Genomic DNA, 55,090 nt, shown 5'->3' on the forward strand with positions numbered 1-55,090 from the left:
TGGTTCGCCTTCGCAGTCTCCATCGGAGAAGCCGTCTGAGACGCCGTCGAAGTCGCCGAAGCCTAGCCAGACTCAGAAGCCGACCAGCCCGAACCCCGATGAGAGCAAGGACAGCTCCCAGCCGCCGAGCTCATCATCAACGGATCAGGAGAGCGAAAAGAGCAGCAGCGAATCTCCTTCGGGAACTTCGTCGTCTAGCTCCAGCCAGTCGTCCAGTGCAAAGAGCTCCAGCTCGTCATCTGGCAGCGCCAGCGCGACATCCACAAACTAGCAGCTGCTTTCGACCCCGGTCGGTTGTCCTCATTGAAGAGGACAACCTGCCGGGGTTTCGCAGTTTCAAACGCGGATTTTGACGTGTCACTTAGTGAGATTTAGGTCTCCGGACCCTATTGAGCCGATAGGATAGAGGTGAATTGCCGTCGAAGGCGACGCATGAACCCCCGCTAGTCACCACAGGAGTGAAAGCATGCCTATCGCAACCCCCGATAAGTACAATGCAATGATCGATGCAGCTAAGGCCGGAGGTTACGCCTTCCCAGCTGTGAACGTCACCAGCTCGCAGACCCTGAACGCCGCTATCCGTGGCTTTGCAGAGGCTGAGTCCGATGGCATCATCCAGGTTTCGACCGGTGGCGCAGCCTACTGGTCCGGTGCTTCGGTCAAGGACATGGTTGCTGGTTCGCTTGGCTTCGCCGCCTTTGCCCGCCAGGTTGCCAAGAACTACGGCGTGAACATTGCGCTGCACACCGACCACTGCCCGGCTGACAAGCTCGATGGCTTCGTGCTGCCGCTGCTGGCAGCCTCCGAAGCCGAGGTTGCAGCCGGCCGCGACCCATTCTTCAACTCCCACATGTGGGATGGTTCTGCCGAAACCTTGGAAGAGAACCTGCGCATCGCAGCCGAACTGCTGCCACGCGCCGCAGCTGCCAAGCAGATCCTTGAAGTTGAAATCGGTGCCGTGGGCGGCGAAGAAGACGGCGTAGAGAACGCCATCAACGACAAGCTGTACTCCACCGTCGAGGATGCACTGGCAACCATCGACGCGCTGGGTGCGGGTGAAAAGGGCCGCTACATCACCGCGCTGACCTTCGGCAATGTGCACGGCGTCTACAAGCCGGGCAACGTCAAGCTGCGCCCGGAGATCCTGAAGGACATCCAGGCCCAGGTCGGCGCAAAGATCGGCAAGGCCAACCCATTCGACCTTGTGTTCCACGGCGGTTCAGGCTCCACTGAGCAGGAAATCGCCGATGCTGTGTCCTACGGCGTGATCAAGATGAACATCGACACCGACACCCAGTACGCTTTCACCCGCCCGGTGGCAGGCCACATGTTCTCCAACTACGACGGCGTTCTGAAGGTTGACGGCGAGGTCGGCAACAAGAAGACCTACGATCCACGCGTGTGGGGCGCCAAGGCCGAAGAGTCCATGGCGGCCCGCATCGTCGAAGCCGCCCGCCAGCTGGGCTCCGCTGGAAAGTCGATCAAGTAGGCATGGTCGGCGAGAACCTTTTAGGCATTCCGGAAACCCTCCTGCCGGAGGAAACCGACGTCCTCACCCGCTATGAAGCCGGCGACGAGCCGGTGGACTTGGCCGCGCAGTTCCCTGCATCATCACTGGTGTGGGCATTGCTTGCCAACGAAGCCCACAGTGAAGGCCGCACCGTGGAATCCTACGCGTTCGCCCGCGTTGGATACCACCGCGGTTTGGACGCGCTGCGCAAGGCTGGCTGGCGCGGGCAGGGCCCGGTGCCTTGGCGCCACGAGCCCAACCGAGGATTCCTGCGTTCGCTGTATGCTCTGGGACGCGCCGCCGCCGCTATCGGTGAAGTTGACGAGGTCGAGCGCATCGGCAAGTTCCTCAATGACTCGGATCCGAGTGCCCGCGAAGCTATCGAGGCTGGCAACTAGCAGTAGCCTTGCCTTTGCACCGAAGCCCGGCCCGCCATTTGGCGGGCCGGGCTTCGGCGATTAACGGTTGGCTGATGTGGAGAAGCGGTCCCGGATCGGACATCTATCCTTTGATGAGAAGGCACTCAGAAACTTCAGCCCATTCGTTTCGAGCAGGCTCATGACCCAGAACTTTCTGCATATCGTTTAGTACGAGCAACATGGCTTCAGGCACGTTCGCTGTGGCTTTCGCGCTTAGGCTTTCAAAGCCTTCGATAGGTGTGCAGCTTAAGCACATTTTGCGAGTGTATAGCTAGCTGATATATTTATTCCTGTTGTCAAAGTACGAGTCTGGCAGTCAGTTTTTAATCAACCAGAGGTGCAATGGGGCAGGATGGTGAAAGTTATCCGCTCGTCAAAGGCCAATTTCCTTCAGGAGCGAGAAGTGAGAGAACAACTGACGGTGAACGCAACAACGAAGCGAAATCGGCGATTTGCTCGCGGCGCCACCGTCAACTCACAGGCCATAGCCTTCTCCGCCGCGGGTGTTGCGTTTCTAGCCATGTCCAGACAAATCGGCATGTCGAAGATGTTCTCAGGGGACTTTCCACCCGCTCTGGGCTACCTTGCCGGACTTGCGGTATCAATAGTATTTGCCGCCGCGCTATTCGCATATCTTCCGCAGATTGTTGCATTCTTGCTTGATGCTGCGCTGATGATCGGTGCGATCGTCTGGTTTACCTCGGACGAATCGTTACCTGCCATGGGCGTCTTTTTTGGCGTGATTGTCGGCGCAACAAGCGGAATCTTCGTTGGCATGCTGCACGGAATGAAATTGGAAGAACGCGAGATCAATCAACGTCGCCGGGAGCTTGCTGAGAAGAGCCGGTTGAATCAATCACTGGGCATCTGGTGGCGTGACGGCCACGGCGAATTTGAAGATGAAACGGCATCTGTGCTTGATGCTGAGCAATTGGTCAAGGAAATGAATGGGCGGAGAAAGGTCCGTTTGAGTTTGTTTCGTTCCGGGGCTCAGTTGGATCTATTGGGAGGTGCCAAGCAAGGCTACGTTGCCTTCTACTCGCCGCCGATCACTGCCGGTTTGAGTTCTAGACAGTGGAAACAGTTGAAGGTCAGCTCCCGTCAAGAAGAATATGAGATTCTCGTGGCAGGCCAGTCGGCCAAGAAACGAGCAAAATACAAGACGCCGTCGATGGCATTCCCCGGTTTCCGCCCGGGCCTGTTCACTGGCGACATGCTCAACGGGCAGGCCGCCACATTAGAAGCAGTAAGGCGGTTTTGCGCAACTGCAGATGTTGATCCATTTTGGAACTGGGTTGACGAGGAGCCAGCGTATTCTGCGCAACCGCTGGCTGCCGGAAGGCAACAGTTCTAAAAGCCAAAAAGTTTGAAAGTCCCGGAGATTACGCACTATCTCACCACACCTAATGAGAGGCACCTTGTGAAAACCATGAAGAATAGCCCGAAAAAATCAATCGCATCCTTTGGCGTTGTTGCACTTGCGGCCGCTCTGTCTTTGACTGCCTGCAGTTCCGCCGAGCCGAGCACTACCGTGCTGAAGATGGAGCAGCCAGGCGTAGAGTCCACCTTGACCTACTACGCTGAGGGCGACAAAGTTACCCGACAGACGACAACCAATGTTGTGAACTATGCGGAAGCTGGCATTCCTGACAAGGAAACCGCAAAGAAAATGCTGGATCAAGGACTTGAAAAGTTCCAGGGGCACGAAGGCTTGACTGACACCGTCGAGTACAAAGATACCGAGGCAATCGAAACCGTAGAAGTCGATTATTCGAAGGCTGACTACGCAGAGCTGGCCAAGGCTGGAATTGTCATGGGCGACGAAACCGGCGGCGAGGTGAAGGTTGACGTGGTCAGCCTCGAGAAGAGCCTGGAGTCGATGAAGAAGCTGGGTTATGTCCAGCAGAGCGAAGAAGGCAAGTAGCCTTTCATTCTTATTTTCCACCGGCGGGTCCGTGCTCAATGCGCGGGGCCGCTTGGCATATTAAGCGGAAGGCGGGCTATTGCCGGCGGCATGGTCAATCCTGCCAATGACGAAACAACAGAACTCGGAATTCAGCGTCTCTTCACACATGCAGAACGGCCCTTTGAAAGGCTGATTAACCTGTGATGACTTAATTATCCAAGAGCAAATATTAGAAGTCTCTCATCATTTTCTCTCAGTAGATTCATCAAGGCTCATTAGCGTTGGAAAGGTCATAAACACCTCCCACCCCCAGGAGCACATCATGGTTTCGTTCTATTCAGCGTTGGCTGCCAACTGCATTGGGCTAGCTGTACTCGTCTACGGAGTGTACTTCCGCCGCCACCACCGTCGAGATTTGGTGCTGGCCTATATGGCCTTGGGCTCGGGAATCTTCGCTGTGACAATGCTGCTGTCCAGCAGTGCGGCAGGAATGGGCCTCGGGCTGGGACTCTTCGGCATCCTGTCGATCATCCGTCTGCGTTCGGATACCTTGACCCAGGAAGAAGTTGCGTACTACTTCGTTTCCCTGGCCATCGGTCTGGTCAACGGCCTGCACCCAGATCCAGCATGGCTTGCTCCGGCGGTGACGGCAGCGCTGGTTGTCGTGATGTTTGTTGTTGACCATCCTGGATTTGCCCGCAGGACGGAACGCCAGACCATCACCATGGAACGGGCCTACCCGAAGCAGGAAGACCTGCACGCAGCACTTGATGAGCTTTTGGGCGCTCAGATCTTGAGGACTGTCGTGCTGGAGCTGGACATGGTGCGTGACCTGACGATCGTCGACGTCCGCTTCAGGGTGCGCGCCGGCAAGCCAAGTGCTGCAGCCGTCAAAGCGCAGATTGTAGAGCTGGCAGATGAGCCGCGCGCCACCGCTGGGACGTGGTCCCGATGAGTCCCGCCGATACGTCTGTCGAGGAACTCATTCGGGCCGCAGATCGCCGCGATGCCATCGGCCTCGATGAAGTGATGTCCGAGGCTGCGCTGCAGTCCCGGATCGATAGGAAATACCTGCTGACAGCACAAGAGCTGCGCGAGTTCGTCTTGCTGATGGACTGCGAATACCGGATCCTGCAGATTGGGCAGCGGCGGCTGTTCGGCTATGAATCGGTCTACTTTGATACGGCAGATTACATGGGGTATCGCGACCACCGGCAGGGGCGCCGCCGCCGCTACAAAGTCCGGTCGCGGACCTATACGGATACCGGCCTGTCGATGTTCGAAATCAAGACCAAGGGCCTGCGCAATATGACCGTCAAGCACCGCATGGAGCAGGAGCATTCGCTTGCCGACCGCATCAGCAGCGATGCCAAGGTATTCCTTGACTCCGTCATCGCCGAGGAATACGGCGAGGCGGTTCCCGAACTTCTGCCGGTCATGCGCAACAGCTATCGCCGGGCGACCTTCGTCGCCCCCGCCTACTCAGAGCGCGTAACCTGCGATGTCCAGCTGAACTTCAGCAATAGCTCCGCCTCGGTGGCCGGCCCCGACGCGGTGGTCGTCGAGACGAAGAGCCTGAACGGGCGCGGAGTGGCTGACCTTGCCCTGAGGCATTTGGGGATCCGCGACGTGTCAATGAGCAAGTACTGCGTTGGCATGGCGCTGCTGCATCCCGAGCTGCCAGCCAACAAGTGGGACCGGCTGCTGCGCCGCCGCTTCGGCTCGGAGCGCGTGCGCGACTAGCGGCGGCAGACGAGCCGGTAGCCGACGCCTCGCACGGTTTCCAGCCGCGCCGCGCCGAGCTTCGAGCGCAGGTACCTGACGTAGACGTCGACGACGTTGGAACCAGGATCGAAGTCGTAGCCCCATACCCGGGACAGGATCTGCTCGCGGCTGAGCACCTGTTCCGGGTTTCTCATGAACGTTTCGGCCAAGGCGAATTCCCGGGAGGACAATTCGATTTCCCGGCCGTCAGAGAACACCGTATGGCGCAGCAGGTCCATGGACAGCCCGTCGTATTCGAGCACCGAGCTGGCTGGATTCGCGTCGGCGGGACGCAGCCGCAGGCGCACCCGCGCCAGCAGCTCGTCGAAGTGGAAGGGCTTGGTCATGTAGTCGTCGGCCCCGTTCTGCAGCCCCATCACCGTATCGTCAATTCCGTCGCGCGCGGTGAGGATGATCACCGGCGTCGTCATCCCGGCGGAGCGCAGCCGTGCCAGCAGGGAGAAGCCGTCCTCATCGGGCAGCCCCAGGTCGAGGATGACCAGGTCGAAGGCATTGGATGCGGCAAGTTCATACCCCGTTGCCGCATTCTGCGCAGTGGAGGTGGTCAGTCCCGCCGCCTTCATGCCCTTGGCGATGAAGGCGCTGATGCGCTGCTCGTCTTCAATGATTAGCACGGTGCTCACGCGGCTGCTCCTGGCTGTCGGACTGGGATTTCAAGAAAAACTGTGCACCCGGCCCCCGGCCGGGACAGCACGTGCAGCTCTCCGCCGTGGGCTTCGGCGATGGCCTGGACGATGTTCAGCCCCAGCCCCGACCCGTCGGTGCGCACTGCGTTGCTTCCCCGCCCGAAGCGTTCGAAAATCCGCGGCAGGTCTTCTGCGGGGATGCCGCACCCTTCATCGGCGACGCTCCACCGCAGCATCTGGACGCCATGCTTTTCAACGAACCTGGTGTCCAGCGTGATCTTGGTGCCAGGCTGCGAGAATTTCACCGAGTTGGCGCAAAGCTGCAGCATCGCCTGGGTGATCCGCCGCGGGTCCAGATCGGCATCGGCTTCCGCCCTGCCGTTGATTCTGAATTGCCGGTCACCCAAGGCGCGGGCCTTGTCGTGGATCTCGTCGAGCAGAATGCCGACCGGCGTGCGCTTGGGCACGGCGAAGTCCGGGCGGTTGGACTTCGCGAGCGTTACCAGGTCTTCGATCAACAGTGACATGCGATTCAGCTCGTCGAGGGCAATTTCCAGCGAGGCCTTGACGTCTTGCGGGTCGTCAGGGTCGATGAGCTGCAGATGCCCGCTGATGATCGTCGTCGGTGTTCTCAGTTCGTGCCCGACGTCGTCGAGCAGCTGGCGTTGGGTGTTCAGCGCGGTTTCCAGCCGGTCGAGCATCTCATTGATGGTCCCTGCCAGATGGGCGAACTCGTCATGCCCCACGACGTCTACGCGCCGTGCGAGGTCCGTGTCGCTGATCAGCTTTGCGGTGTGCTGCAGCTGGCGGATCGGCCGGAGCATGCGGCTGACGAAGAACCATGACGCTCCGGCGGCAATTGCCATGGCGATGGCGCCGGCTGCGCCGAAGCTCAGCATATTGCGGTTGATTTCAGCAATTTCGGCGGAGTAGTCGAAGGCAACGACAAAGCTGCTGTATTCGGTGTCTGCGGGGAGCTTGACCGGGACGATGATGGCGCGATAGGTCGTCATCTCGGTGGTGATCGTGCGCAGCGCGATCTTTTCTTCAGGGGCGACGCTGTTCACGGCACTCATCAGCTGCTGGTCGCCCTCCAGCCGGAGCGCCACGACATCGGGCGCAGTCCACGTGACTGTCTGGCCGTGCAGCCCGACCATTCCCTGGTGCACTGCCGGCATGGTGCGCTGCATTGCCCGGTAGATCAGGTCCTGGGCCTTGTCATAGGGGCCCAAGGTGCTTGGCGCGATGCCGGTGTCGGAGAGCACCTGCAGCTCCTGGGCCGAGCGAATCAGCTCGTCGTCCAAGCGCTCGTTCAGTGCATGGCGCTGAACTACATATCCTGTGGCTCCTGCGATCAGCAAGGTCAAGCTGACCAGCAGCAGCATCCCCGAAATAAGACGAGCCCTGATGGAGTACGGCCTAGTCCTCGTCTTCGTCATCGTCTTCTAGATCATCGCTGTCGTAGTCGTCATCAAAATCGTCATCGTCATCAAGATCGTCATGTCCCGCTGGCGGCAGGGGAGTTACCGCGCGACGTGTCGGCGCCGGCGGCTTGGCAGGCGCCGGGGTCGTGGACTTTGCTTCGCCTCGGGTTTTTTCTGGAGCCTGTGCAGACGAGCTGGCAGGGGATTGCGTTGCCTTGGCGACAGACGGCGACGTCGACGGAGCCGTTGTCGGTTTGCCGGTGGGCGTTGGCCGTGAATCCTGCTCGACAATGACTCCTGCGCCGAGATCTCTATCGGGCGGCGCAGCGAGGGTGGCGTTTAACCCCCACGCGCCAAGGCTGGCCAGCAGCACCAGCGCCAGCACGGCGATGGTTTGCTTCAGTGCGCGAGTGGTCATCTACCCATTGTGCATAGGGTGGATTAAATTCAGATGAGAATTACACGTTATTGCGTCGCAAATGCTCAAAGATGATGCTGGTTTGGGTCGATGAGAAGACCCTGTTGGCTCCCAGGTGCGCGGCGACGAAGCCGCGCAGGTCATCGATGCTTCGGGTGGCTACCCTGACCAGCAGGTCGGGCGAACCGCCAAGGACGAAGACATCCTTCACCTCCGGCAGCGCCTGCAGCGTTCTGGCAGATGACAGCAGCCTGTCGCGGGCATTGGCCGCCACCACGACGGAGATCATCGCATTCACGTCCACGCCCAGCAACGCCTCATTGATCTGGGCGTGGTAGCCGGTGATGATCCCTGCTTTGGCCAGGGCCTTGACCCGCCCGAGGCAGGTGGAAGGAGCAAGCCCTACCTGCGCCGCCAAGATGTTGTTGGCGATGCGGGCGTCCGCCTGCAGCGCGCTGAGGATTGCCAGGTCGGTTGAATCAACGCGAACCGGGTTCGGCAAAGACTCGCCCTGAACCGCCCATAATGAATCTGACACGAAAAATCTCCATAATTCTTATGAATAGTTCGGAATCACTCGTAGTTTTGTGCTCTGAATTCTACTCTTGATGATGCAAGGCGGCCGTTGCCGCCGCGGCTTCGGTTGGCAAGGAGAGCGGAGAAAAAGATGTCCAAGGAAATAACGCGCGAAGAGCTGGCGCAGCTGGATGCCAGCGACCCGCTGACAGGCTTTGCCGAGCGCTTCGAACTCCCCGAGGGCGTCATCTACCTCGACGGCAATTCCCTGGGTGCATTGCCCAAGGGTGCCGCGGCCCGCGCCGCGCAGGTGGTCAATGAGGAGTGGGGCAAGGGCCTGATCCGTTCCTGGAATTCCGCCGGCTGGTTCGAGATGCCGCTGAAGCTGGGCGACAAGCTCGGAAAGTTGCTGGGCGCGAACCCCAATGAAACCGCCATCACCGACACTACGAGCCTGAACCTGTTCAAGACGCTGGCCTCTGCGCTGCGCACCCAGAAGGCGGATGCCCCGCAGCGCCGGGTGATCATCACCGAACGGGACAACTTCCCCACCGACATCTACATCGCCGAGGGCCTGGCAGACCTGGTCAACTCCCTGTCCCAGGAATCCGGCATCCCCTACGAGGTGCGGCTGATCGACGACGAGGCATCGCTGCGCGATGCACTGGGAGAGGACACCGCGGTGCTGGCCCTGTCCCACGTCAACTACCGCACTGGCGCCATGTGGGACATGGTGGGAATTACCGCCGAAGCCCACCGTGCAGGAGCCCTGGTGGTATGGGACCTGGCCCACGCGGCCGGAGCGGTGCCGGTGGACCTGAACGGAGCTGACGCCGACTACGCGGTGGGCTGCACCTACAAATACCTCAACGGCGGCCCGGGTTCGCCAGCCTTCATCTGGGTCAACCAGCGCCACCACGACCGGTTCTGGCAGCCACTGTCCGGCTGGTGGTCGCACAATGCGCCTTTCGCCATGGCCGACCACTACACCCCCGCCAACGATGTGCGCCGCTTCATGTGCGGCACCCAGCCGGTGACCTCACTGGCCATGATCGAGGTGGGCCTGGACATCGCGCTGGAAGCGGACATGTCAGCGGTGCGCGCCAAGTCCCTGGAGCTGACCGACCTGTTCATCGAGCTGGTGGAGACCCGCTGCGCCGAGTACGGGCTAGAACTTGTCACCCCGCGCGAACACGAGCGCCGCGGCAGCCACGCAAGCTTCCGCCACGAGCACGGCTATGAAATCATGGCGGCGCTGATCGAACGGGGCGTGATCGGCGACTACCGCGAGCCCGAGGTATTGCGCTTTGGCATTACCCCGCTGTACCTCTCGCGTTCCGACATTTGGGATGCCGTGGAAATCCTGCGTGAGATTCTGCACACCGGCTCCTGGCAGCGCGAAGAATACGCAGTGCGAAACGCCGTGACCTAGCACCTGGCTCGAAACCCCGGATATCTGCTGAAATATCCGGGGTTTTGCTCTGCGAGTACGCTTATACGCAGCGCAGGTCGGCAGCCCTGCGTGCAGTACACGCAGACAGAGGGAGCATCGTTGGCACAGAAGCCCGGACACACCACGGGAGCGCAAACCGGCCTGAAGAAGGCGCTGACGCCTGCGCAGATGGCAATGATTGCGCTGGGCAGCGCGATCGGCACCGGGCTGTTTGCCGGCAGCAAGCTGGCGATCATGCTCGCCGGCCCCTCGGTCATCCTCAGCTACGTCGTCGGTGGCATCATTGCGCTGCTGGTCATGGGCGCGCTGGCGGAAATGACGGTTCGCCTCCCCGTCGCCGGATCTTTCGGCGTCTATGCAGAACGTTACCTGGGGCGCTTCGCCGGCTACCTGACCAAGTACATGTACTGGTCCGCGCTGATCTTCGCGGTGGGCACCGAGGTCAGCGCCATCGGCGAGTACATGCAGTTCTGGTTCAGCGATATCCCCGGGCTTCTCTGGGTGCTGCTCTTCTCCGCCGTGCTGCTGGCGGTGAACTTCTCCAGCGTCAAGGTCTTCGGCACCACCGAGTACTGGTTCTCGGCGATCAAGGTCTTCGCGGTGGTCGCATTCATCATCATCGCCGCGTGGCTGGTCTTCCACGACCCTGCCGACCAGTTCAGCTTCGCCAACTACACTGCCGAATCCGGCTTCTTCTCCAATGGGCTGTCCGGCACCTGGAGCGCCGTGATCGTGGCGATCTTCTCCTATATGGGCATCGAGGCGATTTCCATCGCCGCCGCCGAAGCGCACAACCCGCAGCAGGCGGTGCGCAAGGCCTTCCGGGTGTCCTTCCTGCGTCTGCTGCTGTTCTACGTGCTGACCATGGCGCTGATCCTGGCCATCGCACCGGATTCCGAGCTGGTCTCCGGCGCTTCGCCATTCGTCACCGTCATGTCCCAGGTAGGCATCCCCTTCGCCGACTCGGTGCTGAACTTCGTGCTGATCATCGCCGCCCTGTCCGCCATGAACGCACAGCTCTACGCGGCAACCCGCATGCTGCATTCGCTGGCCGATGCAGGGCACGCCCCGCGGCTGGCCCACCGGACCAACAGCAAGGGCGCGCCGCTGCATGCGGTGTGGATGTCGGCAGGCGGCATCGCCGTGGCGGCGATCGTCTCCGCGCTGGCCCCCGAGGGCGGTTTTGGGCTGATGCTGTCCCTGGCCACCTTCGGTGCGCTGGCCACCTGGTTCATGATCCTGGTGACCCACGTCAGCTTCCGCCGCAAGGTGCGGCGCGAGGATGCGCCGCTGGAATTCAAGCTGCCAGGCTACCCTGCGGCCTCGCTGCTGGGGGCCGTACTGCTCGGCGCCCTGCTGGTCACGACCTACTTCGTCCCGCAGTTCAAGTACACGCTGGTCTTCGGCATTCCCTTCGTAGCTGTCATGTCCCTGCTCTACGCGCTGGTGTTTGCCCGCAGGAAGCAGGCGGCAGGCAGCTAGGGGCGCAGCCTGAAGAAGGAGGTGCCCGCCACCTGGTGGGCACCGGGAACCAGTGCGATCTTCAGTCCGGGGTTGAATTCGCCCAGCAGCTGCTCGCCGCTGCCCAGCAGCTGCTCGCCGCTGCCCAGCAGCTGCTCGCCGCTGCCCAGCAGCTGCTCGCCGCTGCCCAGCACCGAGGCGATCTTGGCTGGCTCCACCGGTTCGAGCAGCCATTCGCGCGGGCCCGCCCCGATATGCAGCAGGTTGCTGCTCTGGTCGAACTGCAGCCAGGCGCTGATCCAGTCGTTGGCGAAGCGCGGCAGCGGGTTGGCGGCGGCCAGAAGCGGAGAGGTGGAAAGTGTTGCATTGTGCATGAGTACACGCCCCTTTGGGTCGTTGTCCTTGCCCGCCGCACGGCTGCGCGGCTGGCCGCTTCGTCACCCGAACCACCCGCCGTACAACTGTGTGGGGTTGGTGCCTGGCTAGTCGGGGCTTGCCGCCAGATCTCGTGAAGCTGATTCAATGCTAGGCAGGGCATCCCACAAGATGGAAGAACCGCCAGCCAATTGCCACTGCGCTGGTCATGGTTCGTCGTGATGCGCAACGCAGCGTCATTTTGAGCCAGCTGCAGGCGGCTAAGATCGAAGGTGGCCTGCGGTCGGCAGGAGCGAAAACATCGAAGGGGCGAAAGTGGCCAAACTGTATTTCCGCTACGGGGCAATGAACTCGGGGAAGTCCACGAGCCTCTTGCAGGCCGCCTTCAACTATGAAGAGCGCGGCCAGCGGATCCTACTGGCCAAACCTGGGGTGGACACCAAGGGGGAAAGCTCCATCGTTTCGCGTCTGGGGCTGAGCCGGGAAGTCGACTTCACCGTCGCCCCGGAGGAGAATCTGCGCGAGAAATTCCAAGAGGCGGCGGCGGGCGACGACCCCAACGCGCTGGTCACCCACGTGGATGCGCCGCCGGTAGCCTGCCTGCTGGTGGACGAGGCGCAGTTCTTCACCCGCGAGCAGGTCAACGACCTGCTGCGCATCGCGGTGCTCGACGACGTCCCGGTGCTCGCCTACGGCATCCGCACCGATTTCAGGACCCAGGCCTTCCCCGGTTCAGCCCGCCTGATGGAGCTTGCCCATTCGCTGGAAGAGCTGAAGACCATCTGCCGCTGCGGGCGCAAGGCGATGTTCAATACCCGGCGCGTCGGAGACGCTGTCGTGTTCGACGGGGACCAGGTGGCGATCGACGGCGAAGACGTCTGGTACGAGTCCCTGTGCGCCGCCTGCTATCTGGAACTCTCGGGAGGCAAGCTGGACTAGCCGGCCAGTCCTGCTACCGCGCGCTGCAGGCCCCAGTCGAAGCCGTCGCTTTCGCTGGAATCAACGTCAAGCTGGACGAGGTTCTGCCGGTAGGCCACGGAGCCGAGCACGTGGTTGAGCAGCAGCTGCTGCCCAAAGCGAGACTGCTCTTCTGACAGCCCTGCATCCTGCAGCAGGGAGCGCAGCTGCAGGACCGGCTGCAGCTGTCCTGCCTGCATGGCACTGGCGACCTCGATGACTTCTGGGCTGTCCTGGATGGGCAGCAGTGCCAAATACAGCTTTCTTGCCAGCTGTAGGACGGCATCTGCAGGCGTGGCGAAGTCCTCGGCCCGCACCGCAAGCTCCGGGGTGTTCAGCAGCTTCGCCGCCACTGCCGCCAGCAGCTCCTGCTTGTTCTTGACGTGCCAGTACAGGGCGCCGACTTGAACATCCAGCTCCTTGGCCAGGCGCCGCATCGACAAGTCAGCAAGCCCAAACTGTTGCAGGATTTCGACCGCGGTATCCACGACGGTCAGCTGAGTCAATGCCATGCCCCCAGTCTAGACGGTGGGCCTGAGACAACAGTGCCGGGAAAACTGGCAGGCTTATAGACGAAGTCCATGGGAAGGAGGCAGGATGAGGCACCTGCTGGAGGTTTCGCTGTTTGCTGTTTCGGGGCTGGCCGCCGTTTTTATCCGCAGCTTTGTCTTCGACTACGAATTGCTGGCGTTCCAGCTCGTGATTGCGGTGCTGTATTTCTTCACCGTCCGCAAGTGGATCAAGGGACTGCCGCGCACTGTTGCGAGCGTTTTCCGCAGGAATACATGGATCCTTGTGCTCGCGGCCGGGCTGTGCATCTTTGATGCTTTCGCCCCCGCCGTTGGCTGGCTGCTGCTGATGTTTGCCGTAGTGATCGCGGTGCGAGCTTGGCGCTATGGGGTGCCGGACGTGGACCGCAGGGATGTTCCCGCGGTGCTGCAGAAGATCTAGCGCCTAGACTGTTCTGTCTAAGTAGACTAATCTGTCTAGATATACAGACTTGTCTACTTGGAGGCCGTCATGCCCGAGCGAATCAGCGCCCGCACCAAACTGCTGGATGCAGCCTCCCGGCTGTTCTATGCCAACGGCATTTCCGCCACCGGGATCGACGCGGTGATCGCTGAAGCCGGAGTGGCGAAAATGAGCCTGTACAACAACTTCGCTTCGAAAACTGGCCTGGTTTCCGCTTATCTGGAAGCGCGGCATGAAGAATGGCTGGGCCTATACCGGGCGCACCTGGCCCATGCCGACGGCTCCGCTGGCGGCGTGCTGGCGGTGGTCGAGGCCTACATCGACCATGCGGAAGCCGGGTACGAGCATGGATTCCGCGGATGCGGCCTGCTCAACGCGGCGGCCGAACTGCCGGCGGGCGATCCGGGGCGGCAGGTGGTCGCCGGCCACAAGGCCCAGGTGGAAGGCATCATCCGCTCGCACCTCGAAGAGCTGGCGGCGCCAGATGAGGCGGCCGCGCTCGCCGAACAGATTTCCTTCCTGCTGGAGGGAGCTATTAGCCGGGCCGGGCTGGAGGGCGGCAGCGAGCTGCTGTACCGCGCGAAGAGCCTGATCGACGCCATGGTGCGTGCGCTGTGAGCAGCCGGTGCGGACAGGGGGTGACGGGTGCGATTCTAATGCTGCTGGTGGCGTCGGTGCTGTGGGGGACCACGGGCACTGCCGCCGCCCAAGCAAGCAATGTGTCGCCTCTGGCCATGGGCGCTGCATCCCTCGGACTTGGCGGTCTGCTGCAGGCGCTGACCGCCGTCAAGCCGCTGGCCGCGGCGCGGGAATCGCTGCGGCTGAACCGGCGGACGGTTTTGATCGGAGCCCTGGGGATCGTGGTCTATCCGCTGGCCTTCTACAGCTCCATGCGCCTTGGCGGGGTAGCTTTGGGAACCGTCATTTCTCTGGGGACTGCTCCGCTGTTTTCTGGACTGCTTGAGCGCATTGTGGATGGAGCACGGCTGGGCAGGCGCTGGTATTCCGCGGCGTTCCTGGGCATCTGCGGAAGCAGCCTGCTGGGTTTCGCTCGGGCCAGCGGTGAGCAGTCCGACGCGGCGGCAGTGCTTGCCAGCTGCCTGCTGGGCCTGGCTGCAGGTGCAAGCTATGCGGTGTACTCGTGGGCAACAAGCCGGTTGATGTCTGCGGGAATTGAGCGTAGGGCGTCCGTCGGATCGGTCTTCGGGCTGGGCGGGCTGCTGCTCATGCCGGTGCTGCTGGCTGCCGGCGCGCCGCTGCTGGACAGCTGGCAGAATCTTGCGGTCGCAGCATACCTGGCCCTCGTGCCGATGTTCCTCGGATATGTTCTCTTCGGCATGGCGCTGAGCAAGGTCAGCGCCAGCACCGCCACCACTGTGACGCTCAGCGAGCCTGCGGTGGCGGCGGTGCTTGCAATGGGTCTGCTCGGCGAAAGGCTTGGACTCTCCGGGTGGCTGGGCATGGTCCTGATCGCCGCGGCGTTGATTGCCCTGCTGCTCAGGTCCAAGAGCGCCCAGCCTGCCGATCGGGAACTAGCCCAAGCCCTGTCCGGCTAGCGCGCGGAGGCCGGGCGAACCGGCTGCTGCAGCTCGGTGACCCAATCCTGCTGATCCTCTGATTCGCTGCGCACGTAGAGCTCTCGGCACGGTCCATCAGGAACATAGCCGCGGGCCAACAGCTGGTCGTGGACTTCCTGCCAGCTTGCGCCGATCTGGTCCATAGGGCCCAGATGGATCCCGCAGATCGACAAGGGAGCCTCAGGAACTTCCAAAATGTCGAATCCAGGCTCTGCCGGCTTGTCGAACTCATAGCCAGCGACAATGCGCAGCCCTTCTTCGACGGCCAGATACTGGGCAATGGGCATGCCCAGTTCGTGGCCTTCCAGGGCTTCTTCAATCTTTCCGAACAGCGGGCCAACGGCCGGTCCTACCAGCGCTTGTTCGGCAACGGTCTGGGTGCATACCGCCAGCCGCAGGGCCGGCAGGGGCTTCTCGATGATTTCAATCGTGGACATTGACTGCTCCCTTTCAATGAGCTGGAGTCTTAGCTCGACGTCGACAAGCCGCGCGGCGGCAAGCTGGTGCTCAGCTTCGACTTCCTCGCGCCGTACGCGCAGCAGCTGTTCTATGCGTTGGGCGTCAATGCCCTGCTGCATGAACAGGAGGATGTCGTCGAGCCCAAAGCCCAATTGGCGCAGCGCAACAATGCGATGCAGCTGTGCCAGCTGGGACGGGTCGTAGGAGCGGTAGCCGCTGAACTTGTCGACGTGCGCCGGCACAAGGATGCCTGCCGAGTCCCAGTGCCGCAGCATGCGGTGGGTGACTTGGCCAAGCTGTGCGAAGGCTCCGATGGTTAACATGTATCTGTTTTCCACTCTTCCACTGTGTCAGTGTCAACTTTTCTCATCAAAAGCATTGCCTAGGCTGGTTGAACGAGTCCCTAGGATCCATTTTTCCCCTTGGACCAGTGGGCCATCAGCAGGGCTTGCGCCTGCTCCTCCGTGACGGAAGAAATCTCGGAGTCTGGAAGATCAAGCTGGTCCCGCAGCGCCGTGATCATCCAGAGCGGCAGCGAGGATTCTCGGACAGGCTCAGTATTGGCCTCGACGGTCTCGTAAAGTCTGCCCATTTCGTGCAGCACCTCAGCCAGAGGGCGGAGCTTTGGATCGTTGCCGATGCGTTCGACTCTGGAGACAAGCTCCTCGTAGACTTCACTATCGGCTCTTGCACCTACTGCCCACACTTCGGAGATGTCCAGGATTGGAATTCCCGATGGGTCCTCGGAAACACGCCAGACTATTCTCCAACTCCTGTCGCCCACGACGATTTTTCGGAATCCAACCAGGGCTCCTAGAAGAGGCTCTCCGGCTTCTGGCGACCTTTCCAGGATGAGCATCTTTTTGAAGACCGCTCGCACGATACTCGGGTCTTTCTTATGCAACCGGTGTATATCGGAGACCGCGTCCTCGGTGAGGCGAACGACGCACAAACGCGGTGGCTGCCGGCTCACGAGTTTTCGGCTGCGGAGTCTTCTTCAATTTCAGCTTCAAGCTCCGCGCGGCTGAAACCGAAGTGTTCCATCGCCTTGTCTAGCGTGGTGCGGACCCCGCTGTCAGTGGCAAAGCGGGCCATAACCAACGCGGCATCTCGTAAAGTCTCCCGATCTTGCCTGAGCGAGGACAGCTCCTTGGTGGAAATGACCTCGGCAACGACTTTCCCATGGCGGGAAAGTGTAACTTCCTGCCCGTTTTCCGCCGTGGCAACGAGAGCGGAAATGCCCTTTTTGGACGCTTCGGTGATGCTTAAACTGGCCATGAATAAACTATATAGATTTCTATATAGAACTTCAATGGACCGAGCAATGTCTTCGGCTCGCGGGTTGTCATTCTCGCCGATGACCGTGAGCTCTCATCTGCTTGAGAGCAGAGGCGCTGGTCGTCAGCTGATACTGTGGCTGCGCGGAGGACTGGTTCTGGCGAATTGGTGCAACTTGTGTTGCCGGTTATCTGCGCCGGTGCGCCCCATCTCCAACTATTCAGTGAATGGCGACTGGGCCTGACCCCGGTGTGGATGGACCAGGCTGCAGGTTGCAGGCCGTTGAGGTCATGGCCAATGATCCACACCAGCCCTTTTCCCTTGATTCTGTCGTTCAGCACAACAGCGATGGAATAGTCCCGTTCACCCGAATTCTCCTCGGCCCACTGCCGGACCGAATCAAAGGAGGCGCGATGGATGTCGTAGGTTTCCACTGCGCGATCTGGCCGCGTGAAGAAGTAGACCCGATAGGTGGGCCAGTCGATTTCCCAATGGGAGTCGCGCTCGTCGACTTCGGTGACCTGCATATTTCCTCCCTCGCAGTGTAGAAGTCCCAGTATGTCAGCCCCGGGAATCCACATGACGTGACGCTCTCATATCGTGAACTTTATCTTTCACTATTTGAAACTTTCTGCTTTCGTAGAAGGTGCTAAGAAACTTTCACATGCCACCGGGGCCCGCACATTTGCGCGGCGCCGACTCGACAGAATGAGGTTGACCATGAAGATTGGCGTTGTAGGCGCAGGCGGAGTCGGCGCATATTTTGCGGCTGTTTTGGCGCGAGCAGGCAACGAAGTGCACATCCTTTCTACCCCGCGGCATGTTGAACCAATCCGCACCAAGGGCCTGCAGGTCACCACCGCCGACGGCATCTCCGGCTTCACCATCCATCCCGCAGGCATCACCGCCGACGCCGCGGAAATCGGCCAGTGCGAAGCGGTCATTGTCGCTAGCAAGGCGGGCCAGGTGCGCCACGTCATGGAATCAGCCGCAGCCCTGATTGGGCCGCAGACTGCGGTGCTTCCGCTGCAAAATGGAGTTACCGCAGTTCAGCAGATCGCCGATGCCGTCGGCCCCGGCCATGCCCTGGGCGGAGTCTGCATGATCATCTCCTACCTGGTGGAACCGGGAGTGGTGCATCATGTGGGCGGGCAGCCGGCGATCACCCTGGGAGAGCTGGACGGCACCGCAACCAAGCGCGTTCTGGATTTGCAGGTGGCCCTGGAGGAAGCACGGGTCAAGACGATCCTGTCGCCGCATATCCAGACCGATATCTGGCGAAAGTTCATGCTAATCACCTCCTATGGCGGCGTCGGCGCACTGTCGGGGGAGCCTGTCGGACGCACCCGAAGCAACGAGCTCAGCCGTTCGCTCGTGCGCGACGCCATGGCTGAGGTGGCGGCGCTTGCCACCGCCGCCGGCGCGCCGTTGGGCGAAGCAGACATCGACTCCATGATGGGGCAGTTCGACGCATTTGAACCTGCCAGCACCGCCTCGATGCAGCGGGATCTGGCCGCCGGCCGGCTCTCTGAAATTGAGGAGCAGAGCGGCGCAGTAGTGCGCATCGCAGCCGAATACGGTGTTCAGGTGCCGATCCACGACACCATATACCGTGCGCTGAAGCTGCGCGACGGCGCGGCGCTGGTGCAGGCCAGCTAGGCTCGAAGCAGCCGATTATTTCGGACAGGAATTATCGGGCGGCCAATGGCTTGAGCGAAGCAGACTAGTAGGTGAAGGGAGCAGACATGATTGCAGAACTGAACCGGGTGCTGGAAGCGGTAGAAGCCGGGCTGCGCGGTGAGCTGGATGTTGCACGGCTGGCAGCGGCGCAGGGAACCACCGAGTACCACTTGCGCCGGATGTTCTCCTCGCTGACCGGGATGCCGCTTTCCGAGTACATCCGCCGCCGGCGGATGAGCGCCGCGGCGTCCGATGTCATCGGGGCAGAATCGCTGCTAGATATTGCTGTCCGCTATGGCTACGGGTCCACCGAAGCGTTCGGCCGGGCTTTCCGCTCGGTGCACGGAGCCACCCTGGCCCAGGTGCGCAGCCATGGAGGCCCCCTTCGAATGCAGGCAAAACTCAGGCTCAGCCTGAAAGTCGAAGGAGATGTCGTTATGGACGCACGCATTGTTGACAAGGAAGATTTCAAGCTCATCGGTCATGCGGCCCGGGTGCCGCTGATCCACTACGGGGTCAACCCGCACATTCAGGCGCATATTGCCTCGCTGCCGATCAGCGAGCACCTTCGCCTCAAGGAACTCTCGCAGACCACTCCGCCGGGGCTGCTGCAGGTCAGCGCGGATGTAGATCCCGACTATGCCGAAGGCAGCGAGTTGACCTACCTGCACGGCGTGGCGGTGGAGCCCTCCAGCGAGGTTCCGCAAGACCTGGACGTCATCGAAGTCCAGGCGGGAAGCTGGGTGGTCTTCAGCGTTTCCGGCCCCTATCCTGCTGCGCTGCAGGAAGCCTATGCCCAGTCTGCGAGCCAGTGGTTCCCCTCGAACCCCTGGCTGCTGCGCCAAGGCCCCTCCATCGTTGCAGTACTGGAGCGCGCCGAAGATTTCAGCACCGCAAGCATTGAACTGTGGCTGCCGGTGGAGCGGGCCTGAACAGCGAGCAGACGAGCCGGAGAGCCTGGCAGTTTTGCTCTCCGGCAGCCGCCGTCCGTGCCCGGCGCACCGTCATGAGCTCGAGATTCGCCAACCATTTCGGTAAACTTTGGTCGTAAGAGCCCCTAACTCTTGCGCTGCGCAGGATTGGGGCATATTTTTTGCCCGGTACCGTGCCGGGCCGGCGCGAAGCACGCCGCAACCGCTGCTTTTTATGCAAGGGGGAGGATCCCATGCCAGCAATCGTGATCGTCGGAGCCCAGTGGGGCGATGAAGGTAAGGGAAAGGCCACCGACCTGCTCGGTGGCAAGGTCGACTACGTAGTCAAGCCAAACGGCGGCAACAACGCCGGGCATACAGTGGTCGTCAACGGCGAAAAGTACGAGCTCAAGCTCCTGCCTGCCGGCATTCTTTCCCCGAACGCAACCCCGATTATCGGCAATGGCTGCGTGGTGAACCTTGAAGCCCTCTTCGATGAGATCGACGGCCTGGAATCCCGCGGCGCGGACACCTCGCGCCTGCGCGTCTCCGCCAACGCCCACCTGGTGGCCCCGTACCACCAGACCATGGACAAGGTCACCGAACGCTTCCTGGGCAAGCGCGCCATCGGCACCACCGGCCGCGGCATCGGTCCGGCCTACATGGACAAGATCGGCCGCCTGGGCATCCGCGTGCAGGACGTCTTCGACGAATCCATCCTGCGCCAGAAGGTCGAAGGCGCGCTGCGCCAGAAGAACGAACTGCTGGTCAAGGTCTACAACCGCCGCAGCGTCATCGTCGAGGACATCGTGCAGTACTTCCTGTCCTACGCCGAGCGCTTGCGCCCGCTGGTCATCGACTCCACCTATGAACTGAACAAGGCACTGGACGAGGACAAGGTGGTGCTCATGGAGGGCGGCCAGGCCACCTTCCTGGACGTGGACCACGGCACCTACCCGTTCGTGACCTCCTCGAACCCCACTGCCGGCGGCGCCAGCGTGGGCTCGGGCATCGGCCCGACCCGCATCACCCGCTCCATTGGCATCATCAAGGCCTACACCACCCGCGTGGGCGCCGGCCCATTTCCGACCGAGCTCTTCGATGAGATGGGCGAATACCTGCAGAAGACCGGCGGCGAATTCGGCGTGAACACCGGCCGTCCGCGCCGCTGCGGCTGGTACGACGCGGTGCTGGCGCGCCACGCCTCGCGCGTGAACGGCTTCACCGACTACTTCGTCACCAAGCTGGACGTGCTGACCAACATCGAGAAGATCCCGGTCTGCGTGGCCTACGACGTGGACGGGGTACGCCACGACGAAATGCCGATGACCCAGACCGACTTCCACCACGCGAAGCCGATCTTCGAGTACTTCGATGGCTGGACCGAGGACATCTCCGGCGCCAAGACCCTTGAGGATCTGCCGGAGAACGCCCGCAACTACATCCTGGCCCTGGAGAAGATCAGCGGCACCCGCATCTCCGCCATCGGCGTGGGTCCGGACCGCGACCAGACCATCGTGCGCTACGACCTGATCAACGACTAGGTCTCCTGACAGCAGTAAGCCGACGGCTGCCGAACCTGAATTGGTTCGGCGGCCGTCGGTTTTGTCGTTATTGGACAATCTTGGGACTCAACGCAAACAGCGCTCCGGTAGCATTTCTGCCATGGCCAAACGCAAAACCCTGCCCAAGAACTTTGAAGAAATGCTCACTTCCTCTTCATTGGAAGAGCTCAAGGCAGTCTTCGACAAGTGCCAGCTTGATGCCTACGGCGTATACAGCAAATGCACCGCTTTGGGATTTCTGGACTGCCCGGATGAGCTGATCAGCTGGCTGGTGGAGCAGGGGTTGGACGTTGATGCTGCGGATAACTACGGCGGCACAGCGCTGTGGGAGCGGGCCAGCATGGGCCGCACGCAGCAGCTGCCGCTGCTCATTTCTCTGGGCGCAGATGTCAATGCCCGCAGAGCAGGAGGCGTCACGCCGCTGCACGCGGCGGCCGAAGGAGGCCATGTTGACGCCGCGCAGATTCTGATCGATGCAGGTGCTGACAGGCTTGCGCTGACTTCAAGCTTTGGCCAGACGCCGCTGCTTTTTGCGCTGGGCCGGACCCGCAACGCGCAGATTCCCGCCGCTGCGCGGATCGCGGAGCTGCTGCTGGAACTTGGCGAACCTGTCACCGCCCAGCTGCAGGGCGAGGTGGAGCGGATCGGCAAGGAGTTTGAGCGGCACCGGGAGAACTTCAACCCTGACTTTGTGGCTGACGTTGATGCGGGACTGCGCCGCCTCTACGAGCTGTTTGACGTGGCACCGGCTGCGCCGCGCATCGCCTACGACGGGCGCTCGCCGATTGTGGTTGACGGGGCAACCTGGCAGAAGCGCCACGAGCAGCTCTGGGAGCTGTTGGTTCCAGCTTCAGGATCCGGGAGCACCACGCAGGGAGAAGCCATCCGCATTTCCGGACGCATCGCCGACGAGATTCTGGGCAACGGCGGGATCAACTGGGACAAGGACTTCAAGGCCATGCTCGCCTCGCTGCCTGGCCTGCTGTCCCGTGGCCAAGCCCTGCCAGAGCCTGATCTTGCAGCGGTGCAGGAGCTGGCCAAGTCCCTGCGCTCGGGCACTGCAGACAGCGGGCAGATCTACCAGCTCAGCGAGCTGGTGGTGGCATGGGTGGGCTTGAACCCCGAGCCTCTTGAACTGGGCCCGGTGTCCTACCGCAGGTAGATGCCGCAGCGGCCGGTGCAGCTGATTTCTTGAATCAGCGGCACCGGCCGCAATGGTGATCTGGGCCCTGAAGCGCGCGGGTGGGAAAGGGTGCGAACCCAGGGAAGCCCAGAAATCTTTCGAGCATCAGTTCTCGATGCTCACGCCTTCTTCCTGCGACTTGCCCGAGACGCGCAGGTTCCAGTGCTGGAGCACTGCTGAATCGGTGGCCTTGGAGAAGACGGAGACCAGGATGAAGGTCACCGCGGAGGCGATCAGGCCGAAGTAGATCGGCTCGTTGGCGTAGACGCCGTCGAACTTGTTCTCCGCCTGGATCTCCAAAACGATCATGGTGCCCAGGGTGACGATGGTGCCCACCGCCATGGAGGCAGTCGCGCCGTGCCCATTGCCGCGCTTCCACAAAAGGCCGCCGATGATCGCCACCAGCAGGCCGCCGACCAGGATGTCATAGGCGATGGTCAGCGCCGCGACCACGTCGTCCACCAGGATCGCAAGGGTCACGGTGACCAGCCCCAGGACCAGCACCCAGATGCGGTTCGCCCGCACGTCGTGCTCGGGATTCTCGTTGGAGTTCACGACGATGTTCTTGCCGAACCAGCTGGCGACGAACGGGGTGACGTCGGTGCGCGCCACGGTGGCCGCCGCGATCAGCGCGCCGGATGCGGTGGACATCATCGCCGCCACGGCGGCGGCCATCACCAGGCCGCCCACGGCCACTGGCAGCAGCTGGGTGGCGACCTCCGCGTAGACCACGTCCTTGTTCGCTTCGGCACCGGCGATGTTCGGCAGCGCCACGCGGGCGGCCATGCCGATGATTGCGCCGGCGGCGCCGTAGAGCACGCAGTAAATGCCTGCGGTGGTGCCGCCCCAGCGGGCCACCTTGGGGGTCTTAGCGGTGAACACGCGCTGCCAGATGTCCTGGCCGATCAGCAGGCCCAGGGTGTAGACCACGAAATAGGTGATGATCGACTGCACGCCGATCCCGGTGATGTCGAAGAACTCGTCGCCGATGCGCTGGCGGATGCCGTCCATGCCGCCGGCCGCGTTCAGCGAGAACGGCAGCATCAGCGCGAAGATGCCGATGGTCTTGATGACGAACTGCACCTGGTCCGCCAGGGTAATCGACCACATGCCGCCGATGGTGGAGTAGATGATCACGATCGCGCCGCCCACGGCGATGGCTACCCACTTCTCCCAGCCGAAGAGCACCACGAAGATCGTGGCGTAGGCGCTGGTGGAGGTGGCGCAGAGCATCAAGGTGTAGGCGAGCATGACGATGCCGGAGGTATTGGTTGCCGCCTGGCTGCCGTAGCGCAGGGACAGCATCTGGGAGACGGTGAAGACCTTGAGCTTCTGCAGGGTCGGGGCGAAGGCCAACGACAGCAGAATGACGCCGGCGCCGATGGCCACCACGAGCCACATGCCGGAGATGCCCCATTTGTAGCCAAGTCCCACGCCGCCCACCGTGGAGGCGCCGCCCAGAACGACGGCGGCCATAGTGCCGGTGTAGAGGAAGGGGCCGAGGCGGCGGCCTGCGACCAGGTAGTCGCTGCTGTTTTTGGTGCGGGATTTGCCCCACCAGCCAAAGGCCAGCATGGCCGCGAGATAGAGCGCGACGATGAGCCCATTGATGTAATCCATGCGGATGCCTAACTAAGCGAATGATGCCTAATGGTAAACATTAGTTTTCTCACAGAATATTGGGTGGCAGTGATCTGGTCAACATCTTTTAATTCAATGTCCGCATAGTGTCTACCGGGACATCTAAACTTTCATCGGGTGCTAAAAATATAGCCCTGTGGGGACGAAAAAGGTTGTGGAAATGAATGACGTGCTGATCGAAAGCCTGATCCGGGCTGTGCAGGCCGCTCCCGAGGACGCGGCGCTGCGACTGCATCTTGCCCAGCTGCTGGCCGGAGCCCAACGCCATCCAGAAGCGTTAGCCCACATCAACACGGTCATCCAGCAGGATCCCGGCAATGCCGCAGCCCTGGGCTTGCTCGCCGAAGTGACCTCGGCGCTGATCGGCGGGCCGGTACAGGTTCCTGCCCAGGCGCCAGTTCAGGCCCCGCAGGAACAGCAGCAGGAGCCTGCCAAGGAAGACTACGACTGGCAGGCGGGAGACGCGCAGTTCTCCGACCCGATCCCTGCTCCCTTCGTCGAGCAGCGCATAGAAATGGGCGAGGAGAGCGCGGCCATCGAGCCGCCGGTTGAACCTGCCGGCGAGCCGATCACCCTGGCGGATGTCGGCGGCCTGCAGAACGTCAAGGACCGGCTGACCGAATCCTTCCTGGCGCCCATGCGCAATGCCGCCATTGCCAAGGCCTTCGGCAAGTCGCTGCGCGGCGGGCTGCTGCTCTACGGTCCTCCCGGATGCGGCAAGACCTTCGTCGCCCGCGCGGTAGCAGGCGAGCTGCAGGCGAACTTCATGGCGGTGACCATGACCGACATCCTCGACTCATATATCGGCAACACTGAAAAGAATCTCAAGGCAGTCTTCGACAAGGCCCGCGAGAACGCGCCGACCGTGCTGTTCTTCGACGAGGTTGACGCGGTGGGCCTGCGCCGCGGCTCGCTGAGCGGATCCGCCTCCTGGCTGCGCCAGATGGTCAACCAGCTGCTAATGGAAATGGACTCGCTGACCTCCAACAACGACGGCCTGTACATCCTGGCCGCCACCAACCACCCGTGGGATCTGGACGAAGCGTTACTGCGCCCGGGCCGCCTTGACCGCTCGGTGCTGGTCACCCCGCCGGATGCTGAGGCCCGCGAGTCGATCCTGCGCCACCATCTTGAGCGCCGGCCCATCGCAGGGATCGACCTAGGCTGGATCATCGAACGCACCGAGGGCTTCTCTGGAGCGGATCTAGAGCATTTGAGCACCACCGCCGCGGAAAAGGCGATGATGCAGTCCATCGCTGCCAACGAGGTGATTCCGGTAGGCATGGAACACGTCCAACAGGCGTTGAAGGACGTGAAGCCGTCCACCCTGCCGTGGCTTGAATCGGCGCGCAACGTCGTGCGCTTCAGCAATGAGAACGGACGCTATGACGATCTAGCCCAGTACCTCAGCTCGCGGAAGATGCTCTAGGCAACAAGACATGCAGATGGAACTCGACGACCTCCGTTCCCGGGTGGAATACCTGCTGGCCGCCAACAGGGAATCCCAGGCGCTGGAATTGCTCAGGGACAACCTGTCCGAGCACCAGGGCAGCCCCGACTACTGGGCCCTGTACAGCGCCTGCCAGCTGAACACCCAGGACTACGCCGGTGCGATGTCCACCGCGCAGGCGGCCCTTGCCCTGGAACCCGAGCACCCTTCGGGGCTTGAGTTCCTTGCCATCTCGCTGAACTCCCTGAAGCGCCGCGCCGAGGCGCTGGATGCGATCATCAGGCTGGTCAACCTGCTGCCTGAGTATGCCCGCGGGCACTACTGGTATGCGATGATCCTGGTCGGCTCCATCCAGAGCAAGGACGAGCGGGTGCTTGCCCGGCAGGCCGCCGAACATGCGCTGAAGCTGGAACCCGAGAATCCGCTGTTCTTCCAGGGCGCCGCCATCGCCGCCGAAATTGCCGGGGACAACAGGGCGGCGCTGAACTACCTGCATGAGGGCCTGAAAATTGCCCCGCATGACGAGGGCCTGCTGCGGGCCGCCGGATCCATCGACAACGCAGAACGGATCACCGGGGAAAAATCTAAAGTACTGCGCGGCCTGCTCTCCAGCAACCCGATGAACGAGTCCCTGCATGAGGACTTTGCTGAAGCTTTCGTAGAGAAACAGGGGATCTACGCCCAACGGTTCTGGCTCTTTCTTCCCGCCCTGGCGATAGTCCCGAGCCTTGCCGGCGCAAGGGGAATCTCGCAGTCGCTTATGGGGCTGGCAGTGGTTCTCCTGAGCACCGGGCTGTTTGCCCTGTGGAATGTGCGCTCCTTCAAGCGCGCGGCGCACTCACTGCCTGCCGGCTATCTCAAGGACATCGGCGGCAGGCACCGCCTGCTGCGTCCGGCCTGGTACCTCTACGGCGCGAGCCTGGTCCTGGGAATCCTCGGTGCCGGGCTTGGATGCTTCGGCATCGCTGACGTGCTGGGAGCCGTGCTGCTGCTGTGCGCTGTGGCGGCCGCCCAGGCCGCGGCGGTGTTGGTGTATCGGGAAAAGGCGGGAGTTCCGCACGGCCAGAGGGATCCTGAGGCGGTGCGACGGCTTTGGCTGAAGCTCAGCGGAAGCTTTGCCGAAGGCTTCTGGAAGCGGCTGCTGTCCATGGTGGTGCTGCTGGTGTATTTTGCGCTGTGCGTTCCTGGGCAGAACAGGTTTGCCGCGGTGCCGCTGGGCGCTATCGCCATGGGAATGTTTGTCGTTGTCGGCGGATTGACCTGGGCGCTGTTCAAGCTGGGGCTGAGCAATAATGCCTTCGCCTACGGAATGGCCATCAGCACGTCGGCAAGGCGCCGCGGGTCGGCCCTGCTGCGTGGAAATATCTCGGGGCTCTACTACATCGGCATCCACCTGCTGCTGGGCACCATAGCGGCCGGGCTGTCACTGAGCGTGATGATCGGGGGAGCATCCCTTTTTGAGAGTTCGAAGCCTGCCGAGCCTGCCGACCAGCTCAATGAGAAAGAGCTGAATGACCTGCGCAACAACCTGCGCACCCATACTCCGGTGGCGCCGAGCTTCGAAGTGCCGGACTTCCCGACAATCCAGCCCGTGCCGCTGGACCAATAGGACGCGACGCCTCGATCGTATCGAGGCGCCGCGTCTTGGCTTCTAGCGGTTCAGCAGTTCTTCGACCCGGGCCATTGCGGCGGGGATCGGTTCAACGATCACGGCAGACGTGGTTTGCCTCAACCGCCGGGCGGTTTCGCTTAATGGCCCGCCAGCGATGATCACCGCCTGCGCGCCGGCCGCGACAGCAGCTTCCACGGCTTCACGCAGCTCGATTTCCTGGGCATCGGGATTCGATGCAAGCTCCAGCGGAGCACTGCGGGTCAGGAAAACTCCGGTGAAATTTTCCCCGCAGCCATAGTGGTGCACCAGGCCGCGCAGTGAATCCGCCAGCTCGTGGGTGGTGGTGGCCATGGCGAAGGGCCTGCCCCCGGCGCTTGCCTCAAGGATCGCCGCCTGCCCGATGCCCACCACGGGGATATCCAAGCTCGCTTCCAGCTCGTCGCGTCCGGGATCCCCGATGGCGGAGACGATGACCGCGTCCAGCGGACCTGCATCGACTCGTTGGGCTATGCACTGGATTACCGCATCCGCCGATTGCGCCAATGCGTCCGGCTCGATGATCATGCTCGGTCCGTAGTCCACGGTGGCCGCTTCGACGGTGATGCCCGATCTGCCGGCGCTGTGCTGCGCCAGTTGCGTCATCATTTCGGTCGTAGCGCTATTCGTGTTGGGATTGACCAGCACCACGGTCAGCGTACGGGAGTCAGTGTCCATAGATTGCATTGTCATCTTCCTGCAGTGGTTTTCCAAAAGTTTCAGGGACAAAACGGATGCTGATCGCAAGGACCACGAATAGTCCTGCCATGACGGAGAACATCGCCGCGATGCCTCCGGCATCGAAAACAGCACCTGCAATGAGCGGGAACAGCCCGCCGGACAGGGAACCGGCGGCAAGGATAATCGACGTGCCGAAGCCGCGCACGCGCGTTGGATACTGCTCCGGGGCGAACAGCCAGATGGTGGTATTCAGCACGATGATCGAGTAGTTGAAGACCACTCCGAAAATCAGCACGAAGATGATGTTGCTGCCCATGAAGGCGATGGCAAGGCCTGAACCGCAGCCCAAGACCGAAGCAAGAGTCAGCACGAGCTTGCGCGGGAAGCGGTTGGCCACGACCGAAGCGGTCAATGCGCCAAGCAGTGAGCCGGTCTGCATCAGCAGCGTGAACCACAGCGAGGTATTCACTGCGTAGCCAAGGGATACCAGAATCATCGGCATCAGGGTCAGCATTGAGATCTGGGCTGCATAGGACATGCCCACGGCGATAACCAGCATGATTGTGCGCGGCAGCAGCTTCTTGGTGAAGATCTGCTTCCAGGTTCCGCCGGCAGAACCTGTAGCAGCCTGGGTCTGTTCTGCACCGATAATGTACTGCTCATTGGCTGGGACCGCGCCTGCAAGCTTGCCGGTTGCCAGTCGATTGAGCACTTCATTGCACTTGTCGATTTGTCCGGTGGCGGCCAGATAGCGTGGAGTTTCTGGGACGTAGCGGCGGAACCACATGACCAGCAGGGCTGGCAGGAACAGCAGGCCAAAGAGCCAGCGCCACTTGTCCGGGCCGTCGAAAAGGGTGAAGACGAGGATGCCGAACGCAGGTGCGAGCATATTGCCCAGCCCAGCGGCGGTGACGTTGATCAGCCCTACTGCCGTGCCTCGGTGCTTAGCCGAGAAGAACTCGGCCATCATAATTACTGCCACTGCGATTTCGCCGCCCAGCCCGAAGCCGACGATGAAGCGGCCCGCGGCCAGCACCGCGTAAGACGGAGCAAAGGCGCAGATCAGCGAGCCGACAGCGAAGATGATCAAATTGACGGTGAGCATATTGCGCCGGCCGAATCGGTCGACGATCAAGCCCGTGGCGATGCGGCCTAACGCCGTCGCAGTAAAGGTCATGGTGTTCAGGAAGCCGATGCCCGAGGCGTCCAGGCCCCATGACTCGCGCAGGACCGGGCCGGTGATGCCCACCGCGTTTTGCTCCAGGGCATCGAAGAAGACGCCGAGCAGGATCATGAAGACTACCTGCTTGTGTGCACCCGTAACGCCAATGCGCTCATAGGTGGATTCGATCTGTTCGGCCAGCGGACGCAGTCCGGTCTGTTTGGCCGCCGTCTCCGGGGATGGGGATGACATGAGGGTGCTTCCTTCTCGAAGATGCGAGTAACCAATGGAGGAAAATTTCGTATCCCGGAAATAAACCTCCAAGATAATGTGAAATAGGCTACAAATCCCCTCTAGGGTTGTCAACGGGATCCCAAAGTGGCGAATTTTTGTAAAAGCGCAGGTCAAAGACTAGATATGTGTTGCTGAGACGCGATCTGGGCTTGGGCTTATATTGCATACCAAGCTTTGCTTGACTGGTGGCTGGTGATCTGAAATGCGCGATGGCCACCTGAAATGCCGTGCGCTCCAGGTGGCCATCGAGTATTGATTCGGTTGATTACGCGAGATCGTTGCGCACTACTGCGCCCTGGGCGATCACCACCTTGACCTCGGTGAGCGCCTTCGAGGTCTCCAGCGGGTTGCGCTCCAGCACCACCACGTCGGCGACGCCGCGCACTGCCAGCCGGCCCACGCCGTGCTTGGCTACGCCCAGCAGCTTGGCTGGGGCTGTGGTGATCGACTGCAATGCCTTCAGCTTGCTCAAGCCGGCCTCGGCCAGCGCGTTGGCCTCATCGCCGATTGGGGTGACATCGGTGCCGAAGGAGTCGGTGCCACCGATGACAGTCACGCCCAGCTCGTTGGCTGCGCGGGCCGCCTCGGCCAGAATTGGCCCGTATTCCCTGCCGCGTTCTGCGAGAACCGGGTTGCTCGAATCCTTCATGCCTGCGATGCCGAAGAGTGTCGGGGTGAAGTAGGTGCCCTGCTTTGCCATGCGCACCATGGTCTTCTCATCGAGGAATACGCCATGCTCAATGCTTCGAACCCCTGCCGCTACTGCTCCGGCGATGCCCTTGGCGCTGTAGCTGTGGCACAGCACCCCGGCGCCCTTGGCTGCATGGACCACGGCGGAGAGCTGCTCCTGGTTGTAGACCAGCTCCAGCGGGTCCTGCTCCGGAATGCCGGCGCGCGGGTTGGCGCGGGTCTTGATGACGGTTGCTCCGCGGGCAATGTTCACGCGGGTCAGGTGCGCAAGGTCCTTCGGGTCGGTGAGCTGGTTGCGCTTGGCTGCCAGCGGCGCCAAATCAGGGTCTGCCAGAATCGAGTCGCCCTGATCAGGGGAGACGAAGAGGCCTGCCGCATGCATGCGCGGGCTCAGGCCCGGAGCGTACTGCGGCACTCGGGCCAGGGCGATGTCCTGGTAGAAGCTGGAGGAACCGCTGCGCACGGTGGTGGCGCCGTGGCTGAGGATTAGCTTGGTGTCTTCGAAGGACTGGGCGTGGACGTGGGCATCGACCAGGCCTGGCAGCACGAACTTGCCATGGGCGTTGATTACGACGGCTTTCGAGCCGACCTCGCGCACAGCCTTGCGGGTCTCGTCCCGGGTTCCCATGGCCTTGACCTTGCCCTGGGCGAGCACCACGACTGCGTCCTCAATGACGCGGCCGGTTTCCGGATCGATAATGCTGCCGCCATCGATGATGATTGGCTGCACCTGGCTGCTGGTTCCGGGCTTGGCCAGCGGCAGTGCTGAAGGGGTTGCTGCTGGCGGGGCCGCTACTGCCGAGGCTGGGAGGAAGCTGGCCATGCCAAGACCGGCCAGCGCCGCTGCTCCTGCCAGAACATGGCGGCGCTCAAGCTGCTTCGCGGGGGTGGGGCCTACAATGTGATCGTGTTCGCACATGGGGGTTGCGCACCTTTCGATGATCGGATGATGTGCTCTAGGTTACCCGGTTCATCCCACAAAAGACACATATGGAATACCAAATATTTCAATGATTTTCATTGTTTTTTGCTGATACGCCTTTGGTTCAGGCGGTTTGGTTGATCAAATTGCGCTCGTGGGCTCCTGCTGGATACGTCGCGGAGACAGTGAGCTGGGCGCTGAACTGGGGACGGGGAGCCTTTCATCTTTTGGACCAGATGGCTTGAATCTTGGCACATGGCCCCATGGGGTTTAACATGAATTGCTACCGAATTCCGAGAGCAGTAAAACCCCAAAAACACGAGGTGGAAATCAGATGGCACAGATGAGTGAGGAACTCATTGAGCAGTGGGCCGATGCTACTGCAGAAATCTACAATGAGTCCCTGACCGGCATTAACCTGAGCCGCTTGCCCGACGCGGTGGAGCAGTACATTGATCTCTTTTCCCAGAGCGAAGATCTGACCTTCAACGCAGAGTCTTCGCCGACCGACTACTTTGAGCGCCATCCCTTCTCGGCTGTCACCGCAATTCTCAACAGCCCGGACGCGCTGGAAGTGCTGGACTCCGATGCACAGGATTCCTTGGATTCCATGGCGGACTTCACCGAGGCCTGGTACAACTTCGACCGCGAACAGGAACCGGAACTGGGTATTTCGGAAGCTGACGAAGACGAAGACTGGTAAACAGGGGTCGATTGGCTCCGCGGCCAGCGTGGATTGGGTTCTGTCCCTGTCCGCGCTGGCAATTTGTTTAATCGGTCTCTTGGCAAGCCGATTCCGTAGTGAGACGATGCTCGGTATGAGCCAATTCAGTGTTTTCGAAAGCACCGAGACCATCCATCTGCCGGTGCACCGCGTGTGGGAATTGCTGACCGATTGGAGTGCGGCCCCGCTGTGGATGCCGGGCGTTGAATCAATGCGTGCCGACGACCCGCAGCTGCGGGCAGGTACGAGCCTGGTGTATCGAATTGGCGGACATGAACGCCGTTATGAAGTTCATGAGCTGATTGAAAACAAGCTGCTGGTGCTGCACACCTCGCAAAATCCCGATGGGTTGTCCTATCGCTACGACCTGCTGGACGATGCAGGGCAGTGCAACGTCGTGCTTCAGGTTTCGATCATCAACCCTGATTTGAGTGTTGAGGAGTGCGAAGAGCTGGCCCAAGCAGTCAGTGCCGACGAGTCTGAGATTCTGGACAGGCTTAAAGCGTATGCGCAGCTGGCGCCCTAGGAAGTAGGGGACTGGGCGCCGTCGCTCGGCTCTTGATCGGTGGATTGGCCGGAGGTGGAAGTGCCAGCAGGATGTGGGCCTTCCATATAGGCCTTGCCTGCTTCAAAGTCGGCGTCATTGAACAGCTGCTGCACCGTGACCAGCTTGTAGCCGGCCTCGGTGAGCTTGGAAACAAGATCCGGCACGGCCTGAACCGAAGTTTCGTGGATGTCGTGCATGAGGATGATGGATCCCGGCTTGACCTCCTTCATAGCCGTCTCAACCGTCTTTTGCGCGTTGAGGTATTTCCAGTCCAGGGTGTCGACATCCCACAGCACAAGAGGGTAGGGGATCAGCCGGTCATAGACCACGCCGTGGCTGCCGTAGGGAGGGCGCAGCACGGTTGGCTTTTCCCCCGAGGCTTTTTCGATGGCCTGTTCGGTCCATTGGACTTCGTGCTCGATCTTTTCCTTGGTCAGCTTCGTGATGTCAGCGTGGTCCCACGTGTGGCTGCCCAGCTCGTGTCCCTCGGCAACCATGCGCTTAACAGCATCTGGGTATTTGGATACATTCTGTCCAACCATGAAGAATGTTGCCGGAGCATGCGCCTGGGCCAGCTCGTCGAGCAGCTTGTTGGTGAACTTGCCGGGCCCGTCGTCAAAGGTCAGCGCAACACATTTCTCCACCGTGCAGTCCGGGGCGCTCTGCGTGGTTTCGGCAGGTGCTGCGTCCCCTGCTGGGTCGGGAGTCGAAGACGAGCAGCCGGTTAATAGGGACAGGCCCACTGCGCAGGCGACGGCACCGGAAAGAATGGTGGACAAAGACCTCATTTCTCCACTTTCTCGCGACATTCAACCGCAGATGGAATTCGCCACGCAGGAATTAGGTGTCATTCGGATAACGGATGGCGAATGCACAGCATGCACCATCCGTTATCACGTGCTGGCTGAATCAATTTGGACCGGGCTATCCAGCGGATTGGCCAGCTCATCCTTGGCGAACTTGCCTGCCCACCATGCCAACAGCCCGAAGACCGGGGAGACGACGCCGGCGATGACAAAAATCGCCTGCAGGCTCATCACCTGGCTCAGCGGCCCGGCTACCGCCATGGAAACCGGCATCAAAGCCAGGGAGACGAAGAAATCCAGGCTTGAGATGCGGCCCAACAGATGTTTGGGAACCCGCCGCTGGAGCAGCGTGCCCCAAATGACCATGCCCACAGCGTCGGTGATGCCGAAAGCCAGCAGGATTGCGAAGAGCATCCATGCGGCATCCACATAGCCGACCAGCGCCAAAGGCAGCGTGCCGAAGCACCAGCAGGCGGTCATCAGGCTCAGGTAGCGCCGCGGAAACTTCGAAGATGCGATCAGCAGTGAACCGATGGCCGAGCCGGCGCCGAAGAATGCCAGCGCATAGCCAAACAGCTTGGCATCCCCGTGCAGCTGGTCGCTGACGATGAATGGCAGCAGCACCTCGAAGGGGCCGATGAAGGTGAAGACCGAGATGATGGAGAAGAGCAGCGTCCAACGCAGCCAGCTGGTGCGCATGGTGTATCCGATTCCTTCGCGCAGCTGGCGAACCACGCTCGGGCGGGCTTCGCCGCCTTCGGGCGCAGGAGCGTCGTACTCCTTGCTGGGGCGGATGAAGCGAAGAATGGCCAGCGCGGCCAAGTGGCAGGCGGCGATCGCGGTAATCGCGTGGGCGGGGGAAAGTGCCGCCACGACGAATCCGGCAAGCATCGGCCCCAGCGCGGTCTGCACTACCGGGCGGACCGTTCCCTCCATGCCATTGGCCGCCAGCAGCTGGTCGGCAGGAAGCATTCTGGGCAGCAACGCCGAGTAGGCGGGGTAGAAGAACGCTCCGCCGGCCCCTGCGAGGAAACCGGTGATCATCAGATGCCAAAGCTGCAGGGAGCCGGTGAGGGCCAAGGCTGCCGTCGTTGTCATGGCGATGAAGAACAGCGTCTCGACCAGAATGACGATCTTCCGGCTGGAATAGCGGTCTGCCAGGATGCCGCCGAGCAGCACGAACGCCAGCAGGCCGATGCTGTTGGCGGTGGCGACGACTGAAAGATCCATCGGACCGCCGCCGAGCCTGCGCACCTGGTACACCATGGCAACGGCCCACATGCCTGAAGCAAAGGTGGAGGTGATCATAGCGCTGACCAGCAGCGCGTAGTCGCGGTGTGCGAAAGGCTGGATAAGCCTGGTGACCGAAGAAGGCAGAACGCTCACGAATGCCCCCTGTTGTATCAGCCGTTGTAGTGTCCCAGAAGTAATCATGCACCGAGCGATTGGCGAAAGTCAATCACTAATTGTTCGAAGTGGGTGCGATTGCTCAGCGTCGGGTGGAAGCGGGTACTTTCGATAGTGGCGAGGTACCTTGTGCGCCGACGAAGCCAGGGCGCCACTGGTAGGCGAGCTCGGGTGCCGAGTAGGTGAAAAGAAGGCGGTAACAACTAGCAATTTTGGTCTACCAAATATTGCATAAATATTTATTTTTGATCACAGCGGAGCTTCTAGCGCTGAAAGTACAGGAGTTTTGAGGGTTGTACGCCGCGATTCTGCGAAAAAATGGAATACAAACACTTGATCATGTCGTGCGACACACCTACTCTTAAGTGACATAAATTACTGCCATTCATTTACTGAGCGGAGACGTGGAATGACTGCCACGACGAGTACCGTCACTTTCAAAAGGAGCCTAGGGCTAGGCGCGTTGGTGATCTATGGGATGACCTCGATGGGCCTGCTGTCCGTTGTCGCGGTCTATGGATCTGGGACAAAACTCAGCAACGGCCATTTGCCCGCCGCATACTTGGTGGCGATCATTGCGATGCTGTTCACTGCGCACAGCTACGGACGAATGGCGCGCTATGTTCCGGTAACGGGCTCGGCCTACGCCTACACCGCACGGGGCTTTGGTCCGTCGATTGGTTTCCTGACAGGCTGGGCCATGCTGTTGGACTATCTGTTCATGCCGATGGTGAACTTCATGCTCTGCGGGCTGTACGTGAACAGCCTGTTTGCCGGCATCCCCGTGTGGGCTGGCACGCTCGGCTGCATGGTGCTTGTTGCCATCTTCAGCGTAATCGGCGTCGCCTGGGTCGGGCGCATGAATGCTTTTGTCGCGGCCGCATCAATTCTTGTGGTCATCACGTTCGTGACACTCGCAGTGCTGAATGCACCTGCTGTCGATCTGCACACGGTCCTGCAACCGGCACTACCCTCCGACGCTGGCTTTGGACCGATTTTTGCAGCAGCGGCCGTGGTCGCATTTGCTTTCTTGGGCTTTGACGGCGTCTCTACTCTGGCCGAGGAAACGAAGGAGCCGCAAAAGAATATTCCGCGAGGAGTCATTCTTGCAACACTAGGCGCGGGGCTGTGCTACTTCTTGTTCTCCCTAGCCGGAAGCCTGATCATGCCTGACTGGACACAGATTCAGAACGTCGATGCAGCCGGCACCGAACTTATGCAGAAGGCCGGTGGAGACACCCTGATGGTGGTCTTCGTGGTGGTCAATGTCCTGGGACTCATCCTATGCGGAACCGCCGCCCAGATGAGCGTCAGCCGCGTGCTGTTCGCCATGGGGCGTGACGGGTTGATGCCCAAGGCGCTGGCAACACTGCACCCTCGATTCAAGACTCCGTATGTGGCCGCAGGGCTGGTGACGCTGCTGTGTATTACTGCGCTGTTCCTGACGCTGGACCAGGCAGTGTACATGATCAACTTCGGCGCGTTGATTGCCTTTGCCATGGTGAATCTTAGTGCCGTCAAGAGCCTGTATGTGGACAGGAAGCTTCGCGGCGGCATGGGAACCTTGCGGAACCTGGTCATGCCGTTGATTGGCTTTGCGTTTGTGGCCTGGCTCTGGACTCAGCTTTCGCTCTTAAGCTTTGCTTTGGGGCTGGCCTGGTTGGCAGTGGGCGTCATCGTTCTGGTGGTGCGCAAGCGCAGCGGCGCCCAGGTGCATCTGGCATTGGATGATGAACCTGCCCCGGCTGCCGAACAGCGTCTAGAAACTAGCCTGATCTAATCTTCGGAAAAGTACGCTTTGCCGAGTCGTCAAAAGATGAAACGGCAAAGCGTACTTCAGTTCAAGTAATTTGCTGGGTTCAGCGCGGTCGAGGCGGCGGTTGCCGGCCCCTCCGCGACTTTGCGCAATGAACTACTCGGTGTCGTGGTCGGTTTCCAGGATGACCGCCAGCTGGTGAAGCACGGCTTCGGCGCCTTCGCCCTCGGCCCGCAGCACCACGGTGGTCCCGTACTCGGCGCCGAGCCCCATCAGTGAAAGGATGCTGGAGGCATCCAGTGCGTCTTCGGCGCTCTCGCCTTCCAGCGCAATGGTCACCTCGACCGGCGCCTCGCCGGCTGCTTCGGCGAAGATGGCTGCCGGGCGGGCGTGAAGTCCGACGCGGCTGCCGATGATTGCTGTACGTTCTGCCATGACAGGCTCCTTCTTTTGGGTGTTGGTTGGTGAATCTACAGGCCGAACCGGTCCAGCTGCGGCAGCTGGGCACGGACAAGGCTGCGTGCCTCGGCGGCCGACTCGGCGTCCAGCGCCAGTGTGGCCAGGCGCTGCGCGGTCGGCAGATCGATGGTGCGCAGCACCGCGGACACGGCCGCGAGCGCGCGCTTGTTCATCGACAGGGTGTCGACGCCCAATCCGACAAGCACCACCGCCAAGGCCGGATCTGCGGCGGCTTCGCCGCACACGCCCACCGGTTTGCCGCCGGCCGCTGCGGCGCCTGCGGTGCTGGCCTTGACAAGGTGCAGCACCGCGGGCTGCCACGGGTCGTTCAGCGCCGCCAGGGCGCCGAGCTGGCGGTCGGCGGCCATGGTGTATTGGGTCAGGTCATTGGTGCCCAGCGACACGAAGTCGCAGCGGGCCAGGATGCCGCCTGCCAGCACCGCGGCCGAGGGCACCTCGATCATGGCGCCAGCCGTGGCAAGCCCCGCCCGGGCTGCCATTGCCGCGAAGTCCGCGGCCTCGGCGGGGGTGGAAATCATCGGGGCCATGGTCCACACCTGGGCCTGGTGTTCGGCCGCCGCCTGGGCAATGGCCGCCAGCTGGCGTTCGAGCACCCCCGGGGAGGCCTTGTCGGTGCGGTAGCCGCGCACGCCCAATGCCGGGTTCGGTTCGCTGGCGTCCGTGAGGAACGGCAGCGGCTTGTCGGCCCCCGCATCCAGGGTGCGCACCACCACCTTCTTGCCGGCAAAGGCGGCAAAGACCGCGCCATAGGCGGCCACTTGCTCGTCATGGCTCGGCTCCGCGTCGCGGCCCAGGAAGCAGAACTCGGTGCGCAGCAGGCCCACGCCCTGGGCTCCGGCGGCAGCCGCCGCCTGGGCATCTGCCCCGCCGCCCACATTCGCCAACAGCGGCACCAGATGCCCGTCGGCAAGGCGTCCGCCGCCGTCGAACTCGGGCAGCTCTTCGCGCCGCGCATAGGCCGCGGCCAACTGGCGCTGTTCGGTGCCGGGGTTGGTGGTCACGGTGCCCGCCACGCCGTCGACGTAAACCAGCTGCCCGTCGGCCAGGGCGGTGCTCTGCGCCGCCGCGACAACTGCAGGCAGCCCCAGCGAGCGGGCGATGATCGCGGTGTGCGACTGCGGCCCGCCGTCCGAGGTGACCAGCGCCAGCACCTTGGCCGGATCCAGAGTTGCGGTATCCGCCGGGGCCAGGTCTACAGCCGCCAGCACGAAGGGCTCATCCGAGTCCGGGATGCCCGGGGCCTGCACGCCGCGCAGGGCGGCGACGATGCGCGAACGCACATCCAGCACGTCGGCGGCGCGCTCTGCCATGTATCCGCCCAGGGCGCCGAGCTGGGTGGCCACCGCGTCGGCAGCTTCCCAGATGGCCGACTCGGCGCAGGTGCCGCCAGAGATCAGCTTGGCCGCCGACTTCTGCAGCGTCTTGTCAGAGGCCATCAGGGCTGTCGCCTTCAACACCGCTTGGGCGTCGCCGGTGGCCGCGGCGGCGCGGGCCTTGAGCCCAGCTGCCACCTGCGCGGCGGCGTCGGCCAGCCGCTGGGCTTCGGATTCCACGCTGCGCCCCGCCTCGATGGGTGCGCCGTCGGCCGGAGCCTGCAGCGGCTGCGGCATCCGCAGCACCGGGGCAATGACCCGACCGGCGCTGACGCCTACCCCGTGGAAGGTGTGCTGTTCGGTGCTCATGCCGCTGCTCCTGCCAGTTCCTTGGATGCCGCCGGCGCCCTGCGGACGAATTTCTTGAGGATGACCACCAATGCGGCGCTGACTAGGGTGCCGGCTGCGGTGGCCGCCAGGAACATCGGCCAGGTGTTGTTCATGGCGAAGAAGACGAAGATGCCGCCATGGGGTGCCTGGCTGATGACATGGAAGCTCATGATCAGCGAACCGGTGAGCCCGGCCCCTGCCATGGAAGCCGGGATGACGCGCAGCGGGTCGGCCGCGGCGAAGGGGATGGCTCCCTCGGTGATGAACGCGGCGCCGAGCAGCCAGGCAGCCTTGCCGTTCTCGCGCTCGGCCCCGGTGAACAGCTGGGGGAACACCGCGGTGGCCAGTGCCATGGCCAGCGGCGGAACCATACCTGCGGCCATCACTGCCGCCATGATCATCAGCGGCGCCGGGTTCTCCACCACCGAACCTGCGCCCAGGCCTGCCACGGCGAAGGAATAGGCCACCTTGTTCACCGGCCCGCCCAGATCCACCGCCATCATCAGGCCCAAGACCAGGCCCAGTACTGCCGCGGTGGCGCCCGACATGCCCGAAAGCCAGCTGTTCAGGGCGACGCTCAGCTTGGCGATTGGCCCGCCGAGCACCAGGAACATCAGTCCGGAGGCGATGATGGAGCCGAGCAGCGGAACGATCACCACCGGCATCAGCCCGCGCAGGAAGCGCGGCACCTGCCAGGAATTGATCCAGCGGCAGGCAAGCCCGGCGATCACGCCGCCGACGATGCCGCCGATGAACCCCGCCCCCATGAACCCCGCCACCGCACCCGCGGTGAAGCCCGGCGCAATGCCGGGACGGTCGGCATAGGCGTAGGCGATGTAGCCTGCCAGCGCCGGGACCAAAAAGCCCATGGACAGCGAGCCGATCTTGAAGGCGGCGGCCCCCAGATACGCCGCCAGGCCCGCGTCGGGAAGGTTGAACAGCGAGTTCGCGCCGAGGTACTGGTCTGCCACGTCGGTGATGGCGTAGCCGCCGAGCAAAAAGCCCAGCGCAATGAGCAGCCCGCCGCCGGCGACGAAGGGGATCATATAGGAGACGCCGGTTAGCAGTGCGCGCTTGAGCCCTGCGCCGAAGCCTTCGGTTTTCGCCTCGGCCGGTTCGCCTGGGGAAGCCCCGGCGGGAACCCGGGCAGCCTGCGGATCCTTGGCGGCGGCCAGCGCATCCTTGAGCAGCTTTTCCGGTTCGTCCACGCCGCGCTTGACCGGAACCTGGATGACAGGCTTGCCGGCAAAGCGGCCGCGGTCGCGCACATCAACGTCCACGGCGAAGATCACCGCGTCGGCCGCCTGGATGACCGAGGGGTCGAGCACCGTGGTGCCCGAGGAGCCCTGGGTTTCCACAGCGAAGTCGATGCCCAGCTCCTGGGCGCTCTGGGCCAGCGCATCGGCTGCCATATAGGTGTGGGCGATGCCGGTAGGGCAGGCGGTGACGGCGACGATCTTGGGCCGCTGCGCAGCGCTCGCCGGTGCGCTCGCCGGTGCCGGGGCTGTCGGCGCAGCCGGGGCGTCGGAGAGCACGCCGCTGACCAAGTCCACGATCTGTTGGGGAGTTCTGGCTTCGCGCAGGGCGGCGGTGAAGCTCTTTTTCACCAGCGCACGGGCCAGCTTGGAGAGCAGCTTCAGGTGCTCCTTGTCGGCGCCTTCGGGGGCGGCGATGAAGAAGATCAGATCCGCGTTCCCGTCCTTGGCGCCGAAGTCCACCGGGGTGCCGAGCCGTGCCATGGCAAGGGTCGGGGTGGTCGCGGCGGCCGAGCGGCAGTGCGGAATGGCGATGCCGCCGGGTACCCCGGTCGCGGTCTTGGCCTCGCGGGCCAGCGCGTGTTCGGCCAGCTGGCCCGCATCTGTTGCGCGCTGCTGGCCGGCGATCTGCCGTGCCAGATAGGTGATGACCTCGCCGGGCGTCGTGCCAAGGTGGGCGTCGAGGGTGACGAGTCCTGCGGTGATGAGATCGCTCATGAGTGGGATCCTTGTCGTTGCTCAAGTGCTGTGACGGTGACTGCGTCAAGGCGCAGGTCATCATGGGTGGGGATGGTGGAGCCGGGCAGCGAGGCGGCGGCGCTGCCATAGGCGGCGGCCCAGCGCAGCTTCTGCACAGGCTCCGCTCCGGCGGCATCTGCCAGCAGGTAGCCGGCCAGGGACGAGTCGCCGGCGCCCACGGTGCTGCGCACGGTGACCGGTTCATGCACTGCGTGCCAGGTTCCGGCCGCTGTGGCAAGCACCGCCCCGGACGCGCCGAGCGTTGCCAGTACCGCTGTGGTGCCGTGCTCCAGCAGCCTGGCGCAGGCTGCGGCCGCCAGCTGCGGCGAGGCTTCAAGCTCTGCCTCGCTGCAGGATGCTCCGGCCAGCTCGGCCAGTTCTTGGCCGTTGGGCTTGACCAGATCAGGCACGTGTTCAGGCCCAAAGGCGTAGAGCGCCTTCAGCGGCGCCCCGGAGGTGTCCACCGCGATCTTCGGGCAGCGTTCCTTGAAGCTGCTGCGCAGCGCCGCGATCAGCTGTGCGTAGTAGTCGAAGGGCATTCCCGGAGGCAGCGACCCTGCCAGCACCAGCCAGGAGGCGTTGAACTGCTCGATGCTGCTGGAAATGAGCGCTTGCAGGTCCTGCAGGGCGCCTGCACTCAGCACCGGGCCCGGTTCGTTGATCTTGGTGGTGGTGCCGTAGGGATCCACCAGGGTGATGTTGGTGCGCAGCGCCGCGTCGATGGGCAGCGTGCGGTGAGGCAGCCGGTCGGCGGCCAGTTCGCGGACCAGCGGATCGCTGGGGCTTCCGGGCAGCAGCGCCAGGCACTCGGCTCCTGCTGCATGCAGCGCCCGGGCCACGTTCACGCCTTTGCCGGCTGCCTGTACGCGGGCGGCGCGGGCGCGCTGCACCGCACCGGGGGCCAGCGGGGAGTCGAGCTCGATGGTCTTGTCCAGCGCCGGGTTGCAGGTCAGGGTGATGATCATGCCACGATCACTTCGATGTCGGCGGCTTCCAATGCGGCCGCCAGTTCGCCGGCCGGGGCCTGGTCGGTGACCAGGGTGTCGATGGATTCCAGGGTGCTGAAGCGGACCAGGGTTTCCTGGTCGAATTTGGAACTGTCGGCCAGCAGCACGACGCGCCGGGCACTGGCCACCAGTGCGGTCTTCACCGCTGCTTCCAGCGGGTCCGGGGTGCTCAGCCCAAAGCTTACATGCAGGCCGTTGGTTCCGATGAAGGCAATGTCTGCCCGGTAGTTGGAGAATTCGGCGGCGGTGCGTGCGCCGCTGGCGGCGCCGGTGATTCCGCGGACGCGTCCGCCGATCAGTTCCAACGCGATCTGCGGGCTTTGCACCAGCACGGAGGCGATGGGAAGTGCATGGGTGATTACCAGCAGTCCGTCCCCGGCGTTGGTCTTGACCATGCGCTCGGCAAGGATTTCGGTGGTGGTGCCGGCGTCGAGGATGACCGATGCCTCGGTGACGGGCAGCAGGCTCAGTGCGCGCTGCGCGATGCGGGCTTTGGCCTCGGCATGGATGGCGGTGCGCACCACGTAGCTTTCTTCGCGGGTGCTGGCATCGCCGACTGCCACCGCCCCGCCGTGGACGCGGCGCAGGTAGTTTTCCGACTCAAGCAGGGCCAAGTCGCGGCGAACGGTTTCGCGGGTGATGTCGAAGCGTTCGGAAAGCTGTGCAACGCTGACCTTGCCGTCGACAGCAAGCTGCTCGACGATGAGTTGGTGTCGTTCTTCCGCGAACATTTTCGCCTCCGCGCTGGGTCATGATCTGGAACACATGAATCTGTGTTTCCATGACTTTATGCCCGTTTATGTGGCAAGGTCAAGCGAAATGCGGAGGATCTTTTTTGTTTCCCTGTGTTTTTGTTGTTTTTGTTGGTTGCGCCAGTGCTTCGGGCTCTAGGTTCGGCGTGCGTAGCTGGTGGAGCCCTTGAACTCCTTGTCCGAGAAGAGCTCATTGACCGTCACCAGATTGAAGCCCTTCTTCTTCAGCTGGGCAATCAGCTGCGGGACTGCCTGCACCGAGGATTCGTGGATGTCGTGCATCAGGATGATGGATCCGTCGCTGACCTCGCTCATGGCGATATCGACGGTCTTCTTCGGGTCGTGGTGCTGCCAGTCGAGGGTGTCGACATCCCATAGCACCAAGGGAACGTTGATCAGCGCGTCAACTGCCTGGTTCCGGGCGCCATAGGGCGGGCGCATTGTGTTAGGAACAAGTCCGGTGATGTCCTTGATCTTCTGCGCCGAAGACTCGACCTCATTCGAGACCTGGTCCTGGGATAGGGAAGTCAGGCTCTTGTGGTCGAAGGTGTGGTTGCCCAGCTGGTGGCCCTCGGCTGCCATGCGGCGCAGCGTCTGCGGGTACAGGGGAGCATTCTCCCCCAGCAGATAGAACGTTGCCCGAACGCGGTCCTTCTTCAGTTGGTCCAGCAGGCGCTCGGTGAAGCGGCCGGGGCCATCGTCGAAGGTCAGCGCCACGCATTTTTCCTTGGCGCAGTCGACATCAGGCTGCGGCTTGAGGATAAATGGCGTGGCCGGTGCAATGACCGCGGGGACCTTCTGTGCGTGGGCTGGGATTGCCACGTTCTGCGTATCGACCGCGCGGGTCTGGCGCTGCGCAGGCAGCAGGTTTGACGAAGACTGCAGGGTGCTGGCGCATCCGCTGAGCAGCAGTGCACACACGGAAAGAGACAGCGCCGTGGCAAGGCGTGAACGGGAGGGCATGAAATTACCTTTTCGCCATTGGGGTCAAAGGGCCAAATCGACAGCCCGGTTTCGGGTAAAACTCAACCGAATCGTTATAACTTGGCTAGTCCCAGGCGGAATTTCCGCTCAGAAGTGTGCCGTGGGTCTCATTGCGGGGCTGGTGCTAGCTGCGGATTTTTTGGGTTCCCCGGTTGAGCAGATAGACCAGGTAGGCGCCGCCGATGCAGACGGTCACCACGCCGACTGGAAGCTGGATCGGGGCAAAGAGCCGCTGGGCCAGCAGGTCGCCGAAAGCCAGCAGGAAAGCTCCTGTCAGTGCGGTGGGGATCAGGTTCAGCGAGCCCGATCCCACTAGGCGCCTGGCCAGCTGCGGGGAGACCAGGGCCACGAAGGCGATGGGGCCGGCTAGCGCGGTGACCGCGGCGATCAGCAGCACCGCCAGCACCACAAGGACCAGTTTGGCGCGTTCCACGCGCATGCCCAGTGCGCTGGCCAGATCGTCGCCCATCTGCAGCATCTGCAGGGATTTCGAGCCGATCAGCACCCCGAGCAGGGCCAGGATGACGACGATGGACACCGGGATGACCCCGGCCCAGGTGACTCCGTTCAGGCTGCCCGCACCCCAGACCGCGGCGGCCATGGCCACGTCCAGCTCGGCGCGCAGCACCAGGTAGTGGTTGAAGGAGGCCAGCGCGGCGGACACGCCGATGCCTACGAGAATGAGCCGGAAGCCTGCAGTTCCATTGCGCCATGCCAGCAGGTAGACCAGCAGGGCGGTGAGCAGGCCGCCGAGCAGCGCCCCGAAGCTGGTCAGGGCAAAGCCGCCGCCGGCCACGGTGAGCGCCAGCAGGGCCCCGGTGTAGGCGCCGGTGGAGAAGCCGATGATGTCGGGGGAGCCCAGCGGGTTGCGGGTCAAGGACTGGAAGACGGCACCGGAGACCGCCAGGCCTGCGCCGAAGATCAATGCCGCGGCCGCGCGGGGCATGCGCCACTGCCAAATGATGGTGTTTTCAAGTCCTTCCCCGCCGCCGAAGAGGATCTGCACGACCTTTGCCGGGGTGATGGAGTATTCGCCGCCGGAGATCGAGAAGACGAGGGCCGCCAGGCAGGCGATGGCCAGCACTAGCGAGACGATGCGGCTGCGGGCCGCCCGGTGCGCGGCCGAGCGCGAGGCGATCAGCGGCTGGATGCTTTGGGTTCTGCTCACAGTGCCACCGCCTTCTTGCCCCGGGCCAGCGCAATGAGCAGCGGCGCGCCGATGAAGGCGCAGACCACTCCGGCCTGCAGCTCACCGGGCAGCATAATGCGGCCGACCACGTCTGCGACCAGCAGCAGCATCGGTGCCAGCAGGCAGGTGTAGGCCATGATCCAGCCGGTGCCAGCTCCCGCCAGCCTGCGTGCGGCATGCGGCGCCATGAGCCCGATGAAGCCGATGGCGCCCACCGCCGCAGTAGCAGAGGCAGCCAGGATCGTGATGGCTGCGAGCACCAGGATCTGGGTGCGGTGGATGTTGATTCCCAGCGCTGTGGCTGCGTCCTCGCCCAGCGCCAGCCCGTCCAGCGAGCGCGAGCAGGCGGCGGCCAGCGCGATGCCCAGGATCGTCAGGACCGCCAGCGGGAGGATGATCGAAGCATCGCGTCCCTGCAGAGAGCCGATGGTCCAGGCGCGCAGCTGGTCGAAGGCCTGCGGCCGGACTAGGGACAGGGCGGTGCCCAGGCCGGTGAAGATTGCGCCGATGGCCACGCCTGACAGCACCAGTCGCACGGGATCCGCGGACCCTGCCCTGGGGCGACCGATCAGATAGACCAGCGCCGCGGTGAGCACCGCTCCCAGGAAGGCGAACGAGACGTAGCCTGCGAACCCCGAGACGCCCAGGAAGCCCACGGCGCTGACAATGGCCAGCGATGCTCCGGCGTTGACGCCGAGGATGCCTGGTTCTGCCAGCGGATTGCGGGTCAGCGACTGGGCCAGCAGCCCGGCGACGCCCAGGCCCGCGCCCGCGAAGATGGCCAGCAGGGAGCGGGGCAGGCGGGAGGAAAGCACCAGGCTTCGCTCCACCGATTCCTGTGGTGCAGTCAACGCATTAAAAATTGTTTCAAGGCTCAATGCGCGTGATCCGACGGCCAGCGAGGCCACCGCCAATAACGCCAAGACGACTGCCAGCAGCCCCAACATGAACAGGTGTCTCGATGCTGACTTGCTATGTTGCAATTCAGTCGGTGGATCAAGGGTCTTCACTGTTTATTGGCGCGCTTTCACGGTGAGGGGGCTGACTGAATTACCTTACCGCGCAGCTGCCTGGATAGTTGATCCTTACCTTGGAATCGGGCGTGGGAAATAGGATATATTGGCGTGGTGAATTTATTGAACACTCGTACCTCGTGGGGCCGCACCATCCTCGGCGCCACCGCTGCACTCATGGTTGCAGTCACCGCCGGCTGCGGCGCAGCCAGCAATACGGCCGATTCAAACTCGGGTAACAAGGACGTTGCCGTGGGCGGCCAGAGCTTCACCACTGCAGATGAGGAAACCGCAAAGTTCGGCTCGGACGCCGAAGCCGGTGTCTTTCCCCGCACGGTGACCCATGCAAATGGCACCACCGAAATCGCCGCCAAGCCGCAGCGCGTCGTCGTGCTGGACACCGGCGAGCTGGATGCGGTGCTCTCCTTGGGCATCACCCCTGTCGGCATCCCTTCCACCGAAGGCGCGAACTCGATTCCAAGCTACCTGGCCGACAAGGTCAAGGATGCTAAGACCGTTGGCACCATCCAGGAGCTGAACCTTGAATCCATCGCGGCGCTGAAGCCCGATTTGATCATCGGCTCACAGCTGCGCGCCGACAAGCTCTACGGCCAGCTCAACGACATTGCCCCCACCGTCTTCTCGATCCGCCCGGGTTTCCCATGGAAGGAAAACTTCCTGCTTGCCGGCGAAGCGCTCGGTGAGGAAACCAAGGCAGTACAGGTGCTGAACGACTACCAGACCAAGGCCACCGCCCTGGGCAATGATGTGGAAGGCGATCCAAAGATCTCCCTGCTGCGCTTCATGCCTGAGAAGATCCGCCTGTATGCCAACAAGTCGCTGATCGGCGTCATCCTCAAGGATGCTGGGCTGGCCCGCCCGGAGAACCAGGATATCGACGACCTTGCCGTAGAGATCTCTGCGGAGAACCTTGCCGATGCCGACTCCGATTGGCTGTTCTACACTTCCTACGGCACCCCGGAAGCCACCGGCGAGAAGGCAGCCGTCGAAGGCCCCGTCTTCAAGCAGCTGGAAGCTGTCAAGAACGGCCACGCATTCCGTGTCAACGACGATGTCTGGTTCCTGGGTCTGGGCCCAACCGGTGCAAACCAGATTCTCGATGACCTGCGCGGCTACCTCGTGAAGTAGTCTGCACAGTTATCACTATGAAAATGCGGCTCCCTCGAAATCGAGGGAGCCGCATTCGCCGCTTCTAGGGCTAGGCCAGGACCTGGCGCTTGGAAGAGATCACGCCGGTATTGAATCCTGCCAAGCGCAGACCGCCGTGGAAACGTGCATGCTCGATCTTTACGCAGCGGTCCATCACCACGTTCAGGCCGGCTTCTTCGCCGCGGCGGGCCACCTCTTCATGCCAAGAGCCAAGCTGCAGCCAGAGGGTCTTAGCCCCTACTGCCAAAGCCTCGTCCAGCACCGTCGGCAGGTCGTCGTGCTTGCGGAACACTTCCACCAGATCCGGTACCTCGGGCAGGTCGGCCAGGGACTTGTACACCGGCTGGCCCAGGATTTCATCTACGACAGGGTTGATGAAATAGACCCGGTAGCTGGAGGAGGACAGGAGGTAGGTCGCCACAAAGTAGCTGGCGCGCGATGGCTTGTTCGAGGCGCCGACAATCGCAATGGACTTTGTCTTGCGCAGGATGTCCAGACGCTCGGCGGCTCCGGGGCCTTCCCAGGTTCGTTCAGCGGCGCTCATTAGTTGGCTCCCTTCAAAGCTGCGCTTGGCACGGCGCAGGCCGCGCCGTCATAGGTTGGTGCTTCAAACTCGTCCTGCACCGAGGCTTGTTGCGAAGCGCTCAGCGCCTGGTTGAGATCCCAGATGATGTCCTCGACATCTTCCAGGCCCACCGAGAGGCGGATCAGGTCATCCGGGACGCCGGCGGAGACCAGTTGCTCGTCGCTGAGCTGCTGGTGCGTGGTGGACGCCGGGTGCAGCACCAGGGTGCGGGAGTCGCCAATATTTGCCAGGTGGCTGGCGAGCTGCAGAGCTTCGATGAACTTGGCGCCGGCGGCCCGGCCGCCCTTCACGCCGAAGCTGAAGACCGAGCCGACGCCCAGCGGCAGCAGCGCCTTGGCCTGCTCGTACTGCGGATGGCTTGGCAGTCCCGCATAGTTCACATAGGTCACGCGCTCATCTTCTGCCAGCCACTGTGCCACCTTCTTCGCGTTGGCCAGGTGGTTGTCCATGCGCTGCGGCAGGGTCTCGACGCCCTGAAGCAGCTGGAACGCCGCCTGTGCCTGAAGCGAAGGACCGAAATCGCGCAGCTGCTCGCTGCGCAGCTTGGTCAAGAAGCCGTATTCGCCGAAGTTTCCCCACCAGGAGACGTTGCCGTAGCTGGCTACCGGTTCGGTCATCGTAGGGAACTTGCCGTTGCCCCAGTTGAACTTGCCCGACTCGACCACAATGCCGCCCATGGTGGTGCCGTGCCCGCCGATGAACTTCGTCGCCGAATGGATCACGATATCCGCGCCGTGCTCGATGGGCCGCAGGATGTACGGAGGGGTCAACGTGGAATCCACGACCAGTGGAATGTCGTGACGGTGCGCTACCTGAGCCAGGCCTGCAATGTCTGCGATGTCTCCCGAGGGGTTGGCCACCACCTCGGTGTAGACGGCCTTGGTGTTCTCCTGGATCGCCGCCTCGAAATCGGCAGGATCATTGGAGTTGATGAACGTAGTGTTGATGCCGAAGCGGCGCAGCGACACATCAAGTTGGGTGATGGTGCCGCCGTAGAGCTTGGACGAGGCGACGATATGGTCGCCGGACTGGGCCAGGGCGGCGAAGGTGATGAACTCGGCCGCCATGCCGGAGCCGGTGGCCACCGCACCGATGCCGCCTTCCAGGGACGCGATGCGCTCCTCGAAGGCGGCAACCGTCGGGTTGCCGATGCGCGAATAGATGTTGCCGTACTTCTGCAGGGCAAAAAGGTTCGCCGCATCGTCTGAGTCTTTGAAGACGAACGAGGTGGTCTGGTAGATGGGGACTGCGCGGGCGCCGTGCTCGGCGTCCGGGGTTCCTCCGGCATGAAGCGCGCGGGTGCGGAATCCAAACTGGTGGTCTGCCATGGTGGCTTACGACTCCTTGTCGATTGGTTCTTCGGCCCCCAAGCGCAAACTTGCAGGGCCATCGAGGCAGGAATCCCGGGATCAATGACGCTTGCCCGCTGGGCAAACAGCGGAAAGCAGCTCCATCGTTTCTGGCGGTAGCACCGTATCCACCGGCTGTGGGAGGTTGCTGCGGCGTCATCGAACCAGATCTCTCGGCCGCTCGGGATGGTGTAATAATCTTCGCAACATGACCGAAAATGACCTAACTATGAGTCGTAACGTTGCGTATTTCTTCTTAACTCGGAGATTATTCGATAACTGGCGTCCACCGCTTATGCTCGAGTCATGGATACTTCGCTCGCATTGGTAAGGCATGGGCAGACTGATTGGAACCTTGTCGGGCGCCTTCAGGGCCGCACCGATATCGAGCTGAATGAGACCGGCCGCGACCAGGCCCGCCGCCTTGGCCGCTACCTGCGCAATAAGAACTGGGACCTTGTCCTTGCTTCTCCTTTGGGACGCGCCCAGGAGACCGCGGCGCTGATCGCCGAACAGATTGGTGCTCCGACGGGGCCTGCTGTCCCCGAGCTTATTGAGCGCGGATTTGGTTCCCTAGAAGGCCGCATCATGGCCGAGGTCAGCGATGTTGAGGCCGCCGAGGTGAACCACGAGCTGGAAACCCATGCAGCAATCCTGGACCGCGCGCTGCCTGCGCTCTTGGATTTGGCCCAGCGCTATGAAGGCCAGCGGGTCATGATTGTCAGCCATGGGGCCACCATGCGCACCGTGCGCGATGCCCTGGCAGGACAGCGCTTGCCCCAAGCAGTGGACAACGGCGAAGTGATCGAGATTGACCTGCGGCGCTTGGAGGAGCTCCATCGGCAGCGTGAAGAATCCGGCGGAAAAGTCGCCCTGCTGTACTAGTCTAAACGAAGTGCAATTAGGTTATGAAGTAGTATCTTAAATGATATTCCAGCAGTGATGTGCTTAACCTAAGCGAGGGGCCGCGTAGTGGCGAATTGGCAGCGCGCAATGATGAAGGTCATGCGGATCAAGAATTATCCGGTGACAGTCCATTCCGTTAAAGACCTTGCCGATTCATATCGCCGTATCACCTTCCATTCGCCCGAAGCTGTCGAAGCGCTGGAGGGCTTCCCCACAGAGTGGGTGCGCATCTGGGTTCCAGAGCTTGGAAGCGCCGGCGGGAAGATCGTCCAACGCGGATATACGGTCACTGGGCTGCGCAAGGAGCTGAATGAGTTCGACCTAGAGTTCGTCCTCCACGATATTCCAGGAGCTGCAGGAGAGTGGGCGAAAACTGTCGATCCCGGCTTTGAGCTGGAAATCTCGCTGACGCCTGCCCGGCCCAAGATCCCCGCCAAGTGCCGGCATCTGGTTTTGGCGGGAGATCTGACCGCACTGTCAGCTATCAACAGCTGGCTGGGCTATGCCGATGAGTTGGAAGCTGAAAAAATCACCGTGCTGCTGGAAGACGCTCACGGTTCGTCCCTGGGATTCCCGCAGCAGGAACATGAAAAAGTCACGTCCTGGAAGTGGATTGAACCGACGCCTGTGCTGGGAACGGCGTTGGCTGGAGAGCTCGACCGGATTTTGCAGGGAGAGCCCGATGCCTTTGTATGGGGTGCGGGGGAGAAGGACTTGGTGAAGCGGCTGCGGACGGTGATCAAGGCCCATGAACTTCCCCGGGAAGCCTATTTCACCCAGTTCTACTGGATTTTTGGCAAGGCATTTGCGTAGCCGCGAAAAAAGTTTGATTCATCGGCTCACAAAAATGGCCCGCGCTACGTTTACATAGTGAAGGCCGAAAGACAACGTCGCGGGAGCAGCATGAAAGCACCATTCGAGCAGATCGTCCATGACTATGGGCTGAACGTGCTGCGTGTCTGCCGCGCCGTGCTTGATGAACATCGGGCGCAGGATGCCTGGTCGGAGACCTTCCTCTCCGCGTTGAAGGCTTATCCCAAGTTGGCTGACGACGCTAATGTCCTGGCCTGGCTGGTGCGGATCGCGCACCGCAAAGCCATCGATGAACTGCGCCGCCAGCGTCCGGAAGTATCTTGGGAGCAACTGCCCGAGGAAGCGGAAGAAACCAGCGACCCGGCGCAGTCTGCGGTTGATAATCTCCAGCTGTGGCAACAGGTCGGGCTGCTGCCCGAAAAGCAGCGGCTGGTTGTCGCCTACAGGTATTTGGGCGGGCTGGACTACGCGCAGATTGCGCAGATTCTCTGCGGCAGCGAAGCGGCGGCGAGGCGGGCAGCCTCCGACGGGATTAGGAAACTGCGCGCCATGAACCTCAACAACGAGTATTTTCAGGAGTTGTCATGAATTCTCAGACGAAGAAGGCGGCGCCCACGCAAGAAGAATCAGCAGCGTTGGACCGGCTGCGCGAACAACTGGTAGCTGAGGCGGCAAAGCACGAGCTGGTGGACATTTCCTACCGCATTGTCGACAGCCCCATTGGGCGGCTGCTGCTGGCTGGCACCGAAGCAGGCCTGGTCCGTGTCGCTTTTGAAACCGAGGGCCATGAGCACATCTTGGAGGTACTCGCGGAGAAGATCAGCCCGCGGATCTTGAAGAACCCGCGGAATTTCGATCGCGTCGCCTACCAGCTGGAGCAGTATTTCGACGGGACCCTGCACGACTTCGACCTGCCGCTGGACCTTCAGCTCTCCACGGCGTTCAGGCGCCAGGTGCAGCTTGAACTGGGAAACATTGGCTATGGCCAGACGCGCAGCTATTTGCAGGTGGCCGAGCATATCGGCAAGCCCAAAGCGGTGCGTGCCGTCGGATCTGCCTGCGCAACGAATCCGCTGCCCATTGTCCTTCCCTGCCACAGGGTGTTGCGCAGCGACGGGTCGCTGGGCGGATACCTCGGGGGACTGGATGTGAAAACCACGCTGCTCAGACTGGAGAATCCGAGCTTCGCAGGCAGCGAGCAGAGGCTGTTCTAGATTCTGAAGGGTGCAGCACAGCGCCGGGGCGCCGTCATCACGACGGCGCCCCGGCGCTGTGCTGTGTGGGCTAGTTCCAGAAGCCCAGAGCGAATTCTGCAATGATCGTCGCTAAGATGAACGACGCGGTGATCGCCACCAAGCCAACCGGCACGATCTTCCATCCGATTTTCTTGAGCAGGCCGATATCCTTGCCCAAGGACAAGCCCGCACAGGTCAGCACCACTGTGGTGATCGACAGGAACGGCACTGCGCTCAGGGTCTGGACAAAGAAGTCGGCTACCGGGGAGATCGGGCTGCACAGGGCGGCGACGATGGTCGTCAGCCAGATCAGCGAAGGGATCTTGTTCCTGGTCCACTTGGCCAGGTAGGCTCCGAGGACTACCAGCGCGCACATCACCAGGTAGGAGAAGACCAGCTGGTTGCTGTAGCCCACCGAAATGACTGCCGTAGCAATGCCCATGATCGAGAGCACCGGCAGGGTCACCCATAGCGGCACATGCTCTACCGCGCCGACCTCAGAAGCGTCCTCGGCGAACTGTGCATTGGTTTCCTCCACCTCGGCCAGTGCCTGCTGCTGGTCCGGCAGAATGCCGGATTCCTGGGCGGCCGCGGCCACTGCGGCCTTGCGCTTGGCGCCGGTGAGGAAGTTGTAGACCTTGTGGGCCAGCGGCAGGGCGACGAACATGCCAACGTAGGTTCCCATGAGGGTGGTGATCAGGTTGGAGACCGCTGCCATGGAGAGGATCGCCTGCTACGCGTCCGGGTAGACGGCGGCGATGCTGGCTGCGGAAGCCGCCATCATCGAGCCGGAGCCGACGCCTGCGCCCATGGCCATTGCCAGCGGGTCGAAGATTCCCCAGCTGGCCACCACGGAAGTGACCAGGGAAATGTAGATGGCTCCGAAGATCGTTCCGAAGACATACATTGCCAGCACGCCGCGGTATTCATCCGAGTTGGAGCCGAAGCGGGCCGAAACCATCGCAAACGAGGATTCGCGGTCGATGGAGAACGTGGCGCCCACGGTGGACCGCCCCATGCGCAGCATGACCGCCAGCGGCAGAGCCAGCACGATGGTGCCGAGCATGTGCCCGATTTCCTGCAGGAACAGCGCCGGGCCAGCGGAGACCAGCTCGGGGATGTGCGGGCCGATGTCAGCCGCCAGGCGGACCACCAGCAGCAGCACCGCGATGGCGGAGAAGCCGGCGGCGATCTTCTGCGAGATGATGGAGACTGGCTTGAACTTCTGAAGCGTCAGCACCGCGCCGATGATCAGGCCCCACACCATGGGGAAGATCAGCAGGGTGCCGATCCCTACGTCGAAGGTCTTCTTGCCGATCAGCTCGGCGATAACGGCCACGGCCAGGGCCAGGGCAGAGATCGGCAGCGCATGCTTTGCGCCGATCTTGGCGGTAGGAGAAAGGGTTTTCATTCGGTGTCCTGTTGCAAAGGGCGGGGCTGCTAGCCGCGCGAGTAGGCTGCTGCGATGAATCGGCCGCGGTCGGCCAGCACTGCGGCGCTGGCGGCTGCTGCCAGAGACAGACCGGCGTCGGTCATGACCTTGTAGGCTGCCTCGGTATTGGCCGATGCAGTGAACCCTGCCGAATGCACTGGCGCGGTGGCGCCTGGCACGGCAAACATTGGGTGGATGGCAGGGATTACCTGCGAAATATTGCCCATGTCGGTGGAGCCGCCGGAGCTTTCGCGGGGGTCGACAGGGCTGATGTCGTTGCCGCGCGCCGCCATGGCGTCATTCCAGAAGCCGGCGATCAGCTCGTCCTGGACTACCGGTTCGTAGAGCGGCTCGGTGGCTTCGAACTCGAGGGTTGCGCCGGTGGCCAGGGCTGCGCCCTCAAAGCAGCGGCGGACCTTTGCCAGCGACTGCTCGTACTCTTCAAGCTCGAAGGCGCGTACCTCGAACTGCACTACCGAGTAGTCGGGGATGATGTTCGTGACATGCCCTGCTTCTTCGATGTAGGAAGCCACCCGGTGGGTGTCGGGAAGCTGCTGGCGCAACAGCCCGATGGCCACCTGGGAGAGCGTCGCGGCATCGGCGGCGTTGATTCCGCGGTGCGGCATGGCTGCGGCGTGGGCCGCCTGGCCGGTGAACATCGCCTTGAACCGGCCTACCGCCTGGGTGCTGGTGCCCAGCGGATTGCAGGTGCGACCCTCATGCATCGGGTGGGCCATCAGTGAAAGCCCCACGCCGTCGAAGGCGCCGCGCTCAAGCATGAGCACTTTGCCGCCGCCGTGCTCTTCTGCCGGGGTGCCGATGGCCTTGAGCGTGATGCCCAGCTCGTCGACCAGCGGGGCCAGGGCCAGGGCGGCGCCGATGGATGCGCCGGCAATGAGGTTGTGGCCGCAGGCGTGGCCTACCTGGGGCAGGGAGTCGTATTCGATGCAGATGCCGACGACCAGTTCTCCGGTGCCGATGCTCGCTTCGAAAGCGGTGGGCAGATCGCAGATGCCCTCCACGACGGTGAAGCCCTGCTGGGCAAACATCGAGGTGATGTTAGACGCCGCGCGGTGTTCCTGGAAGGAAAGCTCTGGGTGGGCGTGGATATCCTTGGCAAGCTCTTCGATGAGCTGGCGCTTGGCCTCCCAGTTGGCTTCGAGAGCACGCGAGAGTTCGGTATTGCCGGTGATCAGTTCTGACATTTGTGTGGTCCTTCTATGATTCGTAGATACCCAGGTCATTCCACAGTTCGTGGACATTGACCAGACGTGGTCGGATAGCTCGTGATTCGTGGTTTTCCATCCCGGCGAGCAGCCCGTAGGCTACGGAAACCGCTGCGGTGGCCGACTGGAAGGTGAAGACGCCTTCGCTCGGCACCGGGAGGACAAGATCGCTGTACTTGGCCAGGGCACTGGTGGTCAGATCCGTGATGGTGATGACCTTGGCCTTTGACGCCGAAGCGATGCGGGCGGCGGAGGTGTATTCCTTCAGCGGCCGCCACAGGTGCGAGATCAGCAGCACGTCGCCCTCGGTCAGCGTATTGAGAATGGCTGCCAGGTGGACGCCCGTGCGCTGTTCAAAGCTTGCAGGGTAGCCCATGACCGAGGCCAAGTGGGCGAAGACCATTGAAGGCGCCGCATGGGATCCCTGTCCTAGGCAGATGATGCGCTTGGCGGTGCACAGCACTTCGATGCACTCGGTGACCTTCTGAGCATCGATTAGGTTCCGTGCGATTTCCAGATTCTTGGCGTCGTGGGCCAGCGAGTCGTGGACTGGCGATTCAACAACGACCTGCTGGCTGAAGTCGGCATCGCGGGAAATATACACCAGAAACTGTGCTCGAAGTTCGCGCTGCAGGTCAGGCCATCCGGTGTATCCCAACGTCTGGGCGGTGCGCACGACAGTTGAGCTGTTCACTGCTGCGCGTTCTGCGACCTCGTTCAGCTCTGCGTAGGCGGCGAATTTCGGGTTCAGGCTCAGGCTCTCAACAACGCGCTGCTGCGACTTCGTGAGTTTGGTGGCGCCGAACAGATCGCCGTGCCATGGCGTGCTCTGCAATGTATCTAGTTCGTTGTCCACGTGGCTGCCTTTCAACGGTGCCCAGTCTGTGATCTGCGGCATATCAAAGCTCTTGAAATGCAATAGTAGTTGCAAGATTGATGTTTTGCATAGAGTTTTGCAGAAAATTTGTATACCGAAATCGCCCGATCGCTGCTGCGTTTGGCTGTACGAATAACCGATGTGCTTAAAACCAACTAGATGCTGGCTGGG

Annotated in this window: 54 protein-coding genes, 1 pseudogene and 2 riboswitches; of the genes and pseudogenes, 26 read left to right on the plus strand and 29 right to left on the minus strand. The window is 62.2% G+C overall.

The features are described from left to right. Window positions 1-466: 466 nt before the first annotated feature. From fbaA to AUR04nite_RS14885, 6 genes are all read left to right on the plus strand, one after another. Complete coding sequence (gene fbaA, locus AUR04nite_RS14860) at window positions 467-1,489, plus strand: class II fructose-bisphosphate aldolase (protein WP_141366531.1); 1,023 nt, start codon at window positions 467-469, stop codon at window positions 1,487-1,489. A gap of 2 nt (window positions 1,490-1,491) precedes the next feature. Beyond that, complete coding sequence (locus AUR04nite_RS14865) at window positions 1,492-1,908, plus strand: DUF3151 domain-containing protein (protein WP_141366533.1); 417 nt, start codon at window positions 1,492-1,494, stop codon at window positions 1,906-1,908. Window positions 1,909-2,332: 424 nt separating this feature from the next. Continuing rightward, window positions 2,333-3,283, plus strand: coding sequence for a TRAP transporter large permease (locus tag AUR04nite_RS14870; RefSeq protein WP_141366535.1), 951 nt, complete (start codon window positions 2,333-2,335; stop codon window positions 3,281-3,283). Between the two features lie 141 nt (window positions 3,284-3,424). Beyond that, window positions 3,425-3,853 (plus strand): DUF1307 domain-containing protein, encoded by a 429-nt coding sequence (locus AUR04nite_RS14875; protein WP_170184229.1) that lies wholly within the window; start codon window positions 3,425-3,427, stop codon window positions 3,851-3,853. Between the two features lie 304 nt (window positions 3,854-4,157). Beyond that, complete coding sequence (locus AUR04nite_RS14880; protein WP_141366539.1) at window positions 4,158-4,790, plus strand: DUF4956 domain-containing protein; 633 nt, start codon at window positions 4,158-4,160, stop codon at window positions 4,788-4,790. Continuing rightward, window positions 4,787-5,578, plus strand: coding sequence for a VTC domain-containing protein (locus tag AUR04nite_RS14885; RefSeq protein WP_141366541.1), 792 nt, complete (start codon window positions 4,787-4,789; stop codon window positions 5,576-5,578). The genes AUR04nite_RS14880 and AUR04nite_RS14885 overlap by 4 nt, the downstream gene beginning before the upstream one ends. Here AUR04nite_RS14885 and AUR04nite_RS14890 read toward each other — a convergent pair. From AUR04nite_RS14890 to AUR04nite_RS14905, 4 genes are read right to left on the minus strand one after another with little or no spacing between them, the layout of a single operon-like run. After that, on the minus strand, window positions 5,575-6,243 hold the full coding sequence (locus AUR04nite_RS14890; RefSeq protein ID WP_141366542.1) for a response regulator transcription factor: 669 nt from the start codon (window positions 6,241-6,243) through the stop codon (window positions 5,575-5,577). The genes AUR04nite_RS14885 and AUR04nite_RS14890 overlap by 4 nt on opposite strands. Beyond that, window positions 6,240-7,685 (minus strand): sensor histidine kinase, encoded by a 1,446-nt coding sequence (locus AUR04nite_RS14895; protein WP_246055550.1) that lies wholly within the window; start codon window positions 7,683-7,685, stop codon window positions 6,240-6,242. Before AUR04nite_RS14895 ends, AUR04nite_RS14890 begins: the two co-directional genes overlap by 4 nt. Next, the gene (locus tag AUR04nite_RS14900) at window positions 7,666-8,088 is read right to left on the minus strand and encodes a hypothetical protein (protein WP_141366544.1); all 423 of its coding nucleotides are present in this window, start codon (window positions 8,086-8,088) and stop codon (window positions 7,666-7,668) included. The genes AUR04nite_RS14895 and AUR04nite_RS14900 overlap by 20 nt, the downstream gene beginning before the upstream one ends. Window positions 8,089-8,128: 40 nt before the next feature. After that, a complete protein-coding gene (locus AUR04nite_RS14905; RefSeq protein ID WP_246055551.1) occupies window positions 8,129-8,626 on the minus strand; it encodes an Lrp/AsnC family transcriptional regulator in 498 nt (165 codons plus the stop codon). Window positions 8,627-8,755: 129 nt separating this feature from the next. On the opposite strand from AUR04nite_RS14905, the gene kynU reads away from it, so the two are divergent. Together kynU and AUR04nite_RS14915 are read left to right on the plus strand one after the other, a co-directional pair. Beyond that, the gene (gene kynU, locus AUR04nite_RS14910; protein ID WP_141366546.1) at window positions 8,756-10,036 is read left to right on the plus strand and encodes a kynureninase; all 1,281 of its coding nucleotides are present in this window, start codon (window positions 8,756-8,758) and stop codon (window positions 10,034-10,036) included. A gap of 120 nt (window positions 10,037-10,156) precedes the next feature. Next, on the plus strand, window positions 10,157-11,539 hold the full coding sequence (locus AUR04nite_RS14915) for an amino acid permease (RefSeq protein WP_246055552.1): 1,383 nt from the start codon (window positions 10,157-10,159) through the stop codon (window positions 11,537-11,539). On the opposite strand, the gene AUR04nite_RS14920 is transcribed toward AUR04nite_RS14915, so the two are convergent. Then, complete coding sequence (locus AUR04nite_RS14920) at window positions 11,536-11,892, minus strand: hypothetical protein (RefSeq protein WP_141366548.1); 357 nt, start codon at window positions 11,890-11,892, stop codon at window positions 11,536-11,538. The genes AUR04nite_RS14915 and AUR04nite_RS14920 overlap by 4 nt on opposite strands. 19 nt (window positions 11,893-11,911) lie before the next feature. Further along, a riboswitch (SAM riboswitch) is annotated at window positions 11,912-12,032 on the minus strand. 176 nt (window positions 12,033-12,208) lie between these two features. On the opposite strand from AUR04nite_RS14920, the gene AUR04nite_RS14925 reads away from it, so the two are divergent. After that, window positions 12,209-12,832, plus strand: coding sequence for a thymidine kinase (locus AUR04nite_RS14925; protein ID WP_141366550.1), 624 nt, complete (start codon window positions 12,209-12,211; stop codon window positions 12,830-12,832). Here the strand turns inward: AUR04nite_RS14925 and AUR04nite_RS18455 are convergent. Further along, complete coding sequence (locus tag AUR04nite_RS18455; protein ID WP_141366552.1) at window positions 12,829-13,362, minus strand: TetR family transcriptional regulator; 534 nt, start codon at window positions 13,360-13,362, stop codon at window positions 12,829-12,831. The two genes, AUR04nite_RS14925 and AUR04nite_RS18455, sit on opposite strands and share 4 nt — an antisense overlap. An 85-nt stretch (window positions 13,363-13,447) precedes the next feature. Between AUR04nite_RS18455 and AUR04nite_RS14935 the strand changes: the two genes are divergently transcribed. From AUR04nite_RS14935 to AUR04nite_RS14945, 3 genes are all read left to right on the plus strand, one after another. Continuing rightward, entirely contained in the window at window positions 13,448-13,801 is a 354-nt protein-coding gene (locus AUR04nite_RS14935) for a hypothetical protein (protein WP_141366554.1), read from the plus strand. A 69-nt stretch (window positions 13,802-13,870) separates the two neighbouring features. After that, complete coding sequence (locus AUR04nite_RS14940; RefSeq protein WP_141366556.1) at window positions 13,871-14,440, plus strand: TetR/AcrR family transcriptional regulator; 570 nt, start codon at window positions 13,871-13,873, stop codon at window positions 14,438-14,440. A 38-nt stretch (window positions 14,441-14,478) separates the two neighbouring features. Beyond that, on the plus strand, window positions 14,479-15,378 hold the full coding sequence (locus tag AUR04nite_RS14945; RefSeq protein ID WP_141366640.1) for a DMT family transporter: 900 nt from the start codon (window positions 14,479-14,481) through the stop codon (window positions 15,376-15,378). Here AUR04nite_RS14945 and AUR04nite_RS14950 read toward each other — a convergent pair. The 4 genes from AUR04nite_RS14950 to AUR04nite_RS14965 all read right to left on the minus strand — a co-directional run bounded on the left by AUR04nite_RS14950 (window position 15,375) and on the right by AUR04nite_RS14965 (window position 17,663). Continuing rightward, the gene (locus AUR04nite_RS14950) at window positions 15,375-16,181 is read right to left on the minus strand and encodes a MerR family transcriptional regulator (RefSeq protein ID WP_141366558.1); all 807 of its coding nucleotides are present in this window, start codon (window positions 16,179-16,181) and stop codon (window positions 15,375-15,377) included. The genes AUR04nite_RS14945 and AUR04nite_RS14950 overlap by 4 nt on opposite strands. Window positions 16,182-16,261: 80 nt before the next feature. Further along, window positions 16,262-16,831: a type II toxin-antitoxin system RelE family toxin gene (locus AUR04nite_RS14955; protein ID WP_246055553.1), complete on the minus strand. Its 570-nt coding sequence runs from the start codon at window positions 16,829-16,831 to the stop codon at window positions 16,262-16,264. Beyond that, the gene (locus AUR04nite_RS14960) at window positions 16,828-17,136 is read right to left on the minus strand and encodes a type II toxin-antitoxin system Phd/YefM family antitoxin (RefSeq protein ID WP_141366562.1); all 309 of its coding nucleotides are present in this window, start codon (window positions 17,134-17,136) and stop codon (window positions 16,828-16,830) included. The genes AUR04nite_RS14955 and AUR04nite_RS14960 overlap by 4 nt, the downstream gene beginning before the upstream one ends. Next, window positions 17,124-17,663, minus strand: coding sequence for a hypothetical protein (locus AUR04nite_RS14965; RefSeq protein WP_141366564.1), 540 nt, complete (start codon window positions 17,661-17,663; stop codon window positions 17,124-17,126). The genes AUR04nite_RS14960 and AUR04nite_RS14965 overlap by 13 nt, the downstream gene beginning before the upstream one ends. A gap of 193 nt (window positions 17,664-17,856) precedes the next feature. Between AUR04nite_RS14965 and AUR04nite_RS14970 the strand changes: the two genes are divergently transcribed. The 4 genes from AUR04nite_RS14970 to AUR04nite_RS14985 all read left to right on the plus strand — a co-directional run bounded on the left by AUR04nite_RS14970 (window position 17,857) and on the right by AUR04nite_RS14985 (window position 22,454). Then, the gene (locus AUR04nite_RS14970; protein WP_170184230.1) at window positions 17,857-18,795 is read left to right on the plus strand and encodes a ketopantoate reductase family protein; all 939 of its coding nucleotides are present in this window, start codon (window positions 17,857-17,859) and stop codon (window positions 18,793-18,795) included. Between the two features lie 86 nt (window positions 18,796-18,881). Beyond that, window positions 18,882-19,748 carry an AraC family transcriptional regulator gene (locus tag AUR04nite_RS14975; RefSeq protein ID WP_141366568.1) on the plus strand — a complete coding sequence of 289 codons (867 nt, stop codon included), beginning with the start codon at window positions 18,882-18,884 and terminating at the stop codon, window positions 19,746-19,748. A 233-nt stretch (window positions 19,749-19,981) separates the two neighbouring features. Then, complete coding sequence (locus AUR04nite_RS14980; RefSeq protein ID WP_141366570.1) at window positions 19,982-21,271, plus strand: adenylosuccinate synthase; 1,290 nt, start codon at window positions 19,982-19,984, stop codon at window positions 21,269-21,271. A gap of 121 nt (window positions 21,272-21,392) precedes the next feature. Further along, window positions 21,393-22,454: an ankyrin repeat domain-containing protein gene (locus AUR04nite_RS14985; protein ID WP_141366572.1), complete on the plus strand. Its 1,062-nt coding sequence runs from the start codon at window positions 21,393-21,395 to the stop codon at window positions 22,452-22,454. Between the two features lie 126 nt (window positions 22,455-22,580). Here the strand turns inward: AUR04nite_RS14985 and AUR04nite_RS14990 are convergent, their stop codons facing one another. Then, entirely contained in the window at window positions 22,581-24,095 is a 1,515-nt protein-coding gene (locus tag AUR04nite_RS14990) for a sodium:solute symporter (RefSeq protein ID WP_141366575.1), read from the minus strand. A gap of 181 nt (window positions 24,096-24,276) precedes the next feature. Here AUR04nite_RS14990 and AUR04nite_RS14995 point away from each other — a divergent pair, with 181 nt between their 5' ends. Both AUR04nite_RS14995 and AUR04nite_RS15000 read left to right on the plus strand, forming a co-directional pair. After that, window positions 24,277-25,545 (plus strand): AAA family ATPase, encoded by a 1,269-nt coding sequence (locus tag AUR04nite_RS14995; RefSeq protein ID WP_141366576.1) that lies wholly within the window; start codon window positions 24,277-24,279, stop codon window positions 25,543-25,545. Window positions 25,546-25,555: 10 nt separating this feature from the next. After that, window positions 25,556-27,175 carry a tetratricopeptide repeat protein gene (locus AUR04nite_RS15000; RefSeq protein WP_141366578.1) on the plus strand — a complete coding sequence of 540 codons (1,620 nt, stop codon included), beginning with the start codon at window positions 25,556-25,558 and terminating at the stop codon, window positions 27,173-27,175. Window positions 27,176-27,217: 42 nt separating this feature from the next. Here AUR04nite_RS15000 and AUR04nite_RS15005 read toward each other — a convergent pair whose 3' ends face one another. The 3 genes from AUR04nite_RS15005 to AUR04nite_RS15015 all read right to left on the minus strand — a co-directional run bounded on the left by AUR04nite_RS15005 (window position 27,218) and on the right by AUR04nite_RS15015 (window position 30,960). Continuing rightward, window positions 27,218-27,892: an aspartate/glutamate racemase family protein gene (locus AUR04nite_RS15005; protein WP_141366580.1), complete on the minus strand. Its 675-nt coding sequence runs from the start codon at window positions 27,890-27,892 to the stop codon at window positions 27,218-27,220. Continuing rightward, a complete protein-coding gene (locus AUR04nite_RS15010; RefSeq protein ID WP_246055554.1) occupies window positions 27,882-29,309 on the minus strand; it encodes an MFS transporter in 1,428 nt (475 codons plus the stop codon). Before AUR04nite_RS15010 ends, AUR04nite_RS15005 begins: the two co-directional genes overlap by 11 nt. A gap of 307 nt (window positions 29,310-29,616) precedes the next feature. Beyond that, complete coding sequence (locus tag AUR04nite_RS15015) at window positions 29,617-30,960, minus strand: amidohydrolase family protein (RefSeq protein ID WP_141366582.1); 1,344 nt, start codon at window positions 30,958-30,960, stop codon at window positions 29,617-29,619. Between the two features lie 337 nt (window positions 30,961-31,297). Between AUR04nite_RS15015 and AUR04nite_RS15020 the strand changes: the two genes are divergently transcribed. Both AUR04nite_RS15020 and AUR04nite_RS15025 read left to right on the plus strand, forming a co-directional pair. Next, window positions 31,298-31,666 carry a hypothetical protein gene (locus AUR04nite_RS15020; protein WP_141366584.1) on the plus strand — a complete coding sequence of 123 codons (369 nt, stop codon included), beginning with the start codon at window positions 31,298-31,300 and terminating at the stop codon, window positions 31,664-31,666. A gap of 115 nt (window positions 31,667-31,781) precedes the next feature. Beyond that, a complete protein-coding gene (locus tag AUR04nite_RS15025) occupies window positions 31,782-32,213 on the plus strand; it encodes an SRPBCC family protein (protein ID WP_170184231.1) in 432 nt (143 codons plus the stop codon). Here the strand turns inward: AUR04nite_RS15025 and AUR04nite_RS15030 are convergent. Continuing rightward, window positions 32,210-33,022 carry a polysaccharide deacetylase family protein gene (locus AUR04nite_RS15030; RefSeq protein ID WP_170184232.1) on the minus strand — a complete coding sequence of 271 codons (813 nt, stop codon included), beginning with the start codon at window positions 33,020-33,022 and terminating at the stop codon, window positions 32,210-32,212. The two genes, AUR04nite_RS15025 and AUR04nite_RS15030, sit on opposite strands and share 4 nt — an antisense overlap. A gap of 105 nt (window positions 33,023-33,127) precedes the next feature. Continuing rightward, complete coding sequence (locus AUR04nite_RS15035; RefSeq protein WP_141366590.1) at window positions 33,128-34,426, minus strand: MFS transporter; 1,299 nt, start codon at window positions 34,424-34,426, stop codon at window positions 33,128-33,130. A gap of 487 nt (window positions 34,427-34,913) precedes the next feature. Between AUR04nite_RS15035 and AUR04nite_RS15040 the strand changes: the two genes are divergently transcribed. Next, complete coding sequence (locus AUR04nite_RS15040) at window positions 34,914-36,227, plus strand: APC family permease (protein ID WP_246055555.1); 1,314 nt, start codon at window positions 34,914-34,916, stop codon at window positions 36,225-36,227. Window positions 36,228-36,359: 132 nt separating this feature from the next. On the opposite strand, the gene AUR04nite_RS15045 is transcribed toward AUR04nite_RS15040, so the two are convergent. The 8 genes from AUR04nite_RS15045 to AUR04nite_RS15080 all read right to left on the minus strand — a co-directional run bounded on the left by AUR04nite_RS15045 (window position 36,360) and on the right by AUR04nite_RS15080 (window position 45,259). Continuing rightward, a complete protein-coding gene (locus AUR04nite_RS15045; protein ID WP_141366594.1) occupies window positions 36,360-36,638 on the minus strand; it encodes an HPr family phosphocarrier protein in 279 nt (92 codons plus the stop codon). Between the two features lie 35 nt (window positions 36,639-36,673). Continuing rightward, window positions 36,674-38,365, minus strand: coding sequence for a phosphoenolpyruvate--protein phosphotransferase (gene ptsP, locus AUR04nite_RS15050; RefSeq protein ID WP_141366596.1), 1,692 nt, complete (start codon window positions 38,363-38,365; stop codon window positions 36,674-36,676). After that, entirely contained in the window at window positions 38,362-40,359 is a 1,998-nt protein-coding gene (locus AUR04nite_RS15055; protein WP_141366598.1) for a PTS fructose transporter subunit IIABC, read from the minus strand. Before AUR04nite_RS15055 ends, ptsP begins: the two co-directional genes overlap by 4 nt. Further along, entirely contained in the window at window positions 40,356-41,345 is a 990-nt protein-coding gene (locus AUR04nite_RS15060; protein WP_141366600.1) for a 1-phosphofructokinase family hexose kinase, read from the minus strand. The genes AUR04nite_RS15055 and AUR04nite_RS15060 overlap by 4 nt, the downstream gene beginning before the upstream one ends. Then, window positions 41,342-42,118 (minus strand): DeoR/GlpR family DNA-binding transcription regulator, encoded by a 777-nt coding sequence (locus tag AUR04nite_RS15065; protein WP_141366602.1) that lies wholly within the window; start codon window positions 42,116-42,118, stop codon window positions 41,342-41,344. The genes AUR04nite_RS15060 and AUR04nite_RS15065 overlap by 4 nt, the downstream gene beginning before the upstream one ends. 156 nt (window positions 42,119-42,274) lie before the next feature. Continuing rightward, entirely contained in the window at window positions 42,275-43,102 is an 828-nt protein-coding gene (locus AUR04nite_RS15070; RefSeq protein WP_141366604.1) for a polysaccharide deacetylase family protein, read from the minus strand. Between the two features lie 145 nt (window positions 43,103-43,247). Continuing rightward, the gene (locus AUR04nite_RS15075) at window positions 43,248-44,291 is read right to left on the minus strand and encodes a FecCD family ABC transporter permease (RefSeq protein WP_246055556.1); all 1,044 of its coding nucleotides are present in this window, start codon (window positions 44,289-44,291) and stop codon (window positions 43,248-43,250) included. Then, window positions 44,288-45,259 (minus strand): FecCD family ABC transporter permease, encoded by a 972-nt coding sequence (locus tag AUR04nite_RS15080; RefSeq protein ID WP_141366606.1) that lies wholly within the window; start codon window positions 45,257-45,259, stop codon window positions 44,288-44,290. The genes AUR04nite_RS15075 and AUR04nite_RS15080 overlap by 4 nt, the downstream gene beginning before the upstream one ends. A gap of 189 nt (window positions 45,260-45,448) precedes the next feature. Between AUR04nite_RS15080 and AUR04nite_RS15085 the strand changes: the two genes are divergently transcribed. Then, window positions 45,449-46,474, plus strand: a complete 1,026-nt coding sequence (locus tag AUR04nite_RS15085; protein ID WP_456152213.1) for an ABC transporter substrate-binding protein — start codon at window positions 45,449-45,451, stop codon at window positions 46,472-46,474. A 70-nt stretch (window positions 46,475-46,544) separates the two neighbouring features. On the opposite strand, the gene AUR04nite_RS15090 is transcribed toward AUR04nite_RS15085, so the two are convergent. Both AUR04nite_RS15090 and AUR04nite_RS15095 read right to left on the minus strand, forming a co-directional pair. After that, a complete protein-coding gene (locus AUR04nite_RS15090; RefSeq protein WP_141366608.1) occupies window positions 46,545-47,039 on the minus strand; it encodes a CoA-binding protein in 495 nt (164 codons plus the stop codon). Beyond that, window positions 47,039-48,409, minus strand: coding sequence for an O-acetylhomoserine aminocarboxypropyltransferase/cysteine synthase family protein (locus AUR04nite_RS15095; protein ID WP_141366610.1), 1,371 nt, complete (start codon window positions 48,407-48,409; stop codon window positions 47,039-47,041). Before AUR04nite_RS15095 ends, AUR04nite_RS15090 begins: the two co-directional genes overlap by 1 nt. Window positions 48,410-48,528: 119 nt before the next feature. Beyond that, a riboswitch (SAM riboswitch) is annotated at window positions 48,529-48,623 on the minus strand. A 113-nt stretch (window positions 48,624-48,736) separates the two neighbouring features. Here AUR04nite_RS15095 and AUR04nite_RS15100 point away from each other — a divergent pair. The 4 genes from AUR04nite_RS15100 (at window position 48,737) to AUR04nite_RS15115 (ending at window position 51,363) form a co-directional block, all read left to right on the plus strand. Continuing rightward, window positions 48,737-49,315, plus strand: a complete 579-nt coding sequence (locus tag AUR04nite_RS15100) for a histidine phosphatase family protein (RefSeq protein ID WP_141366612.1) — start codon at window positions 48,737-48,739, stop codon at window positions 49,313-49,315. 87 nt (window positions 49,316-49,402) lie between these two features. Next, entirely contained in the window at window positions 49,403-50,149 is a 747-nt protein-coding gene (locus AUR04nite_RS15105; RefSeq protein WP_141366614.1) for a siderophore-interacting protein, read from the plus strand. A gap of 90 nt (window positions 50,150-50,239) precedes the next feature. Next, window positions 50,240-50,737, plus strand: a complete 498-nt coding sequence (locus AUR04nite_RS15110) for an RNA polymerase sigma factor (RefSeq protein WP_141366616.1) — start codon at window positions 50,240-50,242, stop codon at window positions 50,735-50,737. Next, window positions 50,734-51,363 carry a methylated-DNA--[protein]-cysteine S-methyltransferase gene (locus tag AUR04nite_RS15115; RefSeq protein ID WP_141366618.1) on the plus strand — a complete coding sequence of 210 codons (630 nt, stop codon included), beginning with the start codon at window positions 50,734-50,736 and terminating at the stop codon, window positions 51,361-51,363. The genes AUR04nite_RS15110 and AUR04nite_RS15115 overlap by 4 nt, the downstream gene beginning before the upstream one ends. Window positions 51,364-51,433: 70 nt before the next feature. Here AUR04nite_RS15115 and AUR04nite_RS15120 read toward each other — a convergent pair. The 3 genes and pseudogenes from AUR04nite_RS15120 to AUR04nite_RS15130 all read right to left on the minus strand — a co-directional run bounded on the left by AUR04nite_RS15120 (window position 51,434) and on the right by AUR04nite_RS15130 (window position 54,898). Next, window positions 51,434-52,795 (minus strand): annotated as a pseudogene (locus tag AUR04nite_RS15120) (DUF3100 domain-containing protein). Between the two features lie 29 nt (window positions 52,796-52,824). Further along, on the minus strand, window positions 52,825-54,021 hold the full coding sequence (locus tag AUR04nite_RS15125; RefSeq protein WP_141366620.1) for a M20 family metallopeptidase: 1,197 nt from the start codon (window positions 54,019-54,021) through the stop codon (window positions 52,825-52,827). Between the two features lie 13 nt (window positions 54,022-54,034). Next, entirely contained in the window at window positions 54,035-54,898 is an 864-nt protein-coding gene (locus AUR04nite_RS15130) for a MurR/RpiR family transcriptional regulator (RefSeq protein ID WP_170184234.1), read from the minus strand. Between the last annotated feature and the right edge of the window lie 192 nt (window positions 54,899-55,090).

The sequence above is a fragment of the Glutamicibacter uratoxydans genome (assembly GCF_006539925.1).
Lineage (GTDB): Bacteria > Actinomycetota > Actinomycetes > Actinomycetales > Micrococcaceae > Glutamicibacter > Glutamicibacter uratoxydans.

Excerpts from the sequence above, each read along its gene's own strand:
- fbaA (WP_141366531.1), top strand. The coding sequence starts at position 467 with ATGCCTATCGCAACCCCCGATAAGTACAATGCAATGATCGATGCAGCT.
- AUR04nite_RS14865 (WP_141366533.1), top strand. The coding sequence starts at position 1,492 with ATGGTCGGCGAGAACCTTTTAGGCATTCCGGAAACCCTCCTGCCGGAG.
- AUR04nite_RS14880 (WP_141366539.1), top strand. The coding sequence starts at position 4,158 with ATGGTTTCGTTCTATTCAGCGTTGGCTGCCAACTGCATTGGGCTAGCT.
- AUR04nite_RS14885 (WP_141366541.1), top strand. The coding sequence starts at position 4,787 with ATGAGTCCCGCCGATACGTCTGTCGAGGAACTCATTCGGGCCGCAGAT.
- AUR04nite_RS14895 (WP_246055550.1), bottom strand. The coding sequence starts at position 7,685 with ATGACGAAGACGAGGACTAGGCCGTACTCCATCAGGGCTCGTCTTATT.
- AUR04nite_RS14900 (WP_141366544.1), bottom strand. The coding sequence starts at position 8,088 with ATGACCACTCGCGCACTGAAGCAAACCATCGCCGTGCTGGCGCTGGTG.
- kynU (WP_141366546.1), top strand. The coding sequence starts at position 8,756 with ATGTCCAAGGAAATAACGCGCGAAGAGCTGGCGCAGCTGGATGCCAGC.
- AUR04nite_RS14920 (WP_141366548.1), bottom strand. The coding sequence starts at position 11,892 with ATGCACAATGCAACACTTTCCACCTCTCCGCTTCTGGCCGCCGCCAAC.
- AUR04nite_RS18455 (WP_141366552.1), bottom strand. The coding sequence starts at position 13,362 with ATGGCATTGACTCAGCTGACCGTCGTGGATACCGCGGTCGAAATCCTG.
- AUR04nite_RS14935 (WP_141366554.1), top strand. The coding sequence starts at position 13,448 with ATGAGGCACCTGCTGGAGGTTTCGCTGTTTGCTGTTTCGGGGCTGGCC.
- AUR04nite_RS14940 (WP_141366556.1), top strand. The coding sequence starts at position 13,871 with ATGCCCGAGCGAATCAGCGCCCGCACCAAACTGCTGGATGCAGCCTCC.
- AUR04nite_RS14945 (WP_141366640.1), top strand. The coding sequence starts at position 14,479 with ATGCTGCTGGTGGCGTCGGTGCTGTGGGGGACCACGGGCACTGCCGCC.
- AUR04nite_RS14950 (WP_141366558.1), bottom strand. The coding sequence starts at position 16,181 with ATGTTAACCATCGGAGCCTTCGCACAGCTTGGCCAAGTCACCCACCGC.
- AUR04nite_RS14960 (WP_141366562.1), bottom strand. The coding sequence starts at position 17,136 with ATGGCCAGTTTAAGCATCACCGAAGCGTCCAAAAAGGGCATTTCCGCT.
- AUR04nite_RS14965 (WP_141366564.1), bottom strand. The coding sequence starts at position 17,663 with ATGCAGGTCACCGAAGTCGACGAGCGCGACTCCCATTGGGAAATCGAC.
- AUR04nite_RS14970 (WP_170184230.1), top strand. The coding sequence starts at position 17,857 with ATGAAGATTGGCGTTGTAGGCGCAGGCGGAGTCGGCGCATATTTTGCG.
- AUR04nite_RS14975 (WP_141366568.1), top strand. The coding sequence starts at position 18,882 with ATGATTGCAGAACTGAACCGGGTGCTGGAAGCGGTAGAAGCCGGGCTG.
- AUR04nite_RS14980 (WP_141366570.1), top strand. The coding sequence starts at position 19,982 with ATGCCAGCAATCGTGATCGTCGGAGCCCAGTGGGGCGATGAAGGTAAG.
- AUR04nite_RS14985 (WP_141366572.1), top strand. The coding sequence starts at position 21,393 with ATGGCCAAACGCAAAACCCTGCCCAAGAACTTTGAAGAAATGCTCACT.
- AUR04nite_RS14990 (WP_141366575.1), bottom strand. The coding sequence starts at position 24,095 with ATGGATTACATCAATGGGCTCATCGTCGCGCTCTATCTCGCGGCCATG.
- AUR04nite_RS14995 (WP_141366576.1), top strand. The coding sequence starts at position 24,277 with ATGAATGACGTGCTGATCGAAAGCCTGATCCGGGCTGTGCAGGCCGCT.
- AUR04nite_RS15000 (WP_141366578.1), top strand. The coding sequence starts at position 25,556 with ATGCAGATGGAACTCGACGACCTCCGTTCCCGGGTGGAATACCTGCTG.
- AUR04nite_RS15005 (WP_141366580.1), bottom strand. The coding sequence starts at position 27,892 with ATGGACACTGACTCCCGTACGCTGACCGTGGTGCTGGTCAATCCCAAC.
- AUR04nite_RS15010 (WP_246055554.1), bottom strand. The coding sequence starts at position 29,309 with ATGTCATCCCCATCCCCGGAGACGGCGGCCAAACAGACCGGACTGCGT.
- AUR04nite_RS15015 (WP_141366582.1), bottom strand. The coding sequence starts at position 30,960 with ATGTGCGAACACGATCACATTGTAGGCCCCACCCCCGCGAAGCAGCTT.
- AUR04nite_RS15020 (WP_141366584.1), top strand. The coding sequence starts at position 31,298 with ATGGCACAGATGAGTGAGGAACTCATTGAGCAGTGGGCCGATGCTACT.
- AUR04nite_RS15025 (WP_170184231.1), top strand. The coding sequence starts at position 31,782 with ATGAGCCAATTCAGTGTTTTCGAAAGCACCGAGACCATCCATCTGCCG.
- AUR04nite_RS15030 (WP_170184232.1), bottom strand. The coding sequence starts at position 33,022 with ATGAGGTCTTTGTCCACCATTCTTTCCGGTGCCGTCGCCTGCGCAGTG.
- AUR04nite_RS15045 (WP_141366594.1), bottom strand. The coding sequence starts at position 36,638 with ATGGCAGAACGTACAGCAATCATCGGCAGCCGCGTCGGACTTCACGCC.
- ptsP (WP_141366596.1), bottom strand. The coding sequence starts at position 38,365 with ATGAGCACCGAACAGCACACCTTCCACGGGGTAGGCGTCAGCGCCGGT.
- AUR04nite_RS15055 (WP_141366598.1), bottom strand. The coding sequence starts at position 40,359 with ATGAGCGATCTCATCACCGCAGGACTCGTCACCCTCGACGCCCACCTT.
- AUR04nite_RS15060 (WP_141366600.1), bottom strand. The coding sequence starts at position 41,345 with ATGATCATCACCCTGACCTGCAACCCGGCGCTGGACAAGACCATCGAG.
- AUR04nite_RS15065 (WP_141366602.1), bottom strand. The coding sequence starts at position 42,118 with ATGTTCGCGGAAGAACGACACCAACTCATCGTCGAGCAGCTTGCTGTC.
- AUR04nite_RS15070 (WP_141366604.1), bottom strand. The coding sequence starts at position 43,102 with ATGCCCTCCCGTTCACGCCTTGCCACGGCGCTGTCTCTTTCCGTGTGT.
- AUR04nite_RS15080 (WP_141366606.1), bottom strand. The coding sequence starts at position 45,259 with ATGTTGGGGCTGCTGGCAGTCGTCTTGGCGTTATTGGCGGTGGCCTCG.
- AUR04nite_RS15090 (WP_141366608.1), bottom strand. The coding sequence starts at position 47,039 with ATGAGCGCCGCTGAACGAACCTGGGAAGGCCCCGGAGCCGCCGAGCGT.
- AUR04nite_RS15095 (WP_141366610.1), bottom strand. The coding sequence starts at position 48,409 with ATGGCAGACCACCAGTTTGGATTCCGCACCCGCGCGCTTCATGCCGGA.
- AUR04nite_RS15100 (WP_141366612.1), top strand. The coding sequence starts at position 48,737 with ATGGATACTTCGCTCGCATTGGTAAGGCATGGGCAGACTGATTGGAAC.
- AUR04nite_RS15110 (WP_141366616.1), top strand. The coding sequence starts at position 50,240 with ATGAAAGCACCATTCGAGCAGATCGTCCATGACTATGGGCTGAACGTG.
- AUR04nite_RS15115 (WP_141366618.1), top strand. The coding sequence starts at position 50,734 with ATGAATTCTCAGACGAAGAAGGCGGCGCCCACGCAAGAAGAATCAGCA.
- AUR04nite_RS15125 (WP_141366620.1), bottom strand. The coding sequence starts at position 54,021 with ATGTCAGAACTGATCACCGGCAATACCGAACTCTCGCGTGCTCTCGAA.